At 69.3% G+C, this 57,671-nt stretch carries 44 protein-coding genes and 1 pseudogene (2 of these 45 running past the window's edge); 18 read left to right on the plus strand and 27 right to left on the minus strand.

Annotated features, from left to right (window positions below; translation table 11 throughout):
- Together FHS42_RS13745 and FHS42_RS13750 are read right to left on the minus strand one after the other, a co-directional pair.
- Positions 1-331, minus strand: partial view of a S1 family peptidase gene (locus FHS42_RS13745; RefSeq protein ID WP_184572485.1) — the start only. Its footprint begins 476 nt before the window's first position; only the first 331 of its 807 coding nucleotides appear in the window; its start codon is at positions 329-331; the stop codon falls past the left edge of the window.
- 161 nt (positions 332-492) lie between these two features.
- Positions 493-819 (minus strand): hypothetical protein, encoded by a 327-nt coding sequence (locus FHS42_RS13750; protein ID WP_184572486.1) that lies wholly within the window; start codon positions 817-819, stop codon positions 493-495.
- Positions 820-1,199: 380 nt separating this feature from the next.
- Here FHS42_RS13750 and FHS42_RS13755 point away from each other — a divergent pair, with 380 nt between their 5' ends.
- The gene (locus FHS42_RS13755) at positions 1,200-2,063 is read left to right on the plus strand and encodes a class I SAM-dependent methyltransferase (RefSeq protein ID WP_184572487.1); all 864 of its coding nucleotides are present in this window, start codon (positions 1,200-1,202) and stop codon (positions 2,061-2,063) included.
- Between the two features lie 201 nt (positions 2,064-2,264).
- Positions 2,265-2,480: a hypothetical protein gene (locus FHS42_RS13760; RefSeq protein WP_184572488.1), complete on the plus strand. Its 216-nt coding sequence runs from the start codon at positions 2,265-2,267 to the stop codon at positions 2,478-2,480.
- A gap of 64 nt (positions 2,481-2,544) precedes the next feature.
- Here FHS42_RS13760 and FHS42_RS13765 read toward each other — a convergent pair whose 3' ends face one another.
- From FHS42_RS13765 to FHS42_RS13800, 8 genes are all read right to left on the minus strand, one after another.
- Complete coding sequence (locus FHS42_RS13765; protein WP_184572489.1) at positions 2,545-3,360, minus strand: NAD(P)H-binding protein; 816 nt, start codon at positions 3,358-3,360, stop codon at positions 2,545-2,547.
- A gap of 199 nt (positions 3,361-3,559) precedes the next feature.
- Positions 3,560-3,760 carry a hypothetical protein gene (locus FHS42_RS13770; RefSeq protein ID WP_184572490.1) on the minus strand — a complete coding sequence of 67 codons (201 nt, stop codon included), beginning with the start codon at positions 3,758-3,760 and terminating at the stop codon, positions 3,560-3,562.
- Positions 3,761-4,168: 408 nt separating this feature from the next.
- Positions 4,169-5,092 (minus strand): carbohydrate ABC transporter permease, encoded by a 924-nt coding sequence (locus FHS42_RS13775; protein ID WP_376772585.1) that lies wholly within the window; start codon positions 5,090-5,092, stop codon positions 4,169-4,171.
- A gap of 5 nt (positions 5,093-5,097) precedes the next feature.
- On the minus strand, positions 5,098-6,039 hold the full coding sequence (locus FHS42_RS13780) for a carbohydrate ABC transporter permease (RefSeq protein ID WP_184572492.1): 942 nt from the start codon (positions 6,037-6,039) through the stop codon (positions 5,098-5,100).
- Entirely contained in the window at positions 6,036-7,397 is a 1,362-nt protein-coding gene (locus FHS42_RS13785) for an extracellular solute-binding protein (protein WP_184572493.1), read from the minus strand. Before FHS42_RS13785 ends, FHS42_RS13780 begins: the two co-directional genes overlap by 4 nt.
- Positions 7,398-7,669: 272 nt before the next feature.
- Positions 7,670-8,989, minus strand: coding sequence for a family 8 glycosyl hydrolase (locus tag FHS42_RS13790; protein ID WP_312866861.1), 1,320 nt, complete (start codon positions 8,987-8,989; stop codon positions 7,670-7,672).
- Between the two features lie 137 nt (positions 8,990-9,126).
- A complete protein-coding gene (locus FHS42_RS13795) occupies positions 9,127-9,849 on the minus strand; it encodes a response regulator (RefSeq protein ID WP_184572495.1) in 723 nt (240 codons plus the stop codon).
- On the minus strand, positions 9,846-11,915 hold the full coding sequence (locus tag FHS42_RS13800; protein ID WP_184572496.1) for a sensor histidine kinase: 2,070 nt from the start codon (positions 11,913-11,915) through the stop codon (positions 9,846-9,848). The genes FHS42_RS13795 and FHS42_RS13800 overlap by 4 nt, the downstream gene beginning before the upstream one ends.
- A gap of 381 nt (positions 11,916-12,296) precedes the next feature.
- Between FHS42_RS13800 and FHS42_RS13805 the strand changes: the two genes are divergently transcribed.
- Entirely contained in the window at positions 12,297-13,763 is a 1,467-nt protein-coding gene (locus tag FHS42_RS13805) for a cation:dicarboxylate symporter family transporter (RefSeq protein ID WP_184572673.1), read from the plus strand.
- Between the two features lie 373 nt (positions 13,764-14,136).
- Here FHS42_RS13805 and glgB read toward each other — a convergent pair whose 3' ends face one another.
- The 6 genes and pseudogenes from glgB to FHS42_RS13840 form a co-directional block, all read right to left on the minus strand.
- The gene (gene glgB, locus FHS42_RS13810) at positions 14,137-16,368 is read right to left on the minus strand and encodes a 1,4-alpha-glucan branching enzyme (RefSeq protein ID WP_184572674.1); all 2,232 of its coding nucleotides are present in this window, start codon (positions 16,366-16,368) and stop codon (positions 14,137-14,139) included.
- Between the two features lie 530 nt (positions 16,369-16,898).
- Positions 16,899-18,335, minus strand: a complete 1,437-nt coding sequence (locus FHS42_RS36210) for a phosphotransferase (RefSeq protein ID WP_446696880.1) — start codon at positions 18,333-18,335, stop codon at positions 16,899-16,901.
- A 309-nt stretch (positions 18,336-18,644) separates the two neighbouring features.
- A pseudogene (locus tag FHS42_RS39080) lies at positions 18,645-19,370 on the minus strand (maltokinase N-terminal cap-like domain-containing protein); the annotation flags it as partial.
- Positions 19,371-19,606: 236 nt separating this feature from the next.
- Positions 19,607-21,355: a maltose alpha-D-glucosyltransferase gene (treS, locus tag FHS42_RS13830; RefSeq protein ID WP_184572497.1), complete on the minus strand. Its 1,749-nt coding sequence runs from the start codon at positions 21,353-21,355 to the stop codon at positions 19,607-19,609.
- Complete coding sequence (locus FHS42_RS13835) at positions 21,352-23,478, minus strand: alpha-1,4-glucan--maltose-1-phosphate maltosyltransferase (protein WP_184572498.1); 2,127 nt, start codon at positions 23,476-23,478, stop codon at positions 21,352-21,354. Before FHS42_RS13835 ends, treS begins: the two co-directional genes overlap by 4 nt.
- A gap of 531 nt (positions 23,479-24,009) precedes the next feature.
- Complete coding sequence (locus FHS42_RS13840; RefSeq protein ID WP_184572499.1) at positions 24,010-25,023, minus strand: helix-turn-helix domain-containing protein; 1,014 nt, start codon at positions 25,021-25,023, stop codon at positions 24,010-24,012.
- On the opposite strand from FHS42_RS13840, the gene FHS42_RS38200 reads away from it, so the two are divergent.
- Both FHS42_RS38200 and glgP read left to right on the plus strand, forming a co-directional pair.
- A complete protein-coding gene (locus FHS42_RS38200) occupies positions 25,022-25,144 on the plus strand; it encodes a hypothetical protein (RefSeq protein ID WP_281392744.1) in 123 nt (40 codons plus the stop codon). The genes FHS42_RS13840 and FHS42_RS38200 overlap by 2 nt on opposite strands.
- A gap of 150 nt (positions 25,145-25,294) precedes the next feature.
- A complete protein-coding gene (gene glgP / locus FHS42_RS13845; protein ID WP_184572500.1) occupies positions 25,295-28,183 on the plus strand; it encodes an alpha-glucan family phosphorylase in 2,889 nt (962 codons plus the stop codon).
- Between the two features lie 266 nt (positions 28,184-28,449).
- Here the strand turns inward: glgP and FHS42_RS13850 are convergent, their stop codons facing one another.
- Both FHS42_RS13850 and FHS42_RS13855 read right to left on the minus strand, forming a co-directional pair.
- Entirely contained in the window at positions 28,450-30,048 is a 1,599-nt protein-coding gene (locus tag FHS42_RS13850; RefSeq protein ID WP_184572675.1) for a M4 family metallopeptidase, read from the minus strand.
- 372 nt (positions 30,049-30,420) lie between these two features.
- Complete coding sequence (locus tag FHS42_RS13855; protein ID WP_184572501.1) at positions 30,421-32,718, minus strand: M4 family metallopeptidase; 2,298 nt, start codon at positions 32,716-32,718, stop codon at positions 30,421-30,423.
- A 550-nt stretch (positions 32,719-33,268) separates the two neighbouring features.
- Between FHS42_RS13855 and FHS42_RS13860 the strand changes: the two genes are divergently transcribed.
- Positions 33,269-33,799: a DinB family protein gene (locus FHS42_RS13860; RefSeq protein ID WP_184572502.1), complete on the plus strand. Its 531-nt coding sequence runs from the start codon at positions 33,269-33,271 to the stop codon at positions 33,797-33,799.
- A 179-nt stretch (positions 33,800-33,978) separates the two neighbouring features.
- Here the strand turns inward: FHS42_RS13860 and FHS42_RS13865 are convergent, their stop codons facing one another.
- Complete coding sequence (locus FHS42_RS13865; RefSeq protein ID WP_184572503.1) at positions 33,979-34,668, minus strand: DUF4232 domain-containing protein; 690 nt, start codon at positions 34,666-34,668, stop codon at positions 33,979-33,981.
- 244 nt (positions 34,669-34,912) lie between these two features.
- Positions 34,913-37,819: an AfsR/SARP family transcriptional regulator gene (locus tag FHS42_RS13870; RefSeq protein WP_184572504.1), complete on the minus strand. Its 2,907-nt coding sequence runs from the start codon at positions 37,817-37,819 to the stop codon at positions 34,913-34,915.
- Between the two features lie 415 nt (positions 37,820-38,234).
- Here FHS42_RS13870 and FHS42_RS13875 point away from each other — a divergent pair, with 415 nt between their 5' ends.
- The 3 genes from FHS42_RS13875 to FHS42_RS13885 all read left to right on the plus strand — a co-directional run bounded on the left by FHS42_RS13875 (position 38,235) and on the right by FHS42_RS13885 (position 41,617).
- On the plus strand, positions 38,235-38,840 hold the full coding sequence (locus FHS42_RS13875) for an SMI1/KNR4 family protein (RefSeq protein ID WP_184572505.1): 606 nt from the start codon (positions 38,235-38,237) through the stop codon (positions 38,838-38,840).
- A gap of 1,086 nt (positions 38,841-39,926) precedes the next feature.
- Positions 39,927-41,033, plus strand: a complete 1,107-nt coding sequence (rsgA, locus tag FHS42_RS13880; protein WP_184572506.1) for a ribosome small subunit-dependent GTPase A — start codon at positions 39,927-39,929, stop codon at positions 41,031-41,033.
- A gap of 68 nt (positions 41,034-41,101) precedes the next feature.
- Positions 41,102-41,617 carry a GNAT family N-acetyltransferase gene (locus FHS42_RS13885; protein WP_184572507.1) on the plus strand — a complete coding sequence of 172 codons (516 nt, stop codon included), beginning with the start codon at positions 41,102-41,104 and terminating at the stop codon, positions 41,615-41,617.
- Positions 41,618-41,958: 341 nt separating this feature from the next.
- On the opposite strand, the gene FHS42_RS13890 is transcribed toward FHS42_RS13885, so the two are convergent.
- The 3 genes from FHS42_RS13890 to FHS42_RS13900 all read right to left on the minus strand — a co-directional run bounded on the left by FHS42_RS13890 (position 41,959) and on the right by FHS42_RS13900 (position 46,165).
- Positions 41,959-43,938: an ABC transporter ATP-binding protein gene (locus FHS42_RS13890; protein WP_184572508.1), complete on the minus strand. Its 1,980-nt coding sequence runs from the start codon at positions 43,936-43,938 to the stop codon at positions 41,959-41,961.
- Positions 43,935-45,803 carry an ABC transporter ATP-binding protein gene (locus tag FHS42_RS13895; protein ID WP_184572509.1) on the minus strand — a complete coding sequence of 623 codons (1,869 nt, stop codon included), beginning with the start codon at positions 45,801-45,803 and terminating at the stop codon, positions 43,935-43,937. Before FHS42_RS13895 ends, FHS42_RS13890 begins: the two co-directional genes overlap by 4 nt.
- A gap of 137 nt (positions 45,804-45,940) precedes the next feature.
- Positions 45,941-46,165 (minus strand): type II toxin-antitoxin system VapB family antitoxin, encoded by a 225-nt coding sequence (locus FHS42_RS13900; RefSeq protein WP_312866877.1) that lies wholly within the window; start codon positions 46,163-46,165, stop codon positions 45,941-45,943.
- Between the two features lie 208 nt (positions 46,166-46,373).
- On the opposite strand from FHS42_RS13900, the gene FHS42_RS13905 reads away from it, so the two are divergent.
- The 8 genes from FHS42_RS13905 to FHS42_RS37015 all read left to right on the plus strand — a co-directional run bounded on the left by FHS42_RS13905 (position 46,374) and on the right by FHS42_RS37015 (position 53,682).
- A complete protein-coding gene (locus tag FHS42_RS13905) occupies positions 46,374-47,591 on the plus strand; it encodes a helix-turn-helix domain-containing protein (RefSeq protein WP_184572511.1) in 1,218 nt (405 codons plus the stop codon).
- 137 nt (positions 47,592-47,728) lie between these two features.
- On the plus strand, positions 47,729-48,205 hold the full coding sequence (locus tag FHS42_RS13910; RefSeq protein ID WP_184572512.1) for a hypothetical protein: 477 nt from the start codon (positions 47,729-47,731) through the stop codon (positions 48,203-48,205).
- Positions 48,202-48,792, plus strand: a complete 591-nt coding sequence (locus FHS42_RS13915; RefSeq protein ID WP_184572513.1) for a hypothetical protein — start codon at positions 48,202-48,204, stop codon at positions 48,790-48,792. The genes FHS42_RS13910 and FHS42_RS13915 overlap by 4 nt, the downstream gene beginning before the upstream one ends.
- Before the next feature lie 382 nt (positions 48,793-49,174).
- A complete protein-coding gene (locus tag FHS42_RS13920) occupies positions 49,175-50,404 on the plus strand; it encodes a L,D-transpeptidase (RefSeq protein ID WP_246494721.1) in 1,230 nt (409 codons plus the stop codon).
- Between the two features lie 130 nt (positions 50,405-50,534).
- The gene (locus FHS42_RS13925; protein WP_184572514.1) at positions 50,535-51,308 is read left to right on the plus strand and encodes an enoyl-CoA hydratase/isomerase family protein; all 774 of its coding nucleotides are present in this window, start codon (positions 50,535-50,537) and stop codon (positions 51,306-51,308) included.
- A 263-nt stretch (positions 51,309-51,571) separates the two neighbouring features.
- Positions 51,572-52,087, plus strand: a complete 516-nt coding sequence (locus tag FHS42_RS13930) for an ATP-binding protein (protein WP_184572677.1) — start codon at positions 51,572-51,574, stop codon at positions 52,085-52,087.
- Between the two features lie 669 nt (positions 52,088-52,756).
- On the plus strand, positions 52,757-53,386 hold the full coding sequence (locus FHS42_RS13935; RefSeq protein ID WP_184572515.1) for an N-acetylmuramoyl-L-alanine amidase: 630 nt from the start codon (positions 52,757-52,759) through the stop codon (positions 53,384-53,386).
- A gap of 83 nt (positions 53,387-53,469) precedes the next feature.
- Positions 53,470-53,682, plus strand: a complete 213-nt coding sequence (locus tag FHS42_RS37015) for an EF-hand domain-containing protein (RefSeq protein ID WP_184572516.1) — start codon at positions 53,470-53,472, stop codon at positions 53,680-53,682.
- 95 nt (positions 53,683-53,777) lie between these two features.
- Here the strand turns inward: FHS42_RS37015 and FHS42_RS13945 are convergent, their stop codons facing one another.
- The 4 genes from FHS42_RS13945 to FHS42_RS13960 form a co-directional block, all read right to left on the minus strand.
- The gene (locus tag FHS42_RS13945) at positions 53,778-54,086 is read right to left on the minus strand and encodes a hypothetical protein (protein ID WP_184572517.1); all 309 of its coding nucleotides are present in this window, start codon (positions 54,084-54,086) and stop codon (positions 53,778-53,780) included.
- Between the two features lie 152 nt (positions 54,087-54,238).
- Entirely contained in the window at positions 54,239-54,793 is a 555-nt protein-coding gene (locus FHS42_RS13950) for a GH25 family lysozyme (protein WP_184572518.1), read from the minus strand.
- A 140-nt stretch (positions 54,794-54,933) separates the two neighbouring features.
- Positions 54,934-55,854, minus strand: a complete 921-nt coding sequence (locus tag FHS42_RS13955; RefSeq protein WP_184572519.1) for a LysR family transcriptional regulator — start codon at positions 55,852-55,854, stop codon at positions 54,934-54,936.
- Positions 55,844-56,872 (minus strand): LysR family transcriptional regulator, encoded by a 1,029-nt coding sequence (locus FHS42_RS13960; RefSeq protein WP_184572520.1) that lies wholly within the window; start codon positions 56,870-56,872, stop codon positions 55,844-55,846. Before FHS42_RS13960 ends, FHS42_RS13955 begins: the two co-directional genes overlap by 11 nt.
- A 372-nt stretch (positions 56,873-57,244) precedes the next feature.
- On the opposite strand from FHS42_RS13960, the gene FHS42_RS13965 reads away from it, so the two are divergent.
- A protein-coding gene (locus FHS42_RS13965; RefSeq protein WP_184572521.1) for a tRNA-dependent cyclodipeptide synthase crosses the window boundary here: on the plus strand, positions 57,245-57,671 show its 5' portion. The gene runs 284 nt beyond the window's last position; the window shows 427 of its 711 coding nt (coding positions 1-427); the start codon lies at positions 57,245-57,247; its stop codon lies off the right edge, out of view.

Raw genomic sequence — 57,671 nt, forward strand, 5'->3', positions numbered from 1 at the left:
GCGAGACGGAGGCGAGCGTGCCGCCGCTGGTGCGGTCGCGGGAGCCGATGCGTATCTGGAAGTTCCCCGGCTGCTGGTTGGCCACACAGTGGGCAGCGGTGACCATCCACTGGTTGGTGATCAGCGAGGCACCACAGCCGTGTTGGCCACGGACCTGCATGGAGCCCATGAACGAGTAGTCCTCGGAGGCCGGGCCGCCTCCGACGATCTTCGTGCTCGGCGCGGTCGGCTCGGGTGAGCGGTCGTCGGCGTGCGCGCTCTGCATCGACAGGGCGGCTGCGGCAATCATCACGGGAGCGAGCGCGGTGCGCAGCAGGGTACGGAGTCTCATGGCGTGGCATCCTCCAAAACGGTGGGGGGAAGGAGTCCGTCCCGGTCGAGCACCGACATGCCGACCGGGCCATCCCGAGCCGGGCGCTGAAGTCCCGGCCGCCACTCACTGTGGGCCACCCATCAACATCCGTAACAATCCCAACGTTGTATACGGCTTGCCTATGGACCGTTCCTCATCAGTGATCGGGAGTGAGTCTCAAGATCGACCGCAACGATTGGCAGACCTGCCTGGGTGGCCATCGAGATCAGCCGGGTTGCACCCTGGCCTGGGGAGCCGATGCGGATGACTGGGAGCCCACCGCGCAGGCGAAGTGGCGTGCGGTGGCGGCGCTGCCGGGCGAGGAGTTCGACCTTTCCCCGAAGGACTCCGAAGACGCCGAAGACGCCGAAGACGCCGAAGACGCCGAAGACTCCGAGGAGCCCGTGGGCCCCCGTGGGCACGTGGGCCGTACCGTCCGCAGCGAGTGGCGACCTGACGTACGACACGACGTTGCACGGTGGGCGGGTCTCGTCGTGGCTCCGCGTCGAGTGCCCCGGCAACCTCACGGGCCGCGTCCGCCCCTCGCAAGACCTGCGGATCAGAGTGGCCTTTCCGGCAACAAGACAGCACGCTCGACAACGCCCAACACCGCGCGGCCTTCGCCCGCGTCGCCGCCCCCTGACGGTTGCGCATACCGGCCTTACCCGGTGGCGCCCGAGCGGCCCGTTTGAGGCGCTTGCGGTACTTGCGGCTTCGCGGCCGTACGGTCGCTGTCGCTGCCGCCGCTGAACGGCGGTCACCGGCACGCGGGTTGCCCCGACGTACGGTGGTGGGTCCAGCGAATATGTCGTTGGATGCGGCGCTCGAAGCGTGCTTGGCTCCTGCCATGGAGTGGGTGCGCGAGTTCTATGCACAGACGGGCGCGTGGTGGGCCGCGGCGGATGCCAAGGTCAGCGAGCGCGATCAGGAACGAGTACGGCTACTGCGGGAAAACGGGGGCGCGACCGCACGCCGAGTCTTGGAGCTGGGAGCCGGCTACGGAGCCACGTCCGTGGCCACCGCGCGAGCGGGTTACGCGGTCACGGCCGTGGAGATCAGCGACCGCGTTGACCATGCTGACCATCTCGCCCATGACCTCGGGCCCGGAACGCTGACGGTTCACAAGGAGGATTTCTACGCGGTGGAGTTGGCGGGCCGCTTCGATGCCGTCATGTACTGGAACGGCTTTGGCATCGGGACCGACAGCGACCAACGGCTGCTGCTGCGCCGCATCGCCAACCTCTGGCTGGCCCCCGGCGGGGTGGCGTTGATCGACGTCTTCAACCCGTTCGTCTGGGCGAAGTGGGACGGCGACGAGGAACACCTGCTGCCCGACCCGGAGGCCGGCTACGCCTACGAGCTCCGTGAGCAGACCCGCTTCGACCCCCTCACCTGCACGGCCACCGACACCTGGTGGCAGGTGGCGCAGCCGGACCAAAAAATCAGCCAGACGCTGCGCTGCTACGCGCCTGCTGATCTGGCGCTGCTGCTCGGCGGCACGGGACTTGAGCTCGTGGACCTGGTCATCGGCGGCCAGTCGGTCGGGCTGCCGGGCACGCCACCCGCGGGACCGGCCGCTGCGCCTGTTGCCGGGCCTGTTGCCGAGCCCGCGGCATCTCCAGACCCATCCGCCACCATGCAGGAGTTGCTGCACCACCACCACGAGTACCTGGCGGTACTTCGCCACGCGCCGGCGCCCCACCCCGGATAGCCGGCCGGCCCGCGCGGTGGCGCGGGCCGCGCGGCGGCGAGCCAGCTCACCGAGCTGAAAGGCCGTAGGCCTGCCGGGGGGCGGCATCCGGCCGCCGCTACCCCGCAGCCGGCCTTGTTTCCTCTACGTTCCCTCCACAACGACACCTCATGGCTCACTTGCGCGTCATACCTAGGTGAGCGACTGCCGGCAAGGAGAGACATGACCACACCGTCGAATTGGTGCAACACCCACCGCGGCCCCACTGACGAGGTCATCCCCGTGGCCGTAATCGAGGCCAACTCGGGCTCCGGCGGCACCATATGGTCCTGCCCCGACTGCGTGGAGCGGTTCGGGATCGTGCCCCTCGGTGAGCAATCACCCGATCATCCCGCCTCGCGCATCCAGTATCGAGACCCCCCGTCGAAGGCGGGATAGGCGAAGGACCGGCCAACGGTCGTCGGCGAAGGACCGGCCAACGGTCGTCGGCTGGTGAAAGAGGTCAGCGGAAGCGCTCGACGTGCTCCGCAGCCCAGGCCGCATAGGTGCGCGCCGGTCGGCCGGTGACCTCTGCCACGGTCGGCACCACCGTGTATCCCTCGGGCGGCGGGTTGCTGTGCCAGGCCGCCAGCATCTCGATGGCCTCCGCAGACACGCCCGAGCTGCGCCAGCGCTCGCGCGCCTGCTCGTCGGTGAGTTCCACGTAGCGCAACTCGCGGCCGAGCGCCGCCCCCAGCGCCGCTATCTTCTGCGGCACCGTCAGCGCCTGCGGGCCGCTCAACCGGTAGGTGCGGGCCTCGTGGCCGTCCTCGGTGAGCGCGAGCGCGATGACGGCCGCAACGTCGCCCTCGTGAATCGTGGCGTTCAACGCCTGCGGGTACGGCTCCCGCACCACACCATCGACGCGTACCGCTTCGGCCCAGGCGAGCGAGTTGGACATGAACTCACCCGGCTGGATCAGCGTCCAGGCGGCCGTCCCACCGCGCACGGCGCGCTCCACGCTGCCCTCCTGGCCGCTCCACAGCACCGTCACGCGGCGCACCCCGGCCTTCTCCACCAGCTCCGCGAGCTCGGGCCCGGTGGTCAGCGGCGCCTCGCTGCCGTTGTACGTCGTGAGGTGAACACCGCTGACGCCGTCGAAGGCCGCGCCAAGAGTCTCCGGCTTCGTCAGGTCACCTCCCACCACCTCCACCTCAGCGGGCAGCGTCGCCAGCTGAGGGGTGCGGCTCAGTGCGCGCACCCGGTGGCCCTTGCCGAGAAGTTGCTCCACCACATGGCGGCCGACATTGCCGGTCGCTCCAGTCACCAAGATCGTCATGGGTGCCTCGTTGCCCTTCGCGTGGATCACCCGGCCCGCTGGTTCGTGCGGGCCGGCCCGTCGGAACCGCACGGATATTGCGAGCGTAGAACCTGAACTATGGTTTAAGTCAAGGGTGATCGCGCCGGCCGGCAATCCACCCGCCACTGATCGCAAGCTTCAAGACGGTGGTCGAGGCAACCGAGCCGTGCCGGACCAGTCACCGGCCGCCACGTCGTCGCGCAGCGTGCCGCGCCTCGCGCGCGACCGCGCACTGGAACACGTCCGGGCGGCGGTCTTCCGTCCCTGGGCCGAAGGAGTCGTCGGCGCCCAGGTCACGGCCGTCGCCCGCGATGGCCGCTGTCTCGGTGGGGCTGATGCGAGGGAAGAGCAGGCGGGCTGCCTGCCCCTTGGCGGCCAACAGCATTTGCTGCGACGTCTAATACGGTTAGCGAAAGGCGGTCTGACCTGCGGAGAGGCGGGTTGGGTGGCCTTTGCGGTGCGCACGCAGTCCGCAGCGGGCTAAATGAGTGCGGCACGAGGGAAGCTGCCGGGACGGGCGGGAAGAAGTCGCCGGGTTACCCCCTGGGGGCTGAAAAGGCGAGCCGGGACTCAGCCGGTCGGCCCGAAGGCGGCGGCCGGTGCGACGCTCGGCGCATCGTCTACGATCGCGGCAATCGACCCCCTCCCAAGCCTCCCCAGGATGCTCAAATGGGAGGGGCCTCTGCCTTTTCCGGGGTGCGAGTAAGGGCCGCCGCTCTCCTCGCCCGGTGAACCTCGATGCGAGCGAGGCGCACAAGACCAGCCTCAGCCCGTCCCGTCCGGCGGGCTACCCCTTCACCGCACCCCCCAGCGCGAAGCCGCCCCCCAGTTTGCGGGCGATCAGCACGTACAGCAGGATCACCGGCGTCGAGTACAGGATGGAGAACGCCGCGAGCTGGCCGTAGACGACGGTGTCGTAGCTGCCGAAGAAGGTGAACAGGGTGACCGATGCCGGGAGTTGGTCGGGTGTGAGGAGCAGCATGAAGGGGACGAAGAAGTTGCCCCACATCATGATGAAGCTGTAGATCGTCACGACCGTCAGGCCGGGGCCCATCAGCGGCAGGATGATCCGCAGCAGGGTTTGCAGCCAGGAGGCGCCGTCCGTCCAGGCGGCTTCCTCCAGGGCGATCGGCACGCCGTCCATGAAGTTCTTCATCAGCCAGATGGCGAAGGGCAGTTGCGTGGCGGCCAGGAACAGGGCCGTGCCGAGGAGGCTGTCGATGAGCTCGACCTGTACGTAGAGGCCGTAGACCGGGACCATGATCGCGGTCAGTGGCAGGCAGGTGGTGAACAGCACGGTCAGCAGGTACGGGCGCACCAGGCGGGAGCGGTAGCGGGAGAGCGGGTACGCGGCGAGGGCCGCGCACACCACCGTCAGCAGCGTCGCCCCGCCGCACAGCAGCAGGCTGTTGAGCATGGGGCGGAAGGTGATCTCTTGCGTCCATACGGCGTCGAAGTTGTCCATGGTGGCGGGCGACGGCGCCCCGACCCGCAGGCTGGCGTCCGCGTCGAGGGAGGCGAACAGCAGCCACACCAGTGGGAGTACGAAGAGCGCGGCGATCGCCAGGAGCGCGAGGTCCACGCCGGCGCGGCGGCGTAGTCGGCGCGCGGCCCCCCGGGTGCGGCGCACGGGCGCGCGAGGTGGGGCGGGGGCGGGTACGGGAACGCCGGCCGGTGGCGCGGGCGTGGCGGGAAGGCTGGACGACGACACGGTCCTCATACCTCCGTACGGAGCAGGCGCAGATAGACGGCGGAGAACAGGGCCCCGATGAGCAGCAGCAAAAGGGCCACGGCCGTGCCGTAGCCGATGAGGGCCTTGAGGAACGCCTGGTCGTACATGAACACCGGCAGTGTCTGGCTGCGGTTGCCGGGTCCGCCACGGGTCATGGCCCAGATCAGCCCGAACACGGAGAGGGTTTGCAGCGTGTTCAGCATCAGGTTGGTGCCGATGGAGCGGCGGATCATCGGCAGCGTGATGAACCACAACTGGCGCCAGCCGCCCGCCCCGTCCACCTCGGCGGCCTCGGTGATTTCCCGGGGAACGTCGGAGAGTGCGGCGGAGTAGATGAGCATCGAGAACGCCGTGCCGCGCCATACGTTGGCGATGGAGACGGCGACGATGGGCGCGCTGTACAGCCAGTCCTGGGACGGCAGATGGGCCCAGTCGAGTACGGAGTTGAGGGTGCCCTCGTCGCGGAAGAACGCGTACAGCAAGAAGCCCGCGACGATCTCCGGGACTACCCAGGCCGCGATCACGATGGAGCCGGTGAGCGTACGCACCGGCTTGGACGCGCGGCGCATCAGCAGGGCGAGGGCGAGCCCCAGGGTGTTTTGGCCGACGATGGAGGACAGGAAGGTGAAGGTGAGGGTGAGGACGACGGCGTTGCGAAAGTGCTTGTCATCGAACGCGCGCTGGAAGTTGTCGAAGCCGACGAAGCTCGTGGAGGACGATCCGGTCAACTGCATGTCGGTGAAGGCGATGGCGACGCAGTAGACGATGGGGCCGCCGAGGAACAGCAGCAGGAGCACGGTGGCCGGGGCGAGCGGCAGCCAGCGCAGCGGGCGGTGCCGGCGGACGGTGCCGGTGGCCTTGGGGGAGACCGATGCGGGGGGCGGGGTCGGCTCGGGCTCGGCCGGTTGCTGGGTGAGGGTGCTCATCGGCTGCGGTTCACCACCTTGCCATCGGCGATGGACCGCAGTTCCTTGTCGTAGTCCTTCGCGGCCGAGGCCGCAGAGGTGCCGCTGGTGGTGACCGCCTCCATCGCCTCGCCGATGGCGGAGGAGACCCGCGGGTAGACCGGCAGGGCGGGCCGGTAGTGGGTGTGGCGCACCAGGTCGGTGAAGAACCTGATCCCCGGCATCGATGTCAGATATCTGCGGTCCGTGGCGACGTCCTCGCGCACGGCGATCTGCGCATCGCGCAGGGTCCACTCGACCGCGTTCGGCTGGGTTTGCAGCGTCTCGATGAGCTTCCAGGCCAGGTCGGGCTTCTCGGACTTGGCGGGGATGGCCCAGGTCCAGCCACCGGACATGCTGACCTTGCCGGGCGGATCACCGTACTGGGTGGGCATGGGGGCCTGCCCGAGGGCGCGGGACCACTCGGGCCAGGGGCGCCCGCCGGTCTCCCGCCAGAACTGGCCCATCCAGGAGCCGTCCAGCGCGATGGCGACCTTCCCCTCCGGGAGCAGTTCGGTGGCGACCCGGGTGGTGACATTGGGGTCCACCGCATCCGATGGGTGCGGGCCGAGGCGTTCGCCGTAAACGGTCTTGAGGAAGCCGAGCGCGTCCTTGAAGCCCTGTCCGCCGGCGATCCACTTCTTTGCCTTCGGGTCGTAGAGCGGATCGGCGCCGGTGCCGTAAAGCAGCATTTCGAAGCCCTGCATCACCGACGCCTCGCCCGGGCCCTTGCCGGTGTAGACGTTGAGCGGGATGACGCCCGGCACCTTCTTCTTGATGGTGCGGGCCGCCGTCAGGAGCTCGTCCCAGGTCTTGGGCTGCCAGTTCGTGGGCAGGCCCGCCGTGGCGAACACCTTCTTGTTGAACCACAGGCCCCTGGTGTCGGTCCCGATCGGCACTCCGTACGTCTTGCCGTCCTCCGCCTTGGCCGCGGTCCTGGCCTGCGGGAGGAACGCATCCCAGTCCCGCCACGTCCTCAGATAGCGATCGAGGGGGCGCAGATAGCCGCTGGCGACATCGGAGTTGATGATGAACGTGTCCTCGTAGACGACATCGGGCGCGGTCTTCGACGAGCGCATCATCTGCTGGATCTTCACCCAGTAGTCGGGCTGCGCCGCCTGGATGGGGATCAGCTTGACCTTCTTGCCCCGGTGCTCGCGTTCGAACTGCTTCTTCACCATGGACAGGTAGTGGTCCATGTGCCGGACCTTGTTGTCCGTGTTGCGCAGATACACGACCTTGAGGGTGTTCGGGTCGTTCCCGAACGCTCCGCATGCGGTGAGCGAGGTGGCCGTGATCGCGAGGGCGGCGGAGAGGATGAGCGGGGCGGTGGGGCGCACGGGCACGGCCTCCTTGGGCACAGCGCTCTTCGGCGCTGAGGAGACGCCGAGGGGGCGCGGCTGTGACTGTCCGGCGACCGTACGAGCAACTCTGACGGCTGGTCAATGGCCCCACCTCGCTGCATCGTCGGGTACACCGGTACGGCGCAGCGCGGCGGTGCCCAGTGGTGCGGGGCCGTGGGGCAGATGTGGCGGGGCGGATCTCGGTGGGCGCACGCGCGGCCCGGCGCCGTGGTGAGGCGCCGGGCCGCGGGTGAGGTGAGCGGGTGGGGTCAGGGGGTCCAGAAGTTGTGCGTGACGACCAGCATCGACTGTAGTTGCACGCTGGCGGAGTAGTAGTCGCCCGAGCTCGGCGAGGTGGCGGCCAGCTTCTTCCACAGCGCGTCCAGCCACGCCTGGCCGTCGCCATCGGTCATCGCCGCGACCGCGAACGGCGCGAAGAACGCGGCATCGTTGCCGTCACCGTACGCCGAGCCGTTCAGCCGGTAACCGTTGAGGATCTTCGACGGGTTGCCCCCGGTCTTCGACTCGGCCCATGAACTCAGCTTGCCGGCCGCCTTCTTCGACGCCCCGTCCCCGTGCAGGGCGGCGTCGGTGCCGATGCGCCACGGGTCGCGGCAGGCGTTCCAGTCGTAGTCGCCGTCGTTCTCGTCCTCCAGCACCTTGCCCGAAGCGGGCTTGGGCGTGCTGGTGGTGTTCACCACGAAGTCGGGCAGCAGCCCGGTCTTCGGCGCGTGCTTGTCCTGGAGGTCCGCGATGACCTGCTGCGTCTTGGTGCGCACCGCGTCCCAGGTGGTGTCCCCGGTGGCCTTCTTGAACGCCCGGAAGTGGCCGGCCATCCAGTCGGAGGTGCGGGAGATTTTGTCGTCGTCGCCCGACGACCAGTCGCCGAGCTTGAGCAGCTTGGTGCCGCTGTGCAGCTCGCTCTTCTTGATCGCGTTGATCCGCTTGACGGCCAGCGCCTTGTAGTCGTACGCACCGGAGCTGCCCCACTGCCGGTCGGCGAGGAGCAGCCCGTACGCGATGTCGAGGTCGCCGTCGGTCGCCGAGTCGGTGCCGTTGACGCTCTTACAGCTCTCGTTCTGCTCGGCGGCGTGCAGATCCTTGTTGATCGACGAGGGGTGCGCCAGCACGTACTTCAGGAGGCCGTCGAAGATCTGCTGCGCGTCGGCGTCGGCGCCGGCCATGGTCGCGGTGATGACCATGCCGTATCCCTGCGCCTCACCGACGTACGCATGGTCGGCGTCGGGCGAATACACCTGGTACCAGCCGTTGCCGCAGTTTTGCTTGACGAAGTTCGCCTTCCACTTCTTGTAGAAGGAGGCGACCTTGGCGTCGTTGGCCTGCCGGTCGCCGGACGGGCTGAGGGTGCCCTTGGCGTACGAGAAGGAGTGGCTGCCGAACGGGATGGCGGGGGCGGCCTGAGTGCGCGGGCCAACGTCGGTGGGGGCCGCGGCGGGGCTTGCGGCCGAGGCGGGGGCGGCGGGTGCGGCGTGACTGCTGGGCACGCCGGCGAGCCAGAGTCCGCCGCCGCCGGCGAGGGTGACGGCTGTGAACACGGCGAGCGTGCCGCGGTTTCTCACCTTTGCCACGTCATGACTCCATCCTGGGGCGGGAGTTGGAGATGTGAACGGTAGCGAGCGCACTTGAACGCGACAAGGCGATCAATAGGAAAGTTTCCTGTTTACTCGGCGTTTGCGTGTATGTGCTGCTGAAGCGCTCTGTGGGGCTACCGGGTGCCGGGGGAGACCCAGCGATAGGACAGCTCGGGGCGGCCCACCTGCCCGTACTGCGGTGTGCGGGCCGCGCGGCCGGTGTCCACCAGGTACTCCAGATAGCGCCGGGCCGTGATCCGCGAGATGCCCACCGCCTCGGCCGTCGCGTTCGCGGAGCTGCCGTCCGGGGCCGCACGCAGCGCGTCGGTCACGCTCTGCAAGGTGGCCAACGTCAGCCCCTTCGGCAACTCGGCCGACTGCGGCGCGCGCAGCGCCGCAAGGGCCCGGTCCACCTCGTCCTGGCCGCTGGCTTCCCCCATGGTCACCGTGGCCCGGAACTCCGCGTACCGCATCAGCCGCTCGCGCAAGGTCGCGAAGGTGAACGGCTTCAGCACGTACTGCACCACCCCGAGCGAGACGCCCTCCCGTACGACGGCGAGATCCCGGGCCGACGTCACCGCGATGACATCCACGCCATGGCCGGTCGCCCGGAGCGTCCGCACCAAACGCAGCCCATGGCCATCAGGCAGGTACAGGTCAAGCAGCAGCAGGTCGATGGCCGTACGGTCCAGCTTGCGGCGCGCCTCGGAGCCGGAGTGCGCGGTGCCCACCACGGTGAAGCCGGGCACCCGGCCGACGTACAGTGCGTGCGCGTCCGCCGCGACGGGGTCGTCCTCGACGACGAGCACCCGAATCGGCTCGCTGGCCCTGCTGCCATCGGGCTCGGGGGTGCTCATGAGGCCTCATCGGAGGCCCCGGCCCCCGCCCCGCCGCCGGAGCGGGGGCCCGTGCTGGTGTCTGTGCCCGTGCTGGTGTCCGTGCCGGGGTACGGGCCCGGGGCGGCGTCCGATGGGGTACGCAGGGGGAGGCGGACCGTGAACTCGGCGCCGCCCTCCGGGGCGCGGCCCAGCGTGATGGTGCCACCGTTGCGGTGCACCGCCTGCCGCACGATGGCGAGGCCGAGCCCGTGTCCGGGCACCGCCTTGGTGCTCCAGCCCCGCTGGAAGATCTCCTCGGCGGCCCCGGGGCCGACTCCTGGGCCGTTGTCCCCGACGCGTAGCGACAACTCGCCGTCCAGCGCCTGCACGGTTACCTCGACCCGCCCCCGCCGCATGCCCGCGCGGGCCCCGGCGCCGTGGCCCAGCACGCCGCCGGTGCGCAGCATCGCGGCCTCTTCGGCCTCTTCGGCCTCTTCGGCGGACAGTGCTTCGCTCATCGACTCGGCCTCGTGCGGTAGGGCCGCTGCCGCCGGGCTCGTCGGCCGGCCTCTGCCGGGTGCCCGACCCAGGTCCGTATCGGCAGTGCTGGGGCGGCCTGGTGCGGCCATGGCGTGTGCGTCGGCCGCCGCGTCGATCGCGTTGTCCACCAGATTGCCCAAGATCGTCACCAGGTCGCGCGCCGGGAGGCTCGGCGGCAGGAGTCCGTCGTCCACGTGGCTTTCGGGAGTGAGGACGAAGTCCACCCCGTGCTCGCTGGCCTGTGCCGCCTTGCCCAGGAGCAGGGCGGCGAGCACCGGTTCGGCGACCGCGCCGACGACCTGGTCGGTGAGGGCCTGTGCCAGTTGGAGCTCGGCGGTGGCGAAGTCCACGGCCTCATCGGCGCGGCCGAGTTCGATGAGGGACACCACGGCGTGCAGTCGGTTCGCCGCCTCGTGCGCCTGCGAACGGAGCGCCTCGGCGAAGCCGCGTACCGAATCCAGCTCGCCCGACAGGGCCTGGAGCTCGGTGTGGTCGCGCAAGGTCACCACGGAGCCGCGCTGACCGCGACTGCTGACCGGCGCGGAGCTGAGGACCAGGACGCGGTCGGCCGTCAGATGCAGCTCATCGACGCGCGGCTGCGGGTCGAGCAGTGCGGCGGTCAGCGGCGCGGGCAGGCCCAACTCGTGCACGTGTCGCCCCACGAGAGGCACGCCGCGCTGACCGCTGGGGGCGACACCGTGCTCACCGGCGCTAGCCGCGCCTGGGCTGGGCGCGGAGCCCTTCGGCGTGGTGCCGGGCCCGGCGTTGGGTTCGGTGGTGAGTGCGGCGGCGACCGGCGCGGTGTTGAGGCCCAGCAGCTCCCGTCCGCCGTCGTTGATGAGTGCGATCCTGCGCTGCCCGTCGAGCATCACCAGCCCCTCCCGTACCGCATGGAGCGTCGCCTGGTGGTAGTCGTGCAACTGGCTGAGCTCGTTGGCGTTCATGCCGTGCGTATGGCGGCGCAGCCGGGCGTTGATGATGTACGTGCCCAGGCCGCCGAGGGCGAGCGCGGCTAGCGCGACGCCGATGAGCGCGAACACCTGGCGCCGCTCTTGCTCGGTGATCTCCTCGATGGTGATGCCCGCGCTCACCAGCGCGACCACCGGGCCCGGGCCGTCCGTGCCGCCGCCCTCGCGCACCGGGGCGACCGCGCGTACGGAGGGGCCGAGCGTGCCCGTGTACGTCTCCGAGAAGACGCGACCGCGCAGCGCGGGGCCGGTGTGGCCGAGGAACTTCTCACCTATCCGGCTGGGCTCGGGGTGGGTCCAGCGGACGCCGCGCGTATTCATGATCGTGACAAAGGCGACACCGGAGTCGAGGCGCACCCGTTCCGCGTACGGCTGGAGCACGGCCGTGGGATCGGGCGAACGCACCGCTTCGGCGATGGCCGGCGAGTTGGCGATGGTCGTGGCCGCGGTCTGTGCCTGGCGGCGCGCGGCCTCCTCGGCCTCGCCCCTGGCAGTCACGTACGTGAAGACGGCGCACCCGGCGACCACGGCCGCGACCAGCACGACCTGCATGGCGAAGAGCTGACCAGCGAGGCTGCGAGGGCGGGGGATGCGCATCGGCTCAGTGTGCCCGCTGTGCCGCGTATGAACGTAATGAACGTAAGGGTGACCGCCGTCACAGCGTGATGGATAGTCGCCGGGACATCCAGCACGTGAGTCGCAGGTACCCCGCCGAGCGGCCCGGCCAGATGTACTCAGCGTCGGCGGCTGAGCCGTACCCATGCAGCTCTCAGCCATGCCGAGCATCACGCACGACCGAAGGAGGCAGCCGTGGCTGCGCAGACCTCGCCGCGGGAACCGGGCCAGACGCCACCGGAATCCGGAAAGACACCGGGACAGGCGTCCGGGAAGACGCTGGGACAGTCGTCCGAGAAGACACTGGGACAGTCGTCCGGGAAGACATCGGGACAGGCGTCCGGGCAGGCGGCGCCAGGGCCCGTGAAGCGGGACAAGACGCACTATCTCTATCTCTTTGTCGTCATTGCCGTACTGCTCGGCATCACGCTGGGATTCGTAGCGCCTGACTTCGCCGTCGAGCTCAAGCCGATCGGCACCGGCTTTGTGAACCTGATCAAGATGATGATCTCGCCGATCATCTTCTGCACGATCGTGCTCGGTGTGGGATCGGTACGTAAGGCCGCCAAGGTGGGCGCGGTCGGTGGCCTGGCGCTTGGCTACTTCCTGTTGATGTCCACGGTCGCGCTCGCCATCGGGCTGCTGGTCGGCAACATCCTGGAGCCCGGCAGCGGGCTGCATCTGACCACCGACGCGGCCAAGGCGGGACAGGGTGAGGCCGCAGGAGCCAGTGAGTCCACCGAGGAGTTCCCGCTCGGCATCATCCCGACCAGCATGATGTCCGCCTTCACCCAAGGCGAGGTGCTCCAGACGCTGCTGATCGCGCTCCTGGTCGGCTTCGCGCTCCAGGCCATGGGGAAGACGGGCGAACCGATCCTGCGCGGCATCGGGCATGTGCAGCGACTGGTCTTCCGCGTGCTCGCGATGATCATGTGGGCGGCCCCCGTGGGTGCCTTCGGTGCCATCGCGGCCGTGATCGGCGAGACGGGTATCGACGCGCTGAAATCGCTCGCGGTCATCATGATCGGCTTCTACACCACGTGTCTGCTCTTCGTGGTCGTCGTGCTCGGCACGATCTTGCGGCTCGTCGCCGGCGTAAACCTGTTCCTGCTGCTGAAGTACCTGGCGCGGGAGTTCTTGCTGATCTTGTCCACCTCCTCGTCCGAGTCGGCGCTGCCGCGGCTCATCGCGAAGATGGAGCACGCGGGCGTCAGCAAGCCGGTCGTCGGCATCACCGTCCCCACCGGTTACTCCTTCAACCTGGACGGCACTGCGATCTATCTGACGATGGCCTCGCTGTTCATTGCGGAGGCGATGGGTGAGCCGCTCTCCCTTGGTCAGCAGGTCTCGCTGCTGCTGTTCATGATCGTCGCGTCGAAGGGGGCCGCCGGAGTCACCGGCGCCGGACTCGCCACGCTGGCCGGCGGTCTCCAGTCGCATCGCCCGGAACTGGTGGACGGCGTAGGTCTGATCGTCGGCATCGACCGCTTCATGAGCGAGGCCCGCGCGATGACGAACTTTGCGGGCAACGCGGTGGCCACAGTGCTCGTCGGCACCTGGACCAAGGAGATCGACCGGGACCGGATGCACGAGGTGCTGGCCGGACGGCTGCCGTTCGACGAACGCACCCTGCTCAACGACAGCCACGGCGGCCCGGCAGCCGATGAGGACGAGCCCGTGGACGGCCCGGGCGAGCGGGTCGCCCTGTCCAAGCAGGCATCGGCGGACTCCGACGCCGGCGCGGATGCTGGTGTTGGTGCGGGCGCTGGCTCGGGTGTTGGTGCTGGTGCTGGTGCTGGCGTCGGCGGGCAGCGGACCGCGAAGGTGTAGTGCATGGCCCGTTGACGGGCCGGCCCGGCCCGGCCTCGGTCGCGGGGGCCGGGACGGCCCAGCCTGGGCCGCTAGTGCTGGGGTCGGCTCCGCCTTGGCCACCCGCACTGAGCCGGCAGCCTCGGCCACCGGCCGCGCCGGATAGCCGCAGGCCGGTGACTGGATCGCCGCAGGCGGGGCAGGTGCCGGACAGGCCATCTCCACGGGGCGAGAACTCACCCCATCTCGCCCCACCCGCCGCCCCGTCCCCGCTCTCCCAAGGACGGGGCGGCTCACTCGCCCACCGAGCGCCCGCCTCGTACGCCCACATACATCCACGTACAACCATGTACGTGTACGCCCTCGTACGCCTAGTGCGCCGTGCATCCCGCAGCTACGCGGGCCGCAGCCAGATCGTCGCCAGCGGTGGGAGCACCGGCACGATGGATGCGGGCCGCCCGTGCCAACTCACCGGCTCGGCCTTCAGCAGCTCGGGATTGCCGACGCCGCTGCCGCCGTATCGCTCCGCATCGGTGTTCAGCACTTCTTGCCATCCAGGCACCGCAGCCGGTACCCCGATCCGGTACCCATGTCGCACCACGGGTGACATGTTGCTCACGCACACCAGCGGCCTGCCCTGCGCATCGTGGCGCGAGAACGCAAACACGTTGTCCTCGCCCGCGTCCCCTTCGATCCAGGCGAACCCCTCGGGCGCCGTGTCGCGCTCCCACAGCGCGGGCGTCGCCGCGTAACTTGTATTGAGATCGCGCACCAGGTCCCGCACGCCGCGATGGTCGGGCTCCGCCGTGTACGAGGGGTCAAGCAACCACCAGTCCGGGCCGTGCCCCTGCGACCACTCCGCGCCCTGAGCGAACTCCTGCCCCATGAAGAGAAGTTGTTTGCCGGGGTGGGCCCACATGAAGCCGAGGTAGGCGCGGTGGTTGGCGCGCTGCTGCCACCAGTCGCCCGGCATCTTGGAGACCAGGGCGCGCTTGCCGTGCACGACCTCATCGTGCGAGATCGGCAGCACGTAGTTCTCGGAGTACGCGTAGACCATTGAGAACGTCATCTCGTGGTGGTGGTACTTACGGTGCACCGACTCGTGCGCCATATAGCCGAGCGAGTCGTGCATCCAGCCCATGTTCCACTTCAGGCCGAAGCCGAGCCCACCGAAGCCGCCCGGGCCGATGTGGTGGGTCGCACGGGTCACGCCGTCCCAGGCGGTGGACTCCTCGGCGATCGTCACGACGCCGGGGCAGCGGCGGTAGACCGTGGCGTTCATCTCCTGGAGGAAGGCCACCGCGTCCAGGTCCTCCCGGCCGCCGTACACGTTCGGCGTCCAGCCGCCCGGCTCCCGCGAGTAGTCGAGGTAGAGCATCGAGGCCACCGCGTCCACCCGCAGCCCGTCGATGTGGAACTCCTCGCACCAGTACACCGCGTTGGCGACCAGAAAGTTCCGTACCTCCGTGCGCCCGTAGTCGAACTCCAGCGTGCCCCAATCCGGATGTGCCGCTCGCGCCGGGTCGCCGTGTTCGTACAGTGGCCTGCCGTCGAACTCCGCCAATGCCCACTCGTCCCGTGGGAAGTGCGCGGGCACCCAGTCCACCAACACCCCGACCCCGGCTCGGTGCAACGCGTCCACCAGGTACTTGAAGTCGTCCGGAGTGCCAAGCCTGGCCGTGGGCGCGTAGAAACCCGTCACCTGATAACCCCAGGAGCCGCCGAACGGATGCTCGGCGACCGGCATCAACTCCACATGTGTGAACCGGAGATCCTGCACATAACCCGGAAGCTGATCGGCGAGCTCTCGATACGTCAACCCCGGCCGCCACGAGGGGAGATGCACCTCGTATACGGAGAACGGCGCCTCGTGCACGGGGCGCTCGCCACGGCGCGCCATCCACGCCCCGTCCCCCCAGGAGTGGTGCGAGGCATGGACGACGGACGCGGTCGCGGGCGGGCACTCGGTGCGCCGCGCCATCGGGTCGGCGCGCAGCGTACGCGAGCCGTCGGGGCGGGTGATCTCGAACTTGTACAGCGCCCCCTCACCGACGCCCGGCAGGAACAGCTCCCACACCCCGCTGCTGCCGAGCGAGCGCATGGGGTAGGCGGTCCCGTCCCAGTAGGAGAAGTCCCCGGTCACCCGCACGCCGAGCGCGTTCGGCGCCCAGACGGTGAAGCGGGTCCCGGTGACGTCCTGGTGGGTCATCGGCCGCGCGCCCAGCGCGTTCCACAGCTCCTCGTGCCGTCCCTCGCGAATCAGATGCAGATCGAGTTCACCGATGGCGGGCAGGAACCGGTACGGGTCATGCAGCGCAAGCTCGCCGCTGCTGTTCCTGTTGTCGCTGGAGCTGTCGTTCCCATCGTTCTCGTAGGCGACGGCCAACCGGTAGGCCGGTACCTCGGGCAGGGGCAGCACGCCAGCGAACAGGCCATCCCCCTCGGTCTGCAACCGGGCCCGTAGCCCGTCCGCGATGACGGTGACGGTACGGGCAAAGGGCCGCAACACTCGAAACCGCACCCCGTCCTGTTCCAGGTGCGCGCCGAGTAGCGCGTGTGGGTCGTGGTGCGCGCCGTCGAGCAGCCGCCGCCGCTCATCGGGATCGAGCGGCGCGGCGGCCCGCACCCCACGGCCGCCCGTCGTCTGCGCGGCGACGACCGGACGCCCCTGCCGTACGTGCGGTGGCTCGGGCGTCCCGGGCGCGTGGGTCACACGCGACGCATCGGGCGCGGGGGGCTTCACGGGCGCCGTGGGCAAGGGGGGCGCGGTGGACGGGGGAGGCGTGGCGGATGCCCTGAACGCGGGAGGTACGGCGGGCGCCCCAAGCCCCGTGGGCGCAGTGCGCGCTGCGGGGCGTTGGGGGGCGCGGGGCGTTGGCCGGCCGTCGTACGAGAGCCGATCGATGCCATGGTCGGCAGCGCGCGGATGGCCATGGGTGACGGTCCCGGCCGGGCCGGTGGCGGCACCCGGCGTATCGGCCGCCGGCGTGTCGGGCGGTGCCGGTGGTTCGGCCGATCGCGCGGTGGGGGGTGCAGCGGGGGGTGCAGTGGGGCGGCGGTCACGGTGGCCGGGGGGCTCCCCTTGCCAGGAGCCGGGGGACGGGTGAGCGGTCACGGGATACTCCTCCAGAGCTGAGGGGACGTCAGGAAGACGGCTTATGTCGTGCTCCGGGCGTGGGGCCCGGCCAGACGCTGGATCGCGGACAGGGGGACGGGAAGCCAGTCGGGCCGGTGCCTGGCCTCGTAGAGCACTTCGTAAACGGCCTTGTCGGTCTCGTACGCGCGCAGCAGCTCCGGGTCATTGCGCGGGTCGTATCCGGAGGTCGCGGCGTAACCGGCGCAGTACGCGGCGCGGGCGGAACGGGCCCACTCCCGCAGCCGGGCCGCCTCGTCCTCGGCCCGGCCGGCGGGGTGGCTCCGTCCGTTTCGTCCGCTTCGCGTAGCCACCGCCGCCGCGTAGTCGAACGACCTGAGCATCCCGGCGACATCACGGACCACCGGCTGCGGGCGCCGCCGTTCGGCCAGCGGGCTGGCAGGCTCCCCCTCGAAGTCGATTAAGGTCCACCGGCCATCCCGCGCGGAGCGCAGTACCTGCCCGAGGTGGAGATCGCCGTGCACGCGCTGGGCTGGCCAGCAGCGTCCGGTGGCGCCGAGCGAGGCGAGGTCGGCGAAGGCGGCTCGAAGCGCCCCGCGATAGGGACGCAGTGCGGGCACGGCGCCCGCAACGACATCCAGCCGGCGGGACATGGCGGTGGTGAGGCGTTCGATCTGCGGCCGGCGTAGTGCGGTGGTGGGCAGCGACCGCGCGAGCGCGAGATGGACCTCGGCGGTGGCCTGCCCGAGCGCGTGCGCGGCCTCGGTGAAGTCGGTGACCCGGGCGAAACCCGCAGCCCCCGTCAGGTGGTCCAGGGCGTACTGCCAACCATCGGTGGAGTCGGCGAGATAGGGCTGAAGGAGGCCCAAGGTCAGCGTCTCGCGCGCCACGGGCAGGGACCCCGCTGTTCCGCCACCCGTCGCGCTCCCCGCCCCGTGCCCCGTCGCGCTCCAGGCCCCGTGTTCCTTGGCGCTCCGTGCTCCGTGCCCCGTCGCGCTCCCCGCCCCGTGCTCCGTGCTCCGTGCCCCGTCACCCATCGCGCTCCCCGCCCCGTGCCCCGTCGCGGTGGGCCTGCCTCCGTGCTGCGTCCCGGACGGTGCTCCGGGCGTGGTTGTCGTCTCGAACCACGCGGTGGGCGCGGGCACTCGGCGGCAGCCGGCTCGCGCCAGGGCAAGGGCCACCTCAAGATCGGGGTTGATGCCGGGGGCGATCCGGCGGAAGACCTTGAGGATGTACGCATCGCCGTACACCACCGAGGAGTTGGACTGCTCGGTGGCGAGCGGCCGGGGTGCGAGGCCGGATGCGATGGTGGCGCCGGGTTCGCGAAGGAAGCGCAGCGGTCCGAACGTGCCGGGCATCCGCAGGCGTTCGAGGAGCAAGGTGGCCAGCCGCGGATCGGCCAGAGCCTCGTACAAGACGAGGCCGCGCAACGGACCACTCGCCGGGCGGCCGACCAGCGCATGGGCCAGCCGCGGCGGCAATACGGCGGTCACCTCCATCACCGGGCCCCGCGAAGTGGTGCGGTTCGGGACCGGAGGCAGCACGCCGAGCAGCAGTTGATAGCAGTCCGACGACTCCGGTGGTTGCCCTGTCCGCGTTGCGGAGGATGGTTTCGCCCCCGTCGCCCCCGTCGCCCCCGTCGCCCCCGTCGCCCCCGTCGCCCCCGCCGTCCCTGTCGCTCCGTCCGCCGCTCGGCCATCGGCCATAGCTCCGCCATCGTCCGCCGCTCCACTGACCGCTGAGGCGCCGTCGCCTGCCGCTGCGGCGCCCGCGGGCTGCGCGTCATCCGTCGCCGACTCGGGCTGGTGCACCCGTACCAGCAGGTGCAGCAGGCCCACCGTGCTGCCGCCACCCGTGCAAGGGAGCAACTCAGCAGCGGAGACCAGGGTGAAGCCGCCGATCGGGCGGCCCTTGCCCGCGAACCAGCGCTGCCGGGGCAGCCACTCCGTGAGCAGCGGCGCAAGGGAGGCCAGCAACGCCTTGCCGCCGCTCGCCTCCACGGCGGCCCGCTTGCGACCGCTGTCCGGGCCGCTTGCTAGCGAGCCATCCAGCGGCGAGCCAGCCAGTAGCGCGCCATCCGCCTGCGCGCCATCCGGCTGCGTGGCGCCCGTACGCATGGCGGCCCACTTCTCGCCGCACGCTCCCGCGGCGACCTCGTTCACGGAAGTCAGGTGCGCGGCACTTGCCGCTGTAGGCGAGGGTGTGGGGGGTGACCCCCGGGACATTGAGGCGTCCGACATGACGTCGCGTCCTTTCCCCGGGGCACACGACAGATAGGATGAAGTGTCCCGGATTGCGGCATTTTCTGTGCGGCGGCGCGCGGTGGGAGTACCTCTCGGGAGACGCCCCGGGCGCGCCCGGGGGCGCCATCCCCGCGGAGAACTGCTGTGGGGCCTGAAAAACGTGCGAGATGGTGCGCGATCGTGCCGGTGGGCCGCCTGCTTGCGCACTGCGGCTTTCCCGCGCCGCCGGCGACATCCCGGCAGGGTCGAGCGCCTTAGACCATGAGCCGGGTTGCGCCGAAGAGGCGTCATCCGGAAAGCGCCGTGGGGACGGTGCGGCGTGCGCGCCGCCACTGCGATCGGCTCAACCCATCTGCGGGGTCGTGGGAGGGGTTCCCCTCGTGCCGAGGAAATAACACCCGTACGCGCCCGAAGTGGACGCGTACGGGGGAACCGCGGCGCGCGCTGCGGCCGGGTCCCGGGCGGGGCCTGGTCAGCGCCGTACGCAAGGCTGGGTACGGCGCGTGATTCAGCGCACCGCTACTGGCTCAGCGCACCGCTACATGGCCCGGCAGGCCGTTGAGGTCTGCGCGCTCGGCGCCCTCGGCCGGCCGCAGCCTGAACCAGTAGAAGCCGTGCCCGGCCAGCGTGAGCAGGTAGGGCAGCTCGCCGATGGCGGGGAACCGCACGCCGCCGATCAGCTCCACGGGGTGGCGCCCGCTGAACGTCTGGAGGTCAAGCTCCGTGGGCTGCGCGAACCGCGAGAAGTTGTTCACGCACAGCACCAGGTCGTCGCCGTGCTCCCGCAAGAACGCCAGGACGGCCGGGTTGCTTGAGGGCAACTCGGTGAAGGAGCCGAGCCCGAACGCCGGGTTCTGCTTGCGGATTTCGATCATCCGCCGGGTCCAGTGCAGCAGCGAAGCGGGGCTGCTCATGGCCGCCTCGACGTTGGTCACCTGATAGCCGTGGACCGGGTCCATGATCGTGGGCAGGAACAGCCGCCCCGGGTCGCAGGAGGAGAAGCCCGCATTGCGGTCCGGGGTCCACTGCATCGGGGTGCGTACGGCATCCCGGTCGCCGAGCCAGATGTTGTCGCCCATGCCGATTTCGTCGCCGTAATAGAGGATCGGCGAGCCGGGCAGCGCGAGGAGTAGGGCGGTGAACAGCTCGATCTGATTGCGGTCATTGTCGAGCAAGGGGGCGAGGCGGCGCCGGATGCCGATGTTGGCTCGCATCCGGGGGTCCTTGGCGTACTCCGCGTACATGTAGTCACGTTCCTCGTCCGTGACCATTTCGAGGGTGAGTTCGTCGTGGTTGCGCAGGAAGATGCCCCATTGGCAGCCCGAGGGAATGGCCGGGGTCTTGGCGAGGATCTCCGAGACCGGATAGCGGGACTCGCGGCGCACCGCCATGAAGATGCGGGGCATGACCGGAAAATGGAATGCCATATGGCACTCGTCGCCGCCTAGGGGGAAGTCGCCGAAGTAATCGACGACGTCCTCCGGCCACTGATTGGCCTCGGCGAGCAGCACGGTGTCCGGGTAGTGCGCGTCGATCTCCGCCCGTACCCGCTTGAGCAATTGGTGCGTGCGGGGCAGGTTTTCGCAGTTGGTGCCCTCCTCCGCGTACAGATAGGGCACGGCGTCCAGCCTGAATCCGTCGATGCCCAGGTCAAGCCAGAAGCGCAGCGCCGCGATGACCTCCTCCTGCACGGCGGGGTTCTCGAAGTTGAGGTCGGGCTGGTGCGAGAAGAAGCGGTGCCAGTAGTACTGCTTGCGTACCGGGTCGAAGGTCCAGTTGGAAGCCTCCGTATCCACGAAGATGATCCGGGCGTCCGGATACTGCTTGTCGTCGTCCGCCCAGACATAGAAATCGCCGTAGGGACCGGTCGGGTCCTTGCGGGACTGTTGGAACCACTCGTGCTGGTCGCTGGTGTGGTTCATGACGAAGTCGATGATGACGCGCATGCCGCGTTGGTGCGCCGCATCCACGAATTCGACGAAGTCGGCCAGGTCGCCAAAGTCGGGCAGTACGGCCGTGTAGTCGGAGACGTCATAGCCGCCGTCACGCAGCGGCGAGGCGAAGAACGGCGGCAGCCATAGGCAGTCAACGCCGAGCCATTGCAGATAGTCGAGCTTGGATGTGAGGCCCTTGAGGTCGCCGATGCCGTCCCCGTTGCTGTCCTGGAAGGAGCGGACCAGCACCTCATAGAACACGGCCCTTTTGAACCAGTCGGGATGCCGGTCGTCCGCCGGTGTGTCCTCGAAGGTGTCCTGGACGGGCTCGTTAACGATCATTGTGTGGGTGACCCTCCGATCGGTGAGGACGGTCGCAGCGAGAACACGTGCGCGGGCGCGATACCGCTGCCCGGCTCTAGGCGCACGTAGTTGTCGCTGCCCCAGTGGTAGGTGGTGTCGGTGAGCTCGTCGCGCACCGAAAGTGACTCGTGCCAGTCGAGGCCGAGTGCTGGCATGTCCAACGACACCGTGGCCTCGTGGGTGTGGTGGGGGTCGAGGTTGACCACGGTCAGAATGCAGTCGCCGCCCATCGCGTGGCCGCTCGGCCCGTCCGGGCGCAGGCTCGCGGGCTGCCCCGGCTGCGCGCCGGGCCGCTGCCCCGGCTGGGGCTCGGACCTCCGTTCGGGCACCCGCTTGGAGTACGCGATGACCGCCTCGTTGTTGGTGCGGTGGAAGTGCAGGTTACGGAGCTGCCGCAGGGCGGGGTGGTGCCGGCGCAGCCGGTTGAGCAAGGTGATCAGCGGGGTGATGGTGGCCCTTGTGCGCTCCGCTGCTGCCCAGTCGCGCGGTCGCAGTTCGTACTTCTCGGAGTGCAGGTACTCCTCGCTGCCCGCGCGCAGCGGTGTGCGCTCGCACAGCTCGTATCCGGCGTACATGCCCCAGGACGGTGACAGCGTTGCCGCAAGCACCGCACGGATCTCGAACGCGGACCGGCCGCCCTCCTGTAGATAGGCGTGCAGGATGTCGGGCGTGTTGACGAAGAGATTGGGCCGCATGTACGCGGCGGCGTCCCCGGACAGTTCGGTGAGGTAGTCGGTCAGCTCTCGCTTGCTGTTGCGCCAGGTGAAGTACGTGTACGACTGCTGGAAGCCGACCGCCGCCAGGGTGTGCATCATCGCGGGCCGGGTGAACGCCTCGGCGAGGAAGATGACATCGGGGTGGGTGCGGTTGATGTCGGTGATCACCTTCTCCCAGAAGATCACCGGCTTGGTGTGCGGGTTGTCGACCCGGAAGATCCGCACCCCGCGATCCATCCACAACCGCAGCACGCGCAGCGTCTCGCGGACGATGCCTGTGAAGTCCGCGTCGAAGGCGATCGGGTAGATGTCCTGGTACTTCTTCGGCGGGTTCTCCGCGTACGCGATGGAGCCATCGGCCCGGCGGTGAAACCACTGCGGGTGCTGGTCCACCCAGGGGTGGTCGGGCGAGCACTGGAGCGCGAAGTCGAGCGCCACCTCAAGCCGCAACTCGCGTGCCTTGGCGACGAAATGGTCGAAGTCCTCCAGCGTGCCCAGGTCGGGGTGGATCGCATCGTGCCCACCGTCGGCGGAGCCGATCGCCCACGGGCAACCCACATCGTGCGGGCCAGCGGAGAGGGAGTTATTAGGGCCCTTGCGAAAAGAGGTGCCGATGGGGTGGATCGGCGGCAGATAGACCACGTCGAAGCCCATCGCGGCCACCGCGGGCAGCCGCTCGGCGGCCGTCCGCAGGGTCCCACTGACCGGCGGCGCGCCTCCTTCGCGGTCCGTCACCACGGTTTCTTCAGGGGCCGTCATCCTGGCTCCTTCGGAGCGCGGAAACAGCTCGTACCAGGAGCCGAACAGGGCACGCTCCCGCTCCACCTGGAGCGGGGAAGGACGCGAACTGGTCAGTAGCTCACGCAGCGGGTGTCGGGCGAGTGCGGCGGTCACCTCGGGGGTGAGCGCGGCGGCGAGTCGGTCGGCGACCGGGCGGCAGTCGTCGAGCAGCCTGTCCATCGCGCTGAGTACCGCCTCCCTACCGTCGCTCTTGGGCACGCCGGCGGCGGCACGCTCATACAACTGGGCGCCCTCCTCCAGGACCAACTCGGTGTCGATCCCCGCCGGAATCTTGATCTTCGCGTGTGCCCGCCAGGTGCGTACCGGGTCGCTCCACGCCTCGACCGCGTACGTCCAGCGGCCTTCGCGATCCGGGGTGATGTCGGCGCCCCAGCGGTCGGTGCCGGGCGCAAGCTCGCGCATCGGCGTCCAGGGGCCGCAGCGCCCGGCCGGGTCACGGAGCACCACGTTGGCCCCGATCGCGTCGTGGCCCTCGCGGAAGACGGTGGCGCTGACCTGGAATGTCTCGCCCACCACTGCTTTCGCTGGGCGCCTTCCACAGTCAACGAGCGGGCGGACGTCCATCACGGGAATTCGGCCGATCATGGGATCACCTGAAGGTGTCGCTGGCGTGCGGGCGTGAGGGGCATTGATTCTTTCTACCGGGTGTGCCTGCCGATCACGGGGTACGGGCATGGCCGCTCCTGTCCGCGTTCACTCGGGTGGGCGGATCACTGGAGGCTGAGCGAGGGTCGAGGCCGCTGCGAGTGGGTGCGCCGCTCGCGTGCCGTGCTGTCCCCGGCCGGATCGGGGCCAGGTCTCGCCGCCGGTGCCAGGTGGCCGAGCGAGCGGCCGGACCACAGGCCGATCCGGCGCTCAGTGCGCGCGGCCGGGCCGGTGACGATCCGCCGGCCCACCCCACGGTTGCTTCCCGGGCGGGCGCGCCCCTGCGGGTCTCGTCCGAAGTGCCCCGCAACGGCGGGGGAAAACCTCGCCCTAGCCGGGAGGAGAGGGGCGGAGTGGCTCCCGCACGGGCGTACCGCTGCCTCAAGTGCGCACCCGTAGTGCGGACTTGAGCGTACGAGGCGGAGTGTGCGGCGGGGCAGGCGCAGGTGGGGGCGTCGGGTGCCCCGGCGGTTAGTTCTGGTGACGCTCGGCGGAGGTGGTATCGGCGTCCGGTGTCGGCTCATAGCCCGGCGCGTCGCCCGGCGAGGTGCCGCTTGCGGCCTGCCACGCGCCCCCGGGCCGTGTACCGGCGCCGGCCGGCCGCGTCTCATCCAGCGGAGCGGTGGCCCGCGGGGCGGCGGCCACCGTGCCGGCGAGCAGTCGCAGCGCCGCCTCCGATGGGGTGCCCTGTTCCGCGCTGAGCGCCAGCAGGCCCTGCCCACCGGAGTCGGGCAGCCGCAGCATCTCGAACGACAGCTCCAGCGGCCCGACCAACGGGTGGTGGAAGGACTTCACTCCGCTGGTGCAGCCCCGTACCGGATGCCGGGACCACAGGGCGGCGAACTCCGCGCTTTTGATGGTGAGTTCACCGATCAGTTCGGCCAGTTGTCGGTCCTGCGGGTGTTCGCCCGCCGCGAGGCGCAGCGAGGACACGGCGCGGCGCGCCTCGCCCTCCCAGTCCGGGTACAGCTCGCGGGCGTGCGGATCGAGGAAGAGCAACCGCTGGGTGTTCGGCCGCTCGGCGGGGTGCTCCGGGCTGGCGGCGTCCACGTGCCCGGCCAGCAGGGCGTGCCCCAGTGGGTTCCAGGCCAGCACGTCGTAGCGAAGGTCGAGAACCAGCGCCGGCACCGCATCCATCGCCGCGATGAGCTGCCGGGCCCCGGGGCGGGCCGACGCGGCGCGCGGAGCGGGGCGCCGTGCCGCGCGCCCCGGGCGGGCCAGATTGCGTAGATGCTCGTGCTCGTCGGGGGTCAGCCGCAGGGCACGGGCGATCGCATCGAGGACCCCGTCCGACGCGTTGCCGCTCTGCCCCTGCTCAAGCCGCGTGTAGTACGCCACGCTCACACCGGCGAGCTGCGCCAGCTCCTCGCGCCGCAGCCCCGGCACCCGGCGCCGGCCGCCGTACGAGACGAGTCCGACGTCCTCGGGCTGAAGCCGGGCACGGCGGGTGCGCAGGAAGTTTCCCAACTCGGCTGGTGTGTCCATGCTCACCAGTCTCCGCTACGCCCGCGCCCACTGCCTGCCCCTGCCAGTGACAGGCACGTACGCCGATGTCAGCGGCAGGTATGTGCTCGCCCTGGTTGCCGCGTCGCGCTGGAGCAGGTGAGAGCCGCCGGATCAACGCGCCGTCGCGCCCTCACTCGTTCAGGGCATCGAACCGCCCAGATGAGAAGGTAACGGCCTGCATCAGGATGGAAACGCCGAAATTCCGTGGATGAGGGTGAAACGGGCGAGTGGCCGCCGCTACCGTCGCAGCGTGAAGGCCATTCGTCGATTCAGCGTGCGCCCTGTCCTCCCGGAAGCCCTACGACCGCTTAGTGAACTGGCGCGGAATCTGCGCTGGTCCTGGCATCCAGAGACCCGTGAGCTGTTCCAGGCCGTGGACCCGGAAGGCTGGCGGGCAGCGGGCTGCGACCCGGTGCGGCTCCTCGGTTCGGTCTCAGCGGATCGGCTGGCCGAGCTCGCCAATGACCGAAGATTCCTGCGTCGCCTCACCTCCGCCGCAGACGAGCTCCGCGACTACCTGACCGGGCCCCGCTGGTACCAGGAACAGCAACGGCAGCACCCCACCGGCACCGCCGCAACCCCGCCCGTCCCAGCCTCGCCCGTCCCAGCCCAGCATGACCCAGCCCTGTCCGGCCCAGCGCTGCCCGGCCCAGTCACGCCCGGCCCAGCGGCAGCCGCCGCGGTGGACGGTGCGCTGCCGCAGGCCATCGCGTACTTCTCGCCCGAGTTCGGCATCACCGCCGCCCTGCCCCAGTACTCCGGTGGCCTGGGCATCCTCGCCGGCGACCACCTCAAGTCCGCGAGCGACCTCGGCGTGCCGCTGATCGGCGTCGGACTCCTGTATCGGCACGGCTACTTCCGTCAGTCGCTCTCCCGCGAAGGCTGGCAGCAGGAGCACTATCCCGTCCTCGACCCGAACGAACTACCACTGACCTTGCTTCGTGAACCCGAAGGCCACCCCGTGCGCGTCGTTCTCGCCCTGCCGGGCGGGCGCTCGCTGTACGCGCACATCTGGCAGGCGAGCGTGGGCCGGGTGCCGCTGCTGCTGCTCGACTCCGATGTGGCGGAGAACGCGCCACGCGAGCGGGACATCACCGACCGCCTCTACGGCGGCGGCAGCGAACATCGGCTGCTCCAGGAGATGCTGCTCGGCATCGGCGGGGTCCGTGCCGTCCGCGCGTACTGCGCCCGCGCCGGGCACCCCGCGCCCGAGGTGTTCCACACCAACGAGGGGCACGCCGGGTTCCTCGGCCTGGAGCGTATCCGCGAGCACATCACGGCGGGCGCCGACTTCGATGCCGCCCTTGAGTCCGTGCGCGCCGGCACCGTCTTCACCACCCACACCCCCGTTCCCGCGGGCATCGACCGCTTCGACCGCGAGCTGATCGCCCGGCACCTCGGCGACGGCGGCGAACTGCCGGGCCTGCCCGTCGAACGCGTCCTCGCGCTCGGCATGGAGACCTACCCAGGCGGCGAGCCCGGCCTGTTCAACATGGCCGTGATGGGGCTGCGGCTCGCCCAGCGCGCCAACGGCGTCTCCACACTGCACGGGCAGGTCAGCCGCGAGATGTTCGCCGGCCTGTGGCCGGGCTTCGACGCCGCCGAGGTGCCCATCACCTCCATCACCAACGGTGTGCACGCCCCGACCTGGGTGGCCCCCGAGGTGTTGCGGCTCGGCACCCGGCAGATCGGTGCCGGCCGCGCCGAGGACGCCCTGATCGTCGGCGGCACGCAGCGCTGGGACGCGGTGGCGGGCGTCGCCGACGCGGACCTTTGGGAGCTGCGCAAGACGCTGCGCGAACGCCTGGTCACCGAGGTCCGCGAGCGGCTGGCCGCCTCCTGGCGGCAGCGCGGCGCCGGCAGCGCCGAACTCGGCTGGATCGATGGCGTGCTGGACCCCGACGTGCTCACCATCGGCTTTGCGCGCCGTGTCCCCGCGTACAAGCGGCTGACCCTGATGCTCCAGGACCGGGACCGGCTGCTGGAGCTGCTGCTGCACCCCGAGCGGCCGGTGCAGATCGTCGTGGCGGGCAAGGCGCACCCGGCCGACGATGGCGGCAAGCGCCTCGTGCAGGAGTTGGTGCGGTTCGCGGATGACCCGCGGGTCCGGCATCGGCTGGTGTTCTTGCCCGACTACGGCATGGCCATGGCCCAGCGGCTCTACCCCGGCTGCGACGTCTGGCTGAACAACCCCCTGCGCCCACTGGAGGCGTGCGGCACCTCTGGCATGAAGGCCGCACTCAACGGTTGTCTTAATCTGTCCGTACGCGACGGCTGGTGGGACGAGTGGTACGACCCCGACTTCGGCTGGGCCATCCCCACCGCGGACGCCCCGCCCGCGCTCGGCGGGCAGGCCACGCCCGGCGCCGACCAGCAGCGGCGGGACGAGTTGGAGGCCACTGCGCTCTATGACCTGTTGTCCGAGCGAGTCGCCCCGCACTTTTACGAGCGCGGCGCGAGCGGGTTGCCCGACCGCTGGATCGGCATGGTGCGCCGCACACTGACCGTGCTGGGGCCGAAGGTCTTGGCGGGGCGGATGGTGCGGGAGTACGTGGAGCGGCTGTACGCGCCTGCCGCGCACGCCCATCGGGCCACCAGTGGCACCGCCGCACGCGAGTTGGCCCTCTGGAAGGCCCGCGTCAGGGCGGCCTGGCCGGGGGTGGCCGTGGACCATGTGAAGGCTGAACTGGAGCCGTGCTCTCAGCCGTTGACACCGGGGGCCACCTCGCCCGGCGGGCCGGCCTGCCCACCGAACGTCGTGACCTCGGCGGAGGCCGAGGCGGAAGCGGACGGGGAGAGCGCCACGGTCGAGCTCGGGGCCGCGCTGACGCTGCGGGTGCGGGTCACGCTCGGCGGTCTTGAGCCTGGCGATGTCGAGGTGCAGGCCGTCGCCGGGCGGGTGGACGCGGCCGATCGGATCAGCGGTGCCCGCACGATGCCGCTCAAGCCGGTCGGCGGGCCGAGCCTGGAGGGGCACTGGCTGTACGAGGGGCCGCTCACCTTGGACCGTACCGGCTCGTACGGCTATACCGTCCGGGTGCTTCCCTGCCACCCCCTGCTCGCGAGCCCGGCCGAACTCGGCCTGCTGGCCGCCCCCACGGAGTCCACGGGCGAGGAGGCGGGCGTCCTGATGCGCTGACGCGTGCGAGCTGACGCGGCGAACGAGCTGGCGCGTGCGAACGAGCTGACGCGCGTGAGCTGGTGCGGCGAGGAAGTGCCGCGGGGCGGGCCCGGGGAATTCCCAGGCCCGCCCCGTTACGTTCGGCGGCGCCATCTGTTACGGCAGCCGGCCACTACGGCAGCCATCCGTGGCGGCAGCCATCTGTCACGACGGCCATCTGTCACGACGGCCATCCGTGGCGGCGGCCATCCGTCACGGCGTCGGCGCACGGCGCCGCGGGAACGTTACTTGACGTTGACTCCGGCCCAGGCCGCGTCCACGCCCTTGGCCTCGGCGCTGTCCGCGCCGTACAGGTCCGTCGCGGCCTTGAGGGTGGCCTCACGAGCGGCGGCGTAATCCGTGTTGGAGGTCATGTACGTGGTCAGGGCCTTGAACCAGATCTTCTCGACCTTCTCCCGGCCGATGCCCTCGACCTTGGAGCCGTCAGCGGTCGGGCTGTCGTACGTGACGCCGTTGATCTCCTTGCTGCCACTGCCCTCGGAGGCGAGGTAGAACCAGTGGTTGGCGATGCCCGACGAGTGGTGGACGTCCGCGTCGCCGGCGTTGTCATCCCAGTTGTCGAGCGACCGGCCGTCCTTGGAGGGCTTGTCCATGTAACGCAGCGGGGTGCCGTCACCGTTGATGTCGATCTCTTCGCCGATGAGGTAGTCACCCACGTCTTCGCTGTTCTTGGCGTTGAACTCGACGGCGGTGGCGAAGATGTCGGAGGTGGCCTCGTTGAGGCCGCCGGACTCGCCGCTGTAGGTGAGGTTGGCGGTGGCGGAGGTGACGCCGTGCGTCATCTCGTGGGCCGCGACGTCGATGGAGGTCAGCGGGTGGGTGTTGCCCTCACCGTCGCCGTAGGTCATGCAAAAGCAGCTGTCGTCCCAGAACGCGTTGGAGTAGTTCTGGCCGTAGTGCACCCGGGACGTGGCGCCCTGGCCGTCCCCCTTGATGCCGTCGCGACCGAGCACGGACTTGTAGTAGTCCCAGGTCAGCGCCGCACCGTAGTGCGCGTCCACGGCGGCGGTCTGCGGGTCGTCCGCCTGGCCGGTGCCCCACTTGTCGTCGTCGTCGGAGAACGCCTGGCCCTCGCCGCTCTCGCTGTTCTTCAGGTCAAGCGTCTGGTGTCCGCCGCGGTCGGCGTCGGTCAGCGCGTAGCCGCTGCCTTCCTTGCTGGTGCCCAGCTCCACCTCACCGCTGTACTGGCTGGCGCCGGTGCCGTTCTCGATGCCCTGGTACTCAAACAGCTTCTTACCGGTGGCGGCGTCGGTGATGCGGTGCAGCTCGTTGGGCGTGCCGTCCTTTTGGACGCCACCGATGATCGCCTCGTAGGCGAGAACCGGCGTGCCGGACGCGGCCCAGATGACCTTGCGCGGCGCCTTCTCGGCCTTGGCCAGCTTCGCGTCATCGGCCTGGGCGGCCTTGACCGCGGCCTTCTCTGCGGCTGACGGGGCGAGCTTCGCCTTGGTGGAGGCGACCTTGATGGTGGCCTTGGTCGCCTTGGTGACGCTCTTGACCTTGCCGCTCTTGGCCTCGTGCACGATCAGGTCGCCGCCGAGCACCGGCAGCCCGGCGTAGGTCCGCTCGTAGCGGGTGTGCGTGGTGCCGTCCGCGTCCTTGACGACGTCCTTGACGACCAACTTCTCCTGGGCTCCAAGGCCCAGCGTGCTGGCGGTCTTGACGGTGCTGGAGTTGGCGTCGCGCAGCAGCTCAGCGCGCTGCGAGGCGCTCAGCTTGACCGCGGTGGCCGACGAGGGGGCATCGGCCGCACCGGCGGAACCGGTGGTAAGCCCCGTTGCCAGCAGCGCCGCTGCGGCGGCGACCGCACCGGAGGCAGCCATCGTGCGGCGCGTACGAGTGGAACGGGGTATGCCGGAAGTGTTGCTCACGCGGACTCCTTCTTGCTGTGGGGGGTTGGACCGGGTGGCGGGGAAGAGCCGTCCGGTCACACAAGAGGTGCAGGTGCGATATGCGTGGGCAGACTGCCACACGAGACGCGGACATGTCACCGGTTGATCGTCGGGGACATCGATATTTTGTTCGTTGTTGGGGGAAAACTTTCCGGATAACGGACGAAGCGCACACATGCGAACGGGCGCGGCGCACACATGAAGAGGCGCCGCCTGGGGGAGTCAACTCTCCCCAGACGGCGCCTGCTGTGTGGCCCGCGTCACCCCAGGTCAGGGCGGCGGGGCGGGTGGGTCACCAACGGATCAAAACGTCAGCTTCCAACTGTTGATGTGGCCACGGTCGGTCGAGTAGATGTCCTGGACCTTGAGCTTCCAGGTGCCGCTGGCCGCCTCGCTGCTGGCGTTGACGGTGTACGTCTCCTGCACGTTGTCCGCGGAGTCGTACGCGCTGGAGTTCTTCAGCCGGTAGCTCGTGCCGTCCGGAGCAACCAGGTCGATCACCAGGTCACCGCGGTAAGTGTGCACGATGTCCACGCCAACCTTCAGCGTCGAGCTCGCGTTGCCGCTGCGGGTCACAGCGATCGGCGAGGTCACCGCCGCGCCGCCATCCGTGATCTGTACGTCCTCGGCGTTCTCGAAGACGTCCCCGCCGCCGTCCGTGGTGACGACCCACTTGAAGGAGGCGGTGCCCGTCTTGTTCGCCGCGTCCGTGACGGTGACCGTCACCTGGCTGGTGCCCGCGGTGGTGGGCGTGCCCGAGATCAGGCCGGTGGCCGAGTTGATCTCCAGACCGGCGGGCAGTCCGCTGGCCGCGTAGCGCAGCGCGCCGGCGTTGCCACTGGTCGCCTTGATCTGCAGGCTCGCGGCCTGGCCGACCTGGGTGCTCTGGTCGCCGGGCGCGGTGACCGTCACTCCGGTGGGTACGCGCGCGCCGACTGCGACACCGGCCCATGCGTTGGCGACGCCGTTGTACTCGGTGCTGCCCACGCCGAACAGCTCACCAGCCGCCCACAGCGTGGCGTCCCGGGCGCCCTTGTAGTCGGTGTTGGACTGCATGCGCTGGGACAGCGCCTTGAACCACACCTTCTCGGCGTTGACCCGGCCGATGGCGGTCACCGGCTGGTTGTCGGCGGTGGGGCTGTCGTGCGGGAGGCCGTTGATCACCTTGGCGCCGCTGCCCTCAGAGGCCAAGTAGAACCAGTGGTTGGCAACGCCCGACGAGTAGTGGACGTCGATGCCACCGATGCCCGAGTACCAGTTGTCCTTGGACTTGCCGTCCTTGGAGGGCTTGTCCATGTAGCGCAGCGGCGTGCCGTTGCCGTTGATGTCGATCTCTTCGCCGACCCAGTAGTCACCCTTGTCGTTGGGGTTGCTGGCGTCGAACTCGACGGCGGCGGCGAAGATGTCGGAGGTGGCCTCGTTGAGGCCGCCGGACTCGCCGCTGTAGACCAGCTTGGCGGTGTTGGCTGTGACGCCGTGCGTCATCTCGTGGGCCGCGACGTCGATGGAGGTCAGCGGGTGGGTGTTACCCGAGCCGTCGCCGTAGGTCATGCAGAAGCAGGAGTCGGTCCAAAAGGCGTTGACGTAATTGTTGCCGTAGTGGACGCGTGAGTACGCCCCGACGCCGTCGCCCCTGATGCCCGACCTGCCGTGCACATTCTTGTAATAGTCCCAGGTCAGGGCCGCACCGTAGTGCGCGTCAACGGCCGCGGTCTGGGTGTGGCTGCCGGTGCCGTCGCCCCAGGTGTCGTCGGCGTCGGTGAACAGCGTCCCCTGGCCGGAGGTGCCGCGGTTGAGGTTGTACGTCTTGTGGCTGCCGCGGTTCGTGTCGGTGAGGCTGTACGAGCCGGAGCTGCCCGCGGTGCCCAGCGGGACCTGGCCGCTGTACTGGCTGTTGCCGGTGCCGTTGTGGACGCCCTGGTACTCGAAGAGCTTCTTGCCGGTGGTGGCGTCCGTGATGACGTGCAGTTCGTTGGGCGTGCCGTCCTTTTGGAACCCGCCAACGATCGTCTCGTACGCCAGGACCGGCTTGCCTGCTGCGGCCCAGACCACCTTGCGGGGCGCCTTGGTGGCCTCCGCCTTCTTGGAGTCATCGGCCCGCGCGAGCCGCTCGGCCGCTTCCTCGGCGGCGGCTGGGCGCACGGCGGCGGTGGTGGAGGCCACCCGCACCTGCGCCTTGACGGCCTTGGTGACCGCCTCGACCTTCCCGGACTTCGCCTCGTCCACGACGAGATCGCCGCCGAGCACCGGCAGCCCGTCGTAGGTGCGCTCGTAACGGGTGTGCGTGGTGCCGTCCGCGTCCTTGGACACGTCCTTGACCACCAGTTTTTCCTTCGCGCCAAGCCGGAGCGTCTTGGCGGTCTGGACCTTGGTGGCGTCAGCCTCATGAAGCAAACCGGCTCGCTGTGCCGGGGAGAGCTTGACGGGCAGCGCGCCGGGGTTGGGCTTGGCGCTGGCTGACATGGGGGCCGAATTCTCGGCCTTGGTGCGCTCGTCGGTCTCTGCGGTGGCGTTCGCGGCCTGAATGCCGACAGCGAGCAGGGCGGCTATCGCGACGAACGAGCCAGTCGCGGCCGTCCGCCGATGGGGGGTGCGTCTCACGCGGTACTCCTTCTACTGCCGCCGCGTGGGCGGCGGCCCAAGGTGACCGGGCGGCTGGGTGGCCGTCCGGGCAGAGCGAAGCGGAGCTGTAACAAGGCGTGGGGGAGTGGGGCGCGAGGGGCGCATGTGCTGACACGACACAGACGACGGGTACGGGGAATCGGGTACGGAACAGGTACCCGAGTACGACGTGTGCCTGCGGGGACAGCGCGTGGCCCGACGTGCGGGACAACAACCGGGTGAGCGTCGCGCGGTCGAGGTGCTGTGGGGGAGCCGTGCGGCGGACGAGGGGAAGAGTGCCACCGCACTGACGTATATGTCAGGAGCGCGTCAGGAAGTTGTCCAAAAAACGTCCGTTGACGAAAGGATGAAGTCCGTATAGCGGATGAGCTGCGAAACCCGTCCGGCCTGTGGTGATGGACCGTGGCATGCCTGCGCGAGGCGTCTGTCCAAGGTGCCGTTACGAGGTGCCCGCCCGGGACTCTTCGCGAGCTGCGCTCAGGCCGCCTGGACCCGTATTCCCTCCGTGAGCCCTCCGTACGATCAAGGGATGACGAACCCCGCCACCCCACTCGACGAACCGCCCCACTCCCTCGCAGATCAGCGCGCCCTCATCGACGGCTATCTCGATTACTACCGCGACACCCTCATCCGCAAGCTGGAGGGCCTCAGCGAGCAGGAGTTGCGATCCAGCCAGCTGCCTTCCGGCTGGACGCCCCTTCAACTGGTCAAGCATCTGACGTATGTCGAGTTCCGCTGGCTGGTCTGGGGTTTTCAGGGCGAGCCGATGAGCGAGGAGCGGGCCTGGGGCGACCGTGGACCCGAGGACCGTTGGTACGTTGCCGATGACGAGCCCGTGGCCGCCGTGCTGGCCGAGCACCGTCAGCAGTGCATCCGTTCCCGCGAGATCGCCGCCAATATTCCGGCGGAGCGCCGCGCGAGCCTCGGTGGCCGGTTTTCGACGCAGGAACAGGCTCCGACACTCGGTTGGATTCTCTTCCACGTCTTCCAGGAGTACGCGCGGCACGTCGGGCACCTCGATGTGTCACGCGAATTGGCGGATGGTGCGGTAGGGGAGTAGCAAGGGCAGTCGTCTTTCTCCCCCGCGCCGACCGGATCGCAGCCGGCACAGCGCAACGGCGGGATGCGAACCGATTGCTCGGTTCGCATCCCGCCGCTTCTTCACATGGTGTCGATGGCCTGTCCCAGCCCGCGCGCTGGAGCCTTCGGCACGCCCCTCGGTGCTTGCGCAGGGCCGGATCAGAAGTTGTACGGCTTGGCGGTGTTCCAGTTCAAAACGTCGGCGGCGGACCAGGTGAACTTGGACGGCGTGCCCTTGGCGTTGAACGCGTCCAGTTCGCTGGCCGGGCCGGTGTCGCCGGTCTGGTCGCGCATGGCGACGGACAGGGACGTCGAGGTGTGGGTCTTGGCGCTGTCACGGAACAGGGCCACGGCGGAGTAGATCTTGCCGCCGGGCCGGATCGTGATCCGGGTCTTGCCGCCGGGGGCGTCGTGCTTCGAGTGAGGCAGGACGTTCGCGGTGTCCCCGAGCATGACCGACGGGTACGAGGTGACCCAGCACGGCTTGGAGTCGGCGTTCACCGCGGTGATCAGCAGGTGCTCGCCCTGCTGCTTCGCGAAGCGGTGCAGGACGGAGTACGACATCTCGTCGCCGTTGCACTGGCGCGGGTCGGCGGCCTTCTTCGCGGAGCCGGCCTTGGCGGTGGTCTTGGATGCCTTCGTGGCCTGCTTGCCGACCGTCCCCGTCACCTGCTGTGCGCCTGCGGAGTCGGCGTGCGCCGCGACAGTGGCCGATGCGCCGATGCTGCCCGTGTGCGTCTGCACACCGCCGGCGGTGGCGTTGCCCGCACCGATGAAGCCGGTCAGGCCCAGGGCCAGAGCGGTGGTGGCGCCGGCGGCGGTGGCGATGCGGAAGCGAGAAGTACGCATGGTGGGGGTCCCCCTGTGTAGTAGTGAGGCTGGGCGGTGGTGTTTCCCGCCGTGAGCACTACTTTGGCCGGGCCCGCTGCCGCTTCGCTTACGTGCCGCTACTGTCTCGCTGACGCCCTAAAATCCGCAGCGCACCCCCACCTTGTGGCCCGCTAACGTCCCAGCCGGCGCCCGCGCCCTGCGTACATCTGAGTCGGCTTACGCCCAGGTCAGCTCGCGCCCGGTGTGGCTTGGGCCGGTCGGCTCACGCCTCCGCCACCAGTCGTGCCATCGCCGCGTCATACCGTGCCTGGAGCCCCGCGTCCGCCGACACCCGCAGCAGTGCGCTCAGCGCTCGGACCGCGCCGTCGTCATAGCCGCACGCCTCTGCCTCGCGCGCCGCGTCGTCGAGCCACCGGATGCCCTCATCCTCGTCCCCCGCCCCGACCAACGCCTCGCCGACCGCCGTCAGCAACAGCACCCGAGAAGCCGTCGAGGCGTGCGAGGCGTCCGAGGCGTCCGCAGGGGAGCCTTCAAGGGCCAGCGCGGACAGTGCGGTATCCAGGGCCTGCTGCCAGTGCTTGGCTTCGAGTTGGTGCCGGGCCAGGTGGTAGCGGGCCAGCCGTTCGGTGTGCCGGTCGCCGGCATCGTGAGCCAGCCGGGCCGCCCGTACGCACCCCTCGACCGCTTCCTCAACGCTGCCGAGCGCCGCGAGCGCGAGCGACAGGTTGACCAGCGCGGTCGCCTCCCCGCGCCGGTCACCGACCCGATGGGCGAGCGCGGGGGCGGCCTCCAGATACACCACCGCCTCACGGGGGCGGCCCTCTTCGGTCAGTACCCACCCCAGCAGGGCCAAGACCCGCGACTCGGCCCGCACGTCGGCATCGGCCCGCGCGGCCTCAAGCGCCATGTGCAACGGGGGAGCCCACCCGTCCCGTACCCGCCACACCATCTGCGGCCACAGCGCCAACACGATCCGCCAGGCCCTGCCGTACAGCCCGGCGGCATGCGCCGCACCCGCAGCCCGAACAAGGTCATCGCGTTCGACCGCATACCAGGCCATCGCCTGTTCACGGCCTGCGAACTCCCTGACCGCACAGGGCGGATGGAAGTCAGCGGGCAGCGCGAAGCACGGCTCCTCGCCGGGCTCGGCCGCATCGGCCGCGGCCAGGGCAGTGGCCACGCTGTGGTCGAGCACCCGCACGAGGGCGCCGGGCTCGGCGTCCAGGCCGCGCGCGTACAGCCGTACGAGATCGTGCAGCGTCCAGCGATCGCGCGCGGTGCGGATCGCCAGGTGGGCCGCGGTGAGCCGATCCAGGGCCGCCTCGGCCGCGACCGGGTCCGTGCCGGCCAGGGCCGCCGCCGCGAACCGATCGACATGCGTGCCGGGGTGCCGGCCGAGGTGCGCGAAATGGTGCGCGACGTCTTCGGGTAGCCGCCGCACGGTGAGTCGCAGCGCCGCCCGTACGCCGGTGTCCTCCACATCGAGGAGGTGCAAACGGCGCGACTCGTCGGACAGTTCGGCGCTCATCGCGCTCAGGGACCAGTCCGGCTGATCCGCCAATCTGGCGGCGGCCACCCGCAGCGCGAGGGGGAGCCCGCCGCACAACTCGGCCAGCCGCCGGGCGGCCACCGCCTCCGCCGCCACCCGCTCCTTGCCGAGCACCGCGGCAAGGAGCGCCGTACTGTCCTGCGGTTCGAGCACGTCCACCGGGACGGGGCGAGCGGCATCGGAGGCGATCAGGCCACGCAGCCGACATCGGCTGGTGACCACGGTGACGCAGCGGACACCGCCCGGCAGCACCTCTCTGACCTGCGCGGAGCCCCGCGCATTGTCGAGTACGACCAACAGTTGCCGGTCGGCGGCAAGGGAGCGGAACAACGCCGACGCACCACTGGCCGACTCCGGTATCTGGCGCGGCGCGACCCCCAGCGCCAACAGGAACTCCCGCAACACCTCCAGGTGCGTCGGCTCTCCCGTATCGCTAAAGCCCCGCAGATCGGCGTAGAGCAGGCCGCCGGGGAATCCGGCCCGGTTGCGGTGTGCCCAGTGCACCACCAGCGTCGTCTTGCCCACGCCGGCGGGCCCGGTGACCAGACAGATGGGCGCCGCCCCTGTGGCGGCCCGGGACAGTGCGGTGAGCTCGGCGGCGCGCCCGTGGAAGCCGCGCGGCATGCGCGGCAGCAGATCCACCGTGCCGGTGAGCGACAGCCCCGCCGCGCCCGTGGCAGACAGCGGACCAGCCGCACCGGTGAGGGAGGCGGCCGGAGCTCCGTGCGGCGTGTCCGGCGTGGGCGGCGCGGGCGGGGCGGCCGGGGCACGGTAGCGAGCGGCGGTAGGGGCGCCGGGTCGAGCCCCGGAAGGTGCCCCAGGCCGAGTCCCGGCAGGTGGCTGCGACCGAGCCCCCGCCGGGGCTTCTTGCGCGTCGTCGCCCTCCCCGTGCAGCGCCGCCGCGTAGGCGTCCGCCAGCTCCGGGCCCGGATCGACCCCCAGTTCGTCGGCGAGCAGCCGTCGAGTGCGGTGAAAGCATTCGAGTGCGTCCGAGCGCCGCCCCGAACGTTGAAGCGCCGTCATGAGCGCGGCGGACAGCGATTCGCGCAGCGGATGGACATCGGCCTCCGCGCGCAGCACGGTCGCGGCCCGGGCATGCTCGCCAAGCCGCGCGTAGGCCGCGGCCAACATCTCCACGCAGGCCAGCCGAAGCTCCTCCAACGCGTGTGCGGCGGCCTGGAGCGGCGGACTCGCAAACGCGCCGGCCAGCGCGGGCCCCTGCCACAGCGACAGTGCCTCCTCGCACAATGCCACGGCGTCGGCCGGCACCTGCTGACTGCGGGCCAGCGTCACCAATTCCTCGAAGCGATGGGCATCCAGCAAGGTTTCCGGCATACGCAGGGCGTACGCCGCGCCCTGGGTGGCCAGCTCAACACCGAACGCCTCGGCATCCGCGCTGGCAAGCAGCGCGCGCAGCCGCGACACATGGCCCTGAATGACGGTACGGGCCCGCAGCGGCGGTTCGTCTTCCCACAGCGCGGCCATCAGCTGCTCCACCGATACGGGCCGATTGGGCCGCAACAGCAACGCGGCGAGCAGGCTGCGCCTCTTAGCGGGGCCGACGGGAAGTTCACCGGCCTCGGTGGCCACGGAAACCGCTCCGAGCAGCCGGAACTCCACTGACGCAACCTCCTGGGAAGAAGAGTCAGATTACCGGAGGTGTGGGGGCCCGTGTCCGCTGTCCGCGGCCTCCTCGCCGGCCCCGTCGCCGGCCCTGCGCGGTCGCGCTAGCGGCCTCACCAGCGGCCCGGCTCTGCCGCCGGGCCGGGGAGACGTCGGTGTGCGGGCCCATGGGAGACGCCACACCACCCCCGATATCGTCGGCCCGGTGAACCCGACCAGCGTGCGTCGCCGCAGCGTTGTACTCGCTGCCCTAGCCACCACGGCGACCGTTGCCGCGTGCGGCAACCAGCACCCCCAGCGTCGTACCACGACACATCACCAATCGGCAGGGCAGACAGGGCAGACAGGGCAAACAGAGCAGGCGGGACAGGCGGGACAGACGGAACCGGCAGAACCGGCAGGGAGGCACGGCGTGAATTCGCGGGCAGGGGTCACACATCAGTGGGGACGCATTACCTCTTGGCTCAGCAGCCACGCCCCGGCCACCCACGCCCGCCTGCGCCCGCCGGTGCCGCCGCAGGCACTGGCGTGGTACGAGCAGCGCATCGGCACGCCGGTACACGAGGAATTGAGAGCGCTGTGGGCGCTGAACGAAGGCGCCTACGTGTTCGCCTTCCCCGACTTCCTCAACGGCCACGCGCCACTGAGCATCGACGGATCATTCCTTTGCCATTCGTTGGCGCATGTGGAGGAGGGGGGATGGCAGCGATCATGGGTGCCGTTCGCGTGCAACGACCCCACCGACCCGTACTCCGGCATGTTCCACGACGCCAAGACCGGCTTCGTCGGGCACTGGGCCGAGGCGGAGATGCCGGCGATATCACCCGGCATCACCTTGGCCGACTACCTGAAAAAGGAGGCGGACGCCTTGTACGAGGCGGCCGACCAGCCGCACGGCGGGGACGTGCCCGGCACCTGGAACGGCTTCCTCGTCTGGGACGATCCCGACCGCCGACTCCACGACGAACTGGCTGGATGGCGCCCGATCCACCGCGGAAACCAGGGGGCCACGCGATGACGGATGAGCAGGCGATACGGCAGGCATGGCAACGCATCCAGCAAGCGATCGCCCGGAACCCGGACGCGTACCCGCCGCTGCGCCCCCCAGCTCCGCAGGCGGCGATCCGCGCGCTCGAAGAGGACCAAGAAACACAGGTGCCGGCGGCGCTTCGGACGTTGTGGACCATGCACGAGGGCGCCTATCGCGTGCGCTCCGAGCACCTGCGGTGGGACTTCATGGACGGCCATGCCTTCATCAACCTGGACGAGGCGCAGCAGATCCACCACATGTTCACCGCGCCCCTTAACGACGGCCTCCACCGAACACATGGGGACGCACCTGGGACTCTGCGTGGCTCCCGGTCACCTCCCGAGACGGCCAGACGGTATCCACGTCCGGGCACTTCGTGGACGCCGCTGGCCGCGTCGGCTCGTGGGACGACCACACCCTCACGGTGGCCAGACACCCCACGCTGGCCCACTACTTGCACCACATCGCCGACCGCATGTGACGGCCCAGGCCGTGCACCGTTCTGTACGACGCAGGACGCGCGAGGCAGAACGCACAACGCATAACGCGCGACGTAGAGCGTGCGACGCACGACGCACGAACGGGCGGGGGCCACGGCGTCGGTCCGCTACGCCGACGCGTCGGCGTGCATGCGCGGGGCAGCGCGCAAGGGCGGATGACGGTGCATGGGCTGCGCATCGCACGTGCCGTGACGCAGCTACGCACAGCTTGGAGCGGCTAGGTCAACGGGGGTGCGTGGTGAGCAGTTATGTCATATCCCACGATCTATGACGTTCTGCGAGGCGTACTGCTCTCGGCCCCGGAACGACTCTTGGCGTGACTGGGTGAGCCGTTGCCGAAGGCTCGGCGGACAATCAGGTGATACGCTCCCGAAGGAATATTCGGCTGGTGACTATTCGAGGGAGGTGAGGTTAATGATCGCGGTAGAGATCGCTGCTGTCGGCAGTGCCCGGACCATCCTCACGTCCCGAGTCCCGGTCTGAATCCGTTTCCCTCCATCCTGCTGTGAGCGTGCTCGCTCGCGCGGTGGTCGTGTGACGTCCTGACGGGGCCCTCAGCCAAAGGTCTCTCACGTTGTCATCCTCCTTCTCCACCTCTTCCACTCCTAGTTCGGCTGCCGGTTCAACGCTGGCCGCGTTCGGGTGGGACGAGGCGTTCGACCGCGCTTTCGCCGCGCATCGCGCGGCCGGTCTCGTGCCGGCCCGAATCGTGCGTGTGGACCGTGGTCAGTGCGACGTCGTCACCGAGTCCGGCCCGGTACGGGCGGGCTCCTCGGCGGCCTCCTCGTCGAACCCCGTCCTTTCCCCGTGCACCGGCGACTGGGCCGCTCTGCGCACTGGCTCCGATCAACAGTTGGTAGCCCTGCTGCCGCGCCGTAGCGCCATCGTGCGCTCCGGAGCCGACCGCTCCTCGCGTGGGCAGGCACTCGCTGCCAATATCGACACCGCGGTCGTCGTGGTCTCGCTCGCGGGGCCGCTCAATCCGGGCCGGATCGAGCGGCTGCTCGCGCTGGCGTGGGACAGCGGCGCCCGGCCAGTTGTCGCCCTCACCAAACAGGACCTTGCGGACCCGTCCGGCGCCGACGACGTGCAGGCCGAGGTCGCCGCTCTGGCACCGGGCGTCGAAACGGTGGTCACCAGCGCCGCCACCGGTGTGGGCCTGGACGTCCTGACCGCGGTGGCGTACGGCACCACGGTGCTGCTCGGCCCCTCGGGCGCGGGCAAGTCCACGCTGGCCAACGCGCTGCTCGGCGACGAAGTCCTGGCGACCGGCGCGGTGCGGGCCCAGGACGGCAAGGGCCGGCACACCACCGTTCACCGCGAACTCCTCCTGCTGCCTGGCGGGGGCGTTCTCATCGACACCCCTGGGCTGCGCGGGATCGGCCTGCAGGACGCCACTGATGGGCTGGAGCAGGTCTTCGCCGAGATCGAGCAGCTCGCTCAGGGGTGCGCTTTCCGGGACTGCGGCCACGGCAGCGAGCCCGACTGCGCGGTCCAGCGGGCCATCCACACCGGTCAGCTGAGCGAACGCCGTCTGGACAGCTACCGCAAGCTGCTGCGCGAGAGCGACTGGGCGGCTTCCCGCAGCGACGCCCGCGTGCAGGCCGGCCGCACCGACCAGCAGAAGTCCATCACCCGCCATCTGCGCGCGACCTATCGCTTCCGTGAGCGCCAGCAGTGACGGGGTACGACCGCGTCACTCAGACCTCCGCCTCCTTGAACCTCTGTGAAACGGACCAGCCTCTCCTCATGAACACTCCCTTCACCTGGACCACCCGCCCCGAGACCGCCGCTGACATCGCCGCGATCCGCGCGGTCAACCTCGCCGCGTTCCCGACCCCGCTGGAAGCCGACCTGGTCGACGTCCTGCGCACCGACCCGGCCTGGATTGACGGCCTGTCCCTGGTCGCCCAGACCCCGGACGGCACCATCGCGGGCTTCGCGCTGCTGACCCGCTGTCACATCGACGACAGCCCCGCCCTCGTGCTGGGCCCGTGCGCGGTGCTCCCCGCCTACCAAAGGACGGGAGCAGGGTCCGCCGCGATCCGCGCCGCCCTCGACGCCGCCCGTGCCCAGGGCGAGAACCTCGTCACCTGCCTGGGACACCCCGACTACTACCCGCGCTTCGGCTTCACCCCGGCCGCAAGCCACGGCATCCGCCCCACCTTCGAGGTGCCCGACGAGGCCATGATGATCCTCGCCCTGGACGCCACCGCTCCCGCCCCAAGGGGCACCATCCACTACCCGGCACCCTTCGGCGTCTGACGGACCCGAAATCCGGCACCGGCCCATCGCACGACGGCGATGGGCCGGTGCCGGCCGCGGCGGCCCGCGCGTCGTCTGCCTGAACGCGTCAGGTTCCCGTCTGCGGTGGGTGACGGGTGGAGGCCCCACCACGATGACGCTCGCGCTGCTCCAGGCAGTCTCGGGCGCTGCACGGCCATACTGGAACAGTTCGATGGGGAGGGTGCACCGCCCCAACCGAAGGATCGTTAACAGGCGACAACTGACCGCTACCGTTGCCCACGATCACGCGGAAGTGCCCAAACGGTGCCCATGATCACGCGGCGATGTCCACGCGATCGCGGAACCTACAAGCTGCTTCGCTACACCAGGCTGTCCCGCCACGCCTGGTGGAGGTCGGCGAAGCGACCTTGGCCCGCGATGAGTTGCGCTGGTGGGCCGTCTTCCACGATGCGGCCGGCGGCCATCACCAGCACCCGATCGGCGATCTCCACCGTGGACAGCCGGTGCGCGATGACGACCGCCGTGCGCCCGCGCAGCACCGTGTCCATCGCGCGCTGCACGGCCCGTTCGCCCGGTATGTCCAGGGAGGAGGTCGCCTCGTCGAGTATGAGCACCCCCGGGTCGGCGAGCAGCGCCCGGGCGAAGGCGACCAGTTGCCGCTGCCCCGCCGAGATGCGCCCGCCCCGCTTGCGTACGTCCGTGTCGTATCCGTCGGGCAGCGCCACGATGAAGTCATGGGCACCGATGGCCTTTGCGGCCCGCTCTATCTCATCCCGAGTGGCGTCCGGGCGGCCGATGGCGATGTTGTCGGCCACCGTGCCGGAGAAGAGGAACGCCTCCTGCGTCACCATGACCACCCCGCGCCGTAGCTCGGGCGTGGACAGTTCGCGCAGGTCAACCCCGTCTAGCAGGACGCGACCGTTGGACGGCTCGCCGTCCGGCACCGGCGGCGGATCGTAGAACCGGGCCACCAGCTTGGCCAGCGTGGACTTGCCAGCTCCGGTTGCGCCCACCACGGCGACCGTCTGCCCGGCGCGCAGCGTCAGGTCGAAGCGCGGCAGCACCTCGCCGCCCGTACGGTACGCGAAGCGCACCCCGTCGAAGACGACCTCGCGGCCGGGCCGCCCGGCCGAGCGCTCTGGCAGCGGCTTTGGGTGCGTGGCCTCGGGCACCGATGGGCGCTGGGCCAGCAGACCCGCGATCTTCTCCAGCGAAGCGGCGGCCGACTGGTAGGCGTTGAGGAACATCCCGAGTCGGTCGATCGGGTCGTACAACCGGCGCAGATACAGCGCCGCCGCGGCGAGCACGCCGAGCTCCAGACCGCCGGAGGCGACCCGGTAGGCACCCCACATGACGATCGCCGCCACCGCGAAGTTGGCGATGAACCGCGAGCCGACCACATAGCGGGCCATTTCCAGCATCGCCGTGCCGTTGACCCGCTCATGCACCCGGTTGAGCCTGCCGAACTCGGCCTCGTTGGTCCGCTCGCGACGGAACGCCTGCACCGGTCGGATGCCGTTCATCGTCTCGGTGAACTTGACGATGAAGGCGGCCGTCGCCGTGGAGCGCTCGCTGTACACCCGCTTGGAGCGCCGCTGGAACGAGCGTATGAGCAAGACCAGCGGCGCGAAGGAGGCCACGGCCGCCGCGCCGAGTCCCCAGTCCAGGTAGAGCAGGAGAAGCGAGATGTAGAAGACCGAGAGGCAGACGCCGAGCAGCTCCTCAAGGCCCTCGGTGAGCAGTTCGCGCAGCGACTCGACGTCGGAGGTGGCGCGGGCTATCAGCCGCCCCGAGGTGTAGCGCTCGTGGAAGTCCACGCTGAGGGCCTGCCCGTGCCGGAAGATCCGGCCGCGCAGATCGAGCAGTACGCCCTGGCTCACATAGGCCGACACACGCACGAACGCGTACTGGAGCAGGCCGGAGAGCAGTGCGCTCCCCAGATACACCACGGCCACCGCGATCAGCGGCCCGTGGTCGTTCGAGCGGAACGCGGGCACGGCGCTGTCGATGGCGTACGCGACGAGCAGCGGACCGGCCTGCACGGTGGCCTGCTGGAGCAGGATGAGAACGGCGGCCAGCCAGACGGTCCGCCGCATCGGTGAGAGCAGCGAGCGCAGCAGAGTGCGGGACGCTCCCTTGGGCGTGGGCAGGTCGTCCCGGTCAAAGGGGTCGCCCGGACCAGAGCCGCCCGGGCCGGAACCGCCCGGACCAGGGCTGCCCGCGCCATCGCCCGCGCCTCCGGCGCCAACCGGGCCGCCGCCGTGCTCGGGGGCGCCGCCCGGCCCCTCATCGCTCTGGTGGCCGCTGGCGACGGGCTTGCTGGACGCGCTGGTGGTCATATCGGGTCGCTCCCCTCGCCGGACATCAGCGACGCGTACTCGGCATTCGCGCGCAGCAGTTCATGGTGCGTACCGATGGCGGTGATCCGGCCATCGGACAGCAGAGCGACCCGGTCAGCGAGCTGCACGGTGGAGGGACGGTGCGCGACGACCAGGGCGGTCGTGTTGGCGAGCACCTGCCGCAGCGCCGCCTCCACCAACGCCTCGGTGTGCACATCCAGTGCGGAGAGCGGGTCATCCAGAATCAGAAAGCGTGGGCCGCCGACCACCGCGCGGGCCAGCGCGAGCCGCTGCCGCTGCCCGCCCGACAGGCTCAACCCCTGTTCACCGACCTGAGTGTCCACACCGTGCGGCAGCGCATGGACGAACCGGGCCTGCGCCACCTCAAGCGCTCCCTGCAACTCGCGCGGCCCGGCCTCGGCGGAGCCCATCAGCACGTTCTCACCAACGGTCGCCGAAAACAGGGTGGGTTCCTCGAACGCCACCGCGACCAGGCTCCGCAACTGCGCGCGAGAAAGCGCGGTGACGTCCAAACCGTCCACGCTGATCTGACCGCCGGTGTGCTCAAGCAGCCTGGGCACCAGTGCCGTCAGCGTCGTCTTACCGCTACCAGTCGTGCCCACCAAAGCCATCGTTTCGCCCGGCCGCACATGCAAGTTCACCCCGCGCAGCAGCGGCGGGGAGTCGGCGGGCGCATCCGCGTACCGGAACTCCACATCCGTGAACCGCAGTCCGTCACCCGACGTTTCCACCACGCCCGCCGGCGGTACGACGGGCGCGGGCGCCGCAGCGGTCGCGGGTTCGGCCTCCGCCACGTCCATGACCTCGAAGTAACGGTCGGTCGCCGTCGCGGTCTCGTTGCTGATCGCCAGCAGGAAACCGACCGACTCCACCGGCCAGCGCAACGCCAGCGCGGTGGACAAGAACGCCACCAGCGTGCCCGCCGACAGCTCACCGTCCGCGACCTGCACCGTGCCAAGGACCAGGGCCGCACCCAGGGCCAGTTCGGGCAGCGTCATGATCAGTGCCCACAGGGTGGCCAACAGGCTTCCCTTGCGCAGCTCCGTGGTCCGCAGCCGCATCGCCAACGAGCGGAACGCCTGCGCCTGCCCGCGGTGCTGCCCAAAGCCCTTGACGATACGAATGCCAAGGACGCTCTCCTCCACCACGGTGGTCAGATCGCCCACCTGGTCCTGCGCGGTGCGCGCGACCAGCGAGTACCGCTTTTCGAAGTACGAGCACAAGATCACCATCGGTATCGCGGGCACCAGCAGCACCAGGCCGAGCACCCAGTCCTGCACCAGCAAGATCGCGAACCCAATCACAATGGTGGCGCCATTGACCACCAGAAAGGTGAGCGGAAACGCCAGGAACATACGCACCAGTTGCAGATCCGTGGTGGCCCGCGACAGAAGCTGGCCCGAGGACCAGCGATCGTGGAAGGCGACCGGCAGCCGTTGCAGATGCCGGTAGAGGTCGGCCCGCATCGCGGCCTCCACCGAGGCGAGCGGCCTGGCCACCAGCCAACGCCGAATACCGAACAGCACGGCCTCCACCACGCCGATCCCGAGCAACAGCGCCCCACCGAGCCAGACGCCGGTCGGGTCCCGGTCCGCGACCGGGCCGTCCACGATCCACTTCAGCGCGAGCGGAATCACCAGGCCCATGCAGGAGGCGACGATCGCCACGAGGGCCGCGAGAATCAGTCGGTTGCGCACGGGCCGCACGTAGGGCCGCAGCCGCAGCAGTGAGCGCACGGTGGACCGGTCCTCGGTCGATCCCGTGCGCTCGGGGGCGCCCTGCGGGGAGTCCTCCAGGCAGGAGGCGTCCCGCTCCCTCGTCGTCGCTTCACTTGTCGCAGCCATCAGGAGTGAGACTACGGTTGGGCACCGACAATGCTCACTGGTTTTTTCGGCCTAGGGCTACCGCCCGACGTTCGCCTCCACCCTCCGACCTGGTGCGATGGCACGCAGCCGCAGAACGCGCCACCCGGTCAGCGTGATCATCGAGCCCGTTGGGTGAGGGAGCCGTCTGCGTTGCCAGGGCCGGTGTTCTCGACGATCTCGCTGAAGTCGAGCTCGCCGGCGTCCATGGCGTCGAAGCCGCCCTGCCGCAGGTGCCGCCTGACGGCGTTTTCCATGGCGAGGCGGACGGCTTCGGCCCTCGTTCTGGTCCCGAAGACGCGCATGGCCTCGGTGACCATGTCTTCATCGAGGGCGATGACAATGCTGGCCGAGTGATGGGTCCCTTCGTGGCTGCGTCTGTGAGTGAAGCGCCACCATGTACTGAGCGTGGTGGACGTCGTTTTGGCCTGTCCCACCAACCGGTAGCGGCGCTGAGGGATAGCAGTACGCGGTGCCGACCGGTTCCCCGTCACTCGTTCCCGTGGTTGCCCGCGGGCGTACCGTGGGATCAAGACCGTTCGGAGGTAACACATGACCTCTTCACCTGAGTTGGGCATGGGCGATCGTCTGGCGCGTTTGAGGCTGAGGCGGAGTCTCACGCAGGAGCAGCTGGCTGAGCGAGCCGGTATTTCCGTGGATGTGATTCGTAAGCTTGAGCAAGGGCGGCGCCGATCGGCGCGGTTGTCCACGATCAACGCTCTTGCGCGGGCGCTCGATACTGAGCCGAGTTATCTCGTAGGTCAACCGTCCACCTTCGAGAGTCACGATTCCAGCGCCGACCTCCCCTCGGTGCTGGCCCTTCGACAAGCCGTCTCCCCGGTCTCGGACATGCTCGGCGGCGAAAGCGACCCTGAAGAACCGCCCACGCTGGCACAACTGCGCGACGCCCTCCGGGCGACCGACAGCATTCGAGCGGAAGGGCGGCTGGGTGAAATCGGTGCCCTTCTTCCTCAGCTGATCAGCGATGCGCGAGTTGCTGCCCACGCCTTCGCGGGAGCCGATGCCGCGGCGGCTCACTCGGTTCTTGCCGTGGCCTATCAAGTTGCAGCCACGACCTTGGCCGCCCTCGGCAAAGAAGACGCAGCCTTCACCGCCATAGAGCGGTCGATGCAATCAGTTCGGCAGTGCGACGATCCGCACCTCGAAACGCTGGCCATGTCCACCCTGTCCTGGGTGTTCACCAAGCAGGGGCGGCTAGCGGACGCCGAGGAGATCGCCCTGAAGCACGCGGCAACCATCGAACCAACGTTTCGATCGGCGTCGAAAGATTTGGCCCTGTGGGGCGTGCTCATCCTGCGTGCGGCCACCGCTGCCGTGCGGCAGGAAAAGCGTAATGCCGTACCAGAGCTGCTGAAACTGGCGACAGCCGCCGCAGCCCGTATCGGAGAGGACCGACTCTTCTACGCCACACCTTTCGGGCCGACCAACGCCGGGGTGGCCAGGGTCAATTTTCTGGTCGAAATGGGGTGCGCCCCCGAGGCGGTCCGTGCCGCGCGATCGGTCCCCCACCTCGCCACATTGCCGCCGACGTGGCGAGCCAGATTTTACGTCGATCTCGGACTCGCTCACGCCGAGTTGGACGACGACGCCCTGTCGGCTCGGGCACTGCTCCGGGCAGAGGACGCTGCACCCGAATGGATGCGGTACCACGCAACATCGCGGCGACTGGTGGGAGAACTGCGCGAGCGTGCCGCACGGCGAGAGGACCCCGTCATCGGACTGGCTGATCGACTGGGTATCGACAGGTAGGACACAGCGCCCCACCCCGGCCGCACATGAGGGCACGGCGTCACTGTGCTGTGATCGAGCGTGCACTTAGCGTGTTCGGCGTCCACTGGTGTGCTGCCCAGCGCGCCACTGAGGCAGACGCCGTTGGAGGCTGTGCCATGCCGACCCAAGCGAACACCCCCGCCGCGCCCCACGACTGGATTCCACCGGGAGGGGGCGTGCACTGGACGGCCATCGGTGAGCACGGCTGGCAGGTTGTGACCCTGTCACAGTGGCTCGGAGAGCGAGTGTTGGCCGAACTCGGCCCGGACAGCGGTGCGGTGATCAAGGACAGTCTCGTACGGACGATGACATGGCTGATCCCCGAAGGTGCGGCTGCGGGCTTCCAGTTGCCGGACGGTGCTGATGGCTGTGGGTATGACGATGGCATGCTCTTCGTACCCGGCATGGAGCGTGAGCGGACTCTCTACTGGGCCGTGAAGCCCGCCCCCGACCGGTTGTTGACCGACCTGGCCCGGCTTCTCGACGCGCTCGCCGTGGTACGAGAAGACATCCGTGAGCAGCCCCGTACCGACCAGCCCCGTACCGACCAACCCCGCACCGACCGGCCTCACGCCAAGTGGGCCACGTCGTGACGGCCGTGAACCTGTCCTGGTGCCCGCCGCCGGGCGATGACGTGATGGTGCTTGCTGCGGGGCGGCAGTGGGATGCGGTGCGGGTGAGTACGGCTGTCGCGGAGTGGGCGTTTCAGTTCTTGGATGGGGCGGAGGACTGTGCGGCGATTGTCGATCCGCGTGCTGCGTGGGTGTACTGGTTGCTGCCACCTCATCTCATGGCCGCCGCACCGGTTGAGCAGTGGGATCGGCTGGACGGATATGTGACCCGGCTGACCGCAGGCCCCGCCGTGCATTACCTTGCCGTTCCACCGAACCAGCGGCGTAGCGGGCCTGGGCTGCACTGGCGTATCCCGCGTCACTGGTCCGGCCGCTACTTGGCGCGGCCCTCCTACCTCTCGACCGTGCTGGCCACCGCCATCGCCTTCACCCACGGCCTGGATGCTCTGCCCCAAAAATGCCCCATCTGCGACCGGTCCTTGACGCCTGACGAGGCGGTGAGCGTCATGGGCCGCCGCTATCCGACCGATGCCCTCACCCGCCCCCTCAGCGTTCACTCGAACTGCGCCCGTCAGGCCCGGCTGACCGCGCAGGAGCCCAGACGCTGACCCGCATCACCCACCGCCACCTACACACGACCATCGGTCCCATCGGCCCCGCTGCCCCCACCCGTACCGCGGCCACCAGGCCCTGACCCGGCCGGGGGCAGCCATCGCCGCACCTGCACCCCCGTGGCTGGAATGTGGTGTTCCGTGCAGGGGTTGCTGCCTGCGGACCGCGCTGACCCGGACGTACCGTTGCGCGCGAATGCCGACATGGCGGGTAGCTGGCTGGTTTATGCGGCATGTCTCCACCGTCTGACTTGGAACGGAACGGTGACATTCGCGGGCCGTCCGCTTTCCATACGTTGTGGTTATCTATCGCCATGCGCGTGTGTGCCGCGCTATGGGGGTGCCGCGGGGCGCGGCCGTTTGAGGGGAGACGACCGTTTTGAACGTGCAGTCGATATCCGGGGCTCGGGGACGTCGAGGGCGTCGGGGACTCCTAGGGGTGCTGCTGGGAACAACCATGCTGCTGGTGGCCGCGTGTGGTGGCGGCGATGACTCGGGAGATGGCGACAAGGGCAGCAGCAAGGTGGGCGACAACAAGGCGTCGCAGGCCGTGGTCTCCATCGCGCCCCGGGACGGGGCGACCGATGTCGGCACCAGTGGTGCACTGAAGGTTACGGCGGACAAGGGCAAACTCAGCTCGGTCAAGGTGGCCGACAGTAAGGGCAACGTTGTCGCCGGCAAGATCACTGGTGCTGGGGCGAGTTGGCAGCCGACCAGCCATCTGGGCGCCTCCACGAAGTACACGGTGGACGCCATCGCCAAGGATGACGACGGCCGCGAGTCCGCCAAGCACGCGACGTTCACCACGCTGGTGCCCAAGGACACCTTCATCGGCCACTTCAACCCCGAGAACGGGGCGAAGGTCGGCGTCGGGATGCCGGTTTCACTCAACTTCAGCCACGCGATCACCAACCGAGCCGCCGTTGAGCGTGCCGTATCCGTTACCGCACAGCCCGCGGTGGCGATCGAAGGCCACTGGTTCGGCAATCAGCGACTGGACTTCCGGCCCGAGAAGTATTGGGCCGCCGGCACCAAGGTCACGCTCGACCTGCGGCTCAATGGCGTCGAGGGCGCGTCCGGGGTGTACGGCACGCAGGCCAAGAAGGTGAAGTTCACCGTTGGCCGCAGTCAGGTCAGCGTCGTGGATGCCAAGACCAAGAAGATGACGGTCGAGCGGGACGGCAAGGTCGTCAGGACCATCCCGATCACCGCGGGAGCGACGGGCACCGAGACGTACAACGGCACGATGGTCATCAGCGAGAAGCACGCCGTGACCCGGATGAACGGCGAGACGGTGGGCTTCGGCGGCGAGTACGACATCAAGGACGTGCCGCACGCGATGCGGCTATCGACCTCGGGCACCTTCATCCATGGCAACTACTGGTCTGGCCAGCCGACCTTCGGCTCGAAGAACGCCAGCCACGGCTGTATCGGTCTCTTCGACCAGCGCGGTGGCGGCGACGGCTCCACCCCGGGGGCCTGGTTCTTCCGTAACTCGCAGGTCGGCGACGTGGTCGTGGTCAAGAACTCCAACGACGAGACCATCAAGCCTGAGAACGGGTACAACGGCTGGAACATGTCCTGGTCGGAGTGGACCGCGGAGCAGTAGTCCACGGACGCGGAGCCGGGTGGACGGGCGCGGCGCGCGCCTGAGTTTGAGCGGCGGCGGGAGGTGGCTGGGCGGAGATCTCGCCCGGGCGCTCTCCCGCCGCGCTGTTAGCGGGCGCTAACCTGCGCTCATGACTGAGACTGTGCACCTTGAGGTTGCCGACGGAGTCGGCGTCATCCGCTTGGACCGTCCGCCGATGAACGCCCTGGACATTGCTCTACAGGACCGGTTGCGCGAGCTTGCCGAGGAGGTTTCGGGTCGCGACGACGTACGTGCCGTCGTGGTGTGGGGCGGCGAGAAGGTGTTCGCGGCCGGTGCGGACATCAAGGAGATGCAGGTGATGGACCACGCCGCGATGGTGGCGCGGGGTCGTGGCCTGCAAGACGCTTTCACAGCCATCGCCCGTATCCCCAAGCCCGTGGTGGCCGCCGTGACCGGGTATGCGCTCGGTGGCGGCTGTGAGCTGGCGCTCTGCGCCGACTACCGGATCGCCGCCGAGAACGCCAAGCTCGGCCAGCCCGAGATCCTGCTCGGGGTAATCCCCGGCGCGGGCGGCACTCAGCGGTTGCCCCGTCTGATCGGTCCGTCCAAGGCCAAGGACCTGATCTTCACCGGGCGCATGGTGAAGGCGGATGAGGCGCTGTCCCTTGGCCTCGTTGACCGGGTCGTACCGGCGGATGAGGTCTACGCGCAGGCGCACGCGTGGGCGGCGCGGCTGGCCAAGGGCCCCGCGATCGCGCTGCGGGGAGCCAAGGAGGCGGTGGACGCCGGACTGGAGACCGACATCGACACCGGCCTGTCCATCGAACGGGGTTGGTTCGCTGGTCTGTTCGCGACCGAGGACCGGGAAGTCGGGATGCGCAGCTTCGTCGAGGAAGGGCCGGGGAAGGCCAAGTTCCGCTGACCCGACGTACGTTATCCACGGGGCTCGCCGGCAACGGCGAGCCCCGTGCCTCTTGCGGGCGAATTATGTCGGCGAAGGGTGCGCCGTGCCGTGGCCGTGTGCGTACGGTATGTGATATTCCGCTCGCGCGGTGTCACGGCTGGTCAGGCGTAGGGTCGAACGATTGTACGTGCCTTTGGCATATGTCGTGGTGGAGATGTGTGGCGTTGTGTATGGGCGCGTCGAATCCCACGGTTCCGCCACAGGAGGCCCGTTGGGCAGCCATCATGGGAGGCATGGCGGGCTTGGAGGGAATGGACCAGTCGCGCCGGGACGCCGAGTCTGCTCCCGCGCGCTGGGTATCGACCATTGACGATGAACACGCCATGAAGGCGTTCGATCTCTTCGGGAACCCGACCGTGGAAGAGGTGCGCCTGCCCTCGCGTCCCGAATCGGCCGCCACCGCGCGCAGGTTGACGCATTCGGTGGTGCTTCGCCACTGGGGTCTGGGTCCCACGATCGCCGAGCACGCGGTGTTACTCGTGTCCGAACTGGTCGGCAACGCCGTACGCCATACCGGCGCTCGCGTCTTCGGGCTGCGCATGGTGCGCCGGCGCGGCTGGATCAGGGTCGAGGTCCGCGACCCGTCCCGAGGGCTGCCGTGCTTGATGCCGGTCCATGCGTTGGACGTCAGCGGACGCGGCCTGTTCCTGGTGGACAAGCTCTCCGACCGCTGGGGCGTTGACCTGCTGCCGTACGGCAAGACGACCTGGTTCGAGATGCGGATCACCGAACGGTGACGTCCTTTCGAGGCTTGCCCTTCCCCTCTTTCCCCCTCCTTCCTCTCCTTCTCCCCGTTGCTCTCCTTTTCTTCCCGTTGCTGCTGCCTCGGTGCGCGCCGTGGCCCCCCGTGCGTACGCGAAGAGGCCCCCGCCGCGTCGTAGGACGGGTGGAGGCCTCTGTGTAGTGCTATCGCTACCGCTATCGCCACGGCGCGAGGGGTGTGCCCGTGGCGTTTGACGACCTGGCCCGGGTCAATGGGGGTCGCTGCTCCGACTATCGCAGACGGGATGCGGAGCTTCCAAAGAGGCATTAGTCCTATTAATTGACAAAGCGGGACATATTAGATGTCAATTTAAGGTGAACTGCGCCACTCGCCTTGTAAGCAGCGGGTAAATGTCAAGAATGCGCGAGGATTACATGAAACCGCGTCCGGGTTGCAAGGAGCTGGACACGTCGTCGGAAACTTACTTCGCCGGGCGTATGCCGCATGTGCGGCCGGTCGCCTTGGCAGCGTCCCCGCGGCGGTTCACGATGAGGGGCGCAAGGGCGTGACCCTGCGCCGACGCTACCTTTGACCCACCAGACGTATGCTCCGGCCCCGCGCACGCGCAGCGGGGCGCATCCGCGGTAGCGCCCGACCGTCAGCCAACGTCGCCCCACCGGCACCACGGACCTGGGAGACCCCCATGGAAGACCACGCCCCCCGCACGTCTCGCCGCCATCTGGTGCGCGGCGCGCTCCTTGGCGCCGCCGCCTTCGGGCTGGCCGGCGCCGGTGCCCCACATGCCAGCGCCCAACCTGAGCCGCGCCCCACGGGCATGGACGACTATCCGGGTGCCCGCTGGACGCCCGCGAGCCCCTCCAACTACTCCGTCTCCAGCCGCCCCGACGCGTACCCGATCGACTTCGTCGTGGTGCATGTGACGCAGGAGACGTACGCCGACACCATCAAGATCTTCCAGAACTCCAAGAAGAAGGTGTCCGCGCACTATGTGGTGCGCTCGGTGGACGGGCTCATCGGGCAGTGCGTGCGGGAGAAGGACATCGGCTGGCACGCGGGGAACTGGGACTACAACACCCGCAGCGTCGGCATCGAGCACGAAGGCTGGGTGGACAAGCCGGAATACTTCACCGACGCGCTCTACCGGGCCTCGGCCGATCTGACCGCCTTCCTGTGCACCCGCTACGGCGTGCCGGTGGACCGGCAGCACATCATCGGGCACAACGAGGTGCCCGGCGCGACCCACACCGACCCGGGCCAACACTGGGACTGGCCGCGCTACATCAATCTGGTCAAGTCGTCGGCGCGGCGATGAAGTCGCGGTCCGCTACGGCAGTGCGCCGGTGGGTCGCTAATGTGTGCTGGTCAAGTAAGCACACGGAAAAAGGGGCGGCCCAGGTGGCGGACATAGAAGCGGCGCGCAGGGCGTTTGAACGATACGACCTGGACAAGGATGGCTACATCTCCGCGGCCGAGTACAAGAGTGTGATGGCGCAGCTCGGGGACCCGTTCGTCACGGAGCCCGTCGCGGAGGCCGTCATCAAGTCGGCCGACACCGACCAGGACGGCAGGCTGTCCTTCGACGAGTTCTGGGCGATCCAGAACCGCTGACGACGCCGACGGACCTTGCCCGGAGCCCCTCGTGGACCCGGCGCCTCGTGCGCCGCTTCCTCGGGGGGCTCCGGCGCGTCGATGGCCGCCCTGGCTCAGCGTCCGCCGCGCCGCTGGGCGCTTGCGCGCCGGCGGCGGTCGTTGCACAGCAAGCAGCGGCCCCAATTGGCGGGCACGGGGTCGTCCTTGTCTCCGTAGAGCGGATCGACGGCCCCGCGCGGATGCTCCGCGCAGCCCGTCCCACCGTGTTCGGCTCCCAACGCACCGGCCGCCGACAGCGCTCGCCGCAGCGCGTCCGTGAGCTGGTTGGTCTCCAGTGCGGACGGTTCGGCCTCCAGAGAGAAGGCGATGTCGGATGCCGTATTGAGCGCGCTCTGGAGTTCGCGCACATTTGCGTAACTCATGCGGGAAGCCTAAACGCTCCCTCTGACAACGCCCGTGACCTGCGGTTTCCTCATGTTGCCCCCGGCAGGTCGCGGCGCGGGCCGCTGTCTTGGCAGGTCGCGGCCTGGGCACAGGGGCGCTGCCGCGGGTGGTGCGGGGCTGGCGCGGGGCCTTAGGGGGTGGCCCAGTCGCGGAGCGCGGCCTTGCTCTCGAAGTCGGCCACGTTCGTGTCCAGCGGCCGATCGGTGTACTGGTGGATGCGCCATTTGGCCTTGATACGGGGCTTTCCCGCCGAGACGTAGTCGGCTATCCACAGGCCGTCGCCCGCGTAGGACGTGGTGTCGTTGTTCAGCCAGAACTGCCGGTTGCAGTACAGCAGCACCCGGTGGTCCGGGCGCAGCCGCTTGACCTCGCGGAGGATCTTGTCCTTCTCGGCGTTGCTGGCGTGCGTGCCCTTGCTGGTGTTCTCCCAGTCCACGGCGAGCAGATCACCCTTTTTGGACGCGCACTCCTCCACGAAGTACTCGGCCTGGGCGGTCAGCGAGCCCGGCCACAGGAAGTGGTAGAAGCCGACCACACATCCGGCCTTGCGGGCCCGCTCGGCCTGTGCCGACTGCCGGGGGTTGACGTAGGAGCGGCCCTCGGTCGCCTTGACGAAGACGAAGGACAGCCCTTCCGTGCTGAATTCGGTTGATTGGTGCGAACTGATGTCGATGCCGCGCAGCATGCTCGCTGCCTCCCGGGGCTTGAGGGGGGATGAATGTGGGGGAAGGGTGTGGGGGGTGGCTTGTCTTCTTTGTTCCCGGTGACGGACGGTATGGAACCGATAGCGGGCTGCGAATGGTGGCGGATTGCCGGCGCAATCGGTCAGCTGTCGGACGCCGGGGAGTACGCCTGGCGCGCCAGCTCCGCGAGGCGAGCGCCGTGGGTGGCTAGCTTGCCGGTACGTGACCAGGCCAGCAGCAGGGCGAAGCGGGCCGCGTCGTCGTCCAGCGGGAGGTAGACCACGCCGGGCAGTGGTGCGACAACCGGAAAGGCCGGGAGCGCCGCGCTGGAGGCACAGACCATGGCCGACACCACCGCTTCATCGGCCGCGCACGACATGCGCAGGCCGGCCCCGCTGTGCTTGATGGCAGCCAGGAAGCAGCGCCGCAGCGTGCTGTTGCGGGAATCGACGAGCACACCGGTCTCGGGCGCCAGGTCGCGCAGGGACACCGAGTGCCGGCCGGCGAGCCGATGGTGATCCCCGACGCCGACGAGTAGGTGCTCGTGAGCGATGACGGCCGTGTCGATGCCGGCGGGTAAGGGCGCGTCGTGACTGGGGAAGTGCCGTACCACCGCCGCCTCCAGGCCATCGGCGCACAGCAAGTCAAGGAGTGCGGCACTGGATTCATCGGTGTGTACGCCCAGCGAGACATCGGGCAGCAGCGTGCACAGGAAGCCTGCGATGGTGGGCAGTAGGGGATGGTTGACGGAGCCGATGCGTACCGTGTCGGAGCCAGTGGTGGGCGCGTCCCGCTGGGCGGTGTGCTCGGCCGCGCTGTCTAGCAGGTAGTCGATCAGTGGCAGAAGCGTCTCGGCGCCGCCGAGAACGAGCCGCCCGGCGGCGGTCGGCGTAGTGCCGTGGTGCCCGCGCTGGAACAGCGCAGTGCCGGTGGTGCGTTCGATGCGCTGGAGTTGACGGCTGATGTTCCCCTGATTGGTGCCGAGCGCCCTGGCCGCACCGGCGAGGCTGCCCGCGTCGGCGATGGCGCGTAGGACGCGCAGGTCATGAATTTCAAGGGTCATGACAAGCAGACGTACGGGAGTGCCACAGGGATGCGCGTGAGAGGGGCGGGGTGAACGTCGCGGGGCGGTGGCTGATGGGAGTGGTCGGCATGCCGGCGGCGCGAGTGACGGTCGCGCGCTCACGTACCAACTTGTCGTGTGCCGCAGAAAGGAGCCGGGAGAGGGCGGGGAGCAGCGCGGACGCCGCGTTGCCGGGCAGCGCGGCGAGCCAGTGCTGCGAGCGCCAGGGCAGGTCGATCAGCTTGCGGTACACGATTCCGGGGGCGATCGGCCGGAGTTGCTGGGTGAGGGACACGCAGCCCTGGTGGCGGATGACGTCGCAGCGCGGACCCGAGACCGGCACGTCGTAACTGATCTTCGGGTCGAAACCGAAGGGGCTGCACAGCGCTCGCAGCACTTCCTGGCAGCCGTCGGGCCCCAGAACGGAGATCCACTCCTCGTCCGCGAGGTCCGTCATGGACAGGCCCGGCACCCGGGCGAGCGGGTGGCTGTCGGCCATCGCGAGGAGTACCGGTGTATCGGCCACCAGGTTGGTGGCCAGGCCCGGGGCGAGCAGTCGGCGTCCCTCGGCGCTGCTGTTGAACAGTGCGATGTCCACCTCGCCGGCGCGCACCAGGCCGCTGAGCTCTTGGGAGCTTTGGACGGTCATGATGCGCAGTTGGCCATCGGGGCGAAGCTGCCACAGGCAGCCGAGCAGGGCTTCGGAGAGTGGGCCTGCGTCCCAGCCGACGCGCAGCGTGCGCCGCTGGCGCTGTTGGTGGGTGCGGAGTTGCTCGTCCAGGTCGTCGAAGCGTTGGATGATCGTCTCGGCGTGGCCGAGCACGCTCTCACCGAGCGAGGTGAGTTGGACCCCACAGGTGCCCCGTTGGAACAGGGCGCCGCCGAGAAGGCCCTCCAGGCGGCGGATCTGACGACTCAGCGCTGGCTGTGGCAAACCCAGCTCGGCCGCTGCTTTGTTGAGGCTCCCGGCATCCGCTACGGCACAGAGGTTGCGCAAATGGCGCAGCTGCAACTCCATGGCCCCGAATGTAAGCCTCGCCCGTCCTGAACGCCAGAGTCAGGAAGGCCAATTCGCGTACGTGGGCCTTTCTGTCTTCCTGCCTTCAGGGGTGGAGCGACGGCAAGCGTGTGTTTGCACCGTTTGCCCAGCAGGCGCGGTCCAAGTTGTCTTTATCTGTGAAATCTGGTCCGTACCTTTAGGGCCCGCATCTATTAGTGGCCGTACGCATGGCCATTAGTGGGGGTTTAGGTATGCGTGCGCGGCATAGCCCGCTGACACTACCCGGGCATTCGGCGGAGCGTGAAGATCCTGCTGGCGGTCTCATCCCAGAACGGCCCGACAGCGGCCGTACGAGGAGTTGGCCATACGAGTCGTTGGTGAGGTCGAGAAATGTTCAACTCTGAACCACTTACTGAGCGGTGTGGCGCGTTGCTGCCGACCGCCTCGCATCTGTGTATCGGGGTCAGCCCCTTCAATAGCTATTTCAGCACGGAGAGGCTGACCGCACTGGCGAAATGGGCGTTAACTCGCTTTGAACAGTGTCACTTCTTCATCCCCGACACTGTCGCCGCGTACACGCTGGAGGCGCTCGGATACACCCCTGCCCGGGCCCGACACAAGGCCGCTCGACAGGGCCAGTACGTGCACAACAAGGTCACCACGGCGCTGCGTTCGCTGGATGTGCCCGAACCGCAGCGACTCATTTTTGGGATGGAACGGCTGGATGACCAGCCGCGCTATCGCGAACTCCTGGCCGAAGCGACCGCGCTCTTTGAGCAGAACTCCGCCTTCCACGCGGCCTGCATCGACGCCACGC

This window comes from Streptomyces zagrosensis, from assembly GCF_014203645.1.
Lineage (GTDB): Bacteria > Actinomycetota > Actinomycetes > Streptomycetales > Streptomycetaceae > Streptomyces > Streptomyces zagrosensis.

Coding starts and splice junctions, on each gene's coding strand:
- FHS42_RS13935 (WP_184572515.1), top strand. CDS start 52,757: ATGGAAGACCACGCCCCCCGCACGTCTCGCCGCCATCTGGTGCGCGGC.
- FHS42_RS13945 (WP_184572517.1), bottom strand. CDS start 54,086: ATGAGTTACGCAAATGTGCGCGAACTCCAGAGCGCGCTCAATACGGCA.
- FHS42_RS13950 (WP_184572518.1), bottom strand. CDS start 54,793: ATGCTGCGCGGCATCGACATCAGTTCGCACCAATCAACCGAATTCAGC.
- FHS42_RS13850 (WP_184572675.1), bottom strand. CDS start 30,048: ATGGCTGCCTCCGGTGCGGTCGCCGCCGCAGCGGCGCTGCTGGCAACG.
- FHS42_RS13925 (WP_184572514.1), top strand. CDS start 50,535: ATGACTGAGACTGTGCACCTTGAGGTTGCCGACGGAGTCGGCGTCATC.
- FHS42_RS36210 (WP_446696880.1), bottom strand. CDS start 18,335: ATGGAGGTGACCGCCGTATTGCCGCCGCGGCTGGCCCATGCGCTGGTC.
- FHS42_RS13780 (WP_184572492.1), bottom strand. CDS start 6,039: ATGAGCACCCTCACCCAGCAACCGGCCGAGCCCGAGCCGACCCCGCCC.
- FHS42_RS13905 (WP_184572511.1), top strand. CDS start 46,374: ATGACCTCTTCACCTGAGTTGGGCATGGGCGATCGTCTGGCGCGTTTG.
- FHS42_RS13895 (WP_184572509.1), bottom strand. CDS start 45,803: ATGGCTGCGACAAGTGAAGCGACGACGAGGGAGCGGGACGCCTCCTGC.
- FHS42_RS38200 (WP_281392744.1), top strand. CDS start 25,022: ATGCTCACCAGTCTCCGCTACGCCCGCGCCCACTGCCTGCCCCTGCCA.
- FHS42_RS13960 (WP_184572520.1), bottom strand. CDS start 56,872: ATGGAGTTGCAGCTGCGCCATTTGCGCAACCTCTGTGCCGTAGCGGAT.
- FHS42_RS13800 (WP_184572496.1), bottom strand. CDS start 11,915: ATGCGCATCCCCCGCCCTCGCAGCCTCGCTGGTCAGCTCTTCGCCATG.
- FHS42_RS13860 (WP_184572502.1), top strand. CDS start 33,269: ATGACGAACCCCGCCACCCCACTCGACGAACCGCCCCACTCCCTCGCA.
- FHS42_RS13765 (WP_184572489.1), bottom strand. CDS start 3,360: ATGACGATCTTGGTGACTGGAGCGACCGGCAATGTCGGCCGCCATGTG.
- FHS42_RS13840 (WP_184572499.1), bottom strand. CDS start 25,023: ATGGACACACCAGCCGAGTTGGGAAACTTCCTGCGCACCCGCCGTGCC.
- treS (WP_184572497.1), bottom strand. CDS start 21,355: ATGATCGTTAACGAGCCCGTCCAGGACACCTTCGAGGACACACCGGCG.
- FHS42_RS13760 (WP_184572488.1), top strand. CDS start 2,265: ATGACCACACCGTCGAATTGGTGCAACACCCACCGCGGCCCCACTGAC.
- FHS42_RS13865 (WP_184572503.1), bottom strand. CDS start 34,668: ATGCGTACTTCTCGCTTCCGCATCGCCACCGCCGCCGGCGCCACCACC.
- FHS42_RS13890 (WP_184572508.1), bottom strand. CDS start 43,938: ATGACCACCAGCGCGTCCAGCAAGCCCGTCGCCAGCGGCCACCAGAGC.
- FHS42_RS13910 (WP_184572512.1), top strand. CDS start 47,729: ATGCCGACCCAAGCGAACACCCCCGCCGCGCCCCACGACTGGATTCCA.
- FHS42_RS13835 (WP_184572498.1), bottom strand. CDS start 23,478: ATGATCGGCCGAATTCCCGTGATGGACGTCCGCCCGCTCGTTGACTGT.
- FHS42_RS13955 (WP_184572519.1), bottom strand. CDS start 55,854: ATGACCCTTGAAATTCATGACCTGCGCGTCCTACGCGCCATCGCCGAC.
- FHS42_RS13795 (WP_184572495.1), bottom strand. CDS start 9,849: ATGAGCACCCCCGAGCCCGATGGCAGCAGGGCCAGCGAGCCGATTCGG.
- FHS42_RS13885 (WP_184572507.1), top strand. CDS start 41,102: ATGAACACTCCCTTCACCTGGACCACCCGCCCCGAGACCGCCGCTGAC.
- FHS42_RS13755 (WP_184572487.1), top strand. CDS start 1,200: ATGGAGTGGGTGCGCGAGTTCTATGCACAGACGGGCGCGTGGTGGGCC.